Source organism: Microcystis sp. M061S2 (assembly GCF_020245605.1).
Classification (GTDB): Bacteria; Cyanobacteriota; Cyanobacteriia; order Cyanobacteriales; family Microcystaceae; genus Microcystis.
In genome coordinates, this window is record NZ_JADBUP010000042.1 from 1 (window position 1) to 57534 (window position 57534).

Annotated in this window: 57 protein-coding genes, 1 tRNA gene and 1 pseudogene (1 of these 59 only partly in view); 25 read left to right on the plus strand and 34 right to left on the minus strand. The window is 42.9% G+C overall.

Going from position 1 to position 57534, the window contains the following annotated elements; all coding sequences use genetic code 11:
- Positions 1-461: 461 nt before the first annotated feature.
- A complete protein-coding gene (gene queG / locus IM475_RS07520) occupies positions 462-1409 on the plus strand; it encodes a tRNA epoxyqueuosine(34) reductase QueG (protein ID WP_287727171.1) in 948 nt (315 codons plus the stop codon).
- Positions 1399-2037 carry an HAD-IA family hydrolase gene (locus IM475_RS07525; protein ID WP_287727172.1) on the plus strand — a complete coding sequence of 213 codons (639 nt, stop codon included), beginning with the start codon at positions 1399-1401 and terminating at the stop codon, positions 2035-2037. Before queG ends, IM475_RS07525 begins: the two co-directional genes overlap by 11 nt.
- Before the next feature lie 87 nt (positions 2038-2124).
- Here IM475_RS07525 and IM475_RS07530 read toward each other — a convergent pair.
- Positions 2125-2210 (minus strand) — tRNA-Leu (locus IM475_RS07530).
- A gap of 172 nt (positions 2211-2382) precedes the next feature.
- Between IM475_RS07530 and ndhL the strand changes: the two genes are divergently transcribed.
- From ndhL to IM475_RS07560, 6 genes are all read left to right on the plus strand, one after another.
- Positions 2383-2622, plus strand: coding sequence for an NAD(P)H-quinone oxidoreductase subunit L (gene ndhL, locus IM475_RS07535; RefSeq protein ID WP_002732218.1), 240 nt, complete (start codon positions 2383-2385; stop codon positions 2620-2622).
- 20 nt (positions 2623-2642) lie between these two features.
- On the plus strand, positions 2643-2948 hold the full coding sequence (locus IM475_RS07540) for a DUF3007 family protein (RefSeq protein WP_002751981.1): 306 nt from the start codon (positions 2643-2645) through the stop codon (positions 2946-2948).
- A 4-nt stretch (positions 2949-2952) separates the two neighbouring features.
- The gene (locus IM475_RS07545; protein ID WP_287727173.1) at positions 2953-3381 is read left to right on the plus strand and encodes an ATP-dependent zinc protease family protein; all 429 of its coding nucleotides are present in this window, start codon (positions 2953-2955) and stop codon (positions 3379-3381) included.
- Between the two features lie 251 nt (positions 3382-3632).
- Positions 3633-4556 (plus strand): restriction endonuclease, encoded by a 924-nt coding sequence (locus IM475_RS07550; protein ID WP_002751979.1) that lies wholly within the window; start codon positions 3633-3635, stop codon positions 4554-4556.
- Between the two features lie 75 nt (positions 4557-4631).
- Positions 4632-5213: a phycobiliprotein lyase gene (locus IM475_RS07555; protein WP_287727174.1), complete on the plus strand. Its 582-nt coding sequence runs from the start codon at positions 4632-4634 to the stop codon at positions 5211-5213.
- Between the two features lie 209 nt (positions 5214-5422).
- Entirely contained in the window at positions 5423-6175 is a 753-nt protein-coding gene (locus IM475_RS07560) for a phycobilisome rod-core linker polypeptide (RefSeq protein ID WP_045359953.1), read from the plus strand.
- Between the two features lie 94 nt (positions 6176-6269).
- On the opposite strand, the gene mnmA is transcribed toward IM475_RS07560, so the two are convergent.
- A complete protein-coding gene (gene mnmA, locus IM475_RS07565) occupies positions 6270-7328 on the minus strand; it encodes a tRNA 2-thiouridine(34) synthase MnmA (RefSeq protein ID WP_287727251.1) in 1059 nt (352 codons plus the stop codon).
- Positions 7329-7430: 102 nt separating this feature from the next.
- Here mnmA and IM475_RS07570 point away from each other — a divergent pair, with 102 nt between their 5' ends.
- Complete coding sequence (locus IM475_RS07570) at positions 7431-8078, plus strand: hypothetical protein (RefSeq protein ID WP_287727175.1); 648 nt, start codon at positions 7431-7433, stop codon at positions 8076-8078.
- Between the two features lie 430 nt (positions 8079-8508).
- Here the strand turns inward: IM475_RS07570 and IM475_RS07575 are convergent, their stop codons facing one another.
- Complete coding sequence (locus tag IM475_RS07575) at positions 8509-9486, minus strand: alpha/beta fold hydrolase (RefSeq protein ID WP_287727176.1); 978 nt, start codon at positions 9484-9486, stop codon at positions 8509-8511.
- A gap of 450 nt (positions 9487-9936) precedes the next feature.
- On the opposite strand from IM475_RS07575, the gene IM475_RS07580 reads away from it, so the two are divergent.
- A complete protein-coding gene (locus IM475_RS07580; protein ID WP_008201218.1) occupies positions 9937-10791 on the plus strand; it encodes a universal stress protein in 855 nt (284 codons plus the stop codon).
- Positions 10792-10879: 88 nt separating this feature from the next.
- Here IM475_RS07580 and IM475_RS07585 read toward each other — a convergent pair whose 3' ends face one another.
- Positions 10880-11404 (minus strand): DUF2062 domain-containing protein, encoded by a 525-nt coding sequence (locus IM475_RS07585; protein ID WP_287727177.1) that lies wholly within the window; start codon positions 11402-11404, stop codon positions 10880-10882.
- A 64-nt stretch (positions 11405-11468) separates the two neighbouring features.
- On the opposite strand from IM475_RS07585, the gene mnmE reads away from it, so the two are divergent.
- On the plus strand, positions 11469-12842 hold the full coding sequence (gene mnmE / locus IM475_RS07590; protein WP_287727178.1) for a tRNA uridine-5-carboxymethylaminomethyl(34) synthesis GTPase MnmE: 1374 nt from the start codon (positions 11469-11471) through the stop codon (positions 12840-12842).
- A gap of 61 nt (positions 12843-12903) precedes the next feature.
- Here mnmE and IM475_RS07595 read toward each other — a convergent pair whose 3' ends face one another.
- Together IM475_RS07595 and IM475_RS07600 are read right to left on the minus strand one after the other, a co-directional pair.
- A complete protein-coding gene (locus tag IM475_RS07595; RefSeq protein WP_149973187.1) occupies positions 12904-13212 on the minus strand; it encodes a DUF4164 family protein in 309 nt (102 codons plus the stop codon).
- A gap of 111 nt (positions 13213-13323) precedes the next feature.
- Positions 13324-13599, minus strand: coding sequence for a polyhydroxyalkanoate biosynthesis repressor PhaR (locus tag IM475_RS07600; protein WP_287727179.1), 276 nt, complete (start codon positions 13597-13599; stop codon positions 13324-13326).
- A gap of 345 nt (positions 13600-13944) precedes the next feature.
- Between IM475_RS07600 and alr the strand changes: the two genes are divergently transcribed.
- Together alr and IM475_RS07610 are read left to right on the plus strand one after the other, a co-directional pair.
- Positions 13945-15141, plus strand: a complete 1197-nt coding sequence (gene alr / locus IM475_RS07605; RefSeq protein WP_287727180.1) for an alanine racemase — start codon at positions 13945-13947, stop codon at positions 15139-15141.
- 209 nt (positions 15142-15350) lie between these two features.
- Positions 15351-16655: a cytochrome P450 gene (locus IM475_RS07610; protein WP_287727252.1), complete on the plus strand. Its 1305-nt coding sequence runs from the start codon at positions 15351-15353 to the stop codon at positions 16653-16655.
- 90 nt (positions 16656-16745) lie between these two features.
- Here the strand turns inward: IM475_RS07610 and IM475_RS07615 are convergent, their stop codons facing one another.
- From IM475_RS07615 to glyS, 7 genes are all read right to left on the minus strand, one after another.
- Positions 16746-18737, minus strand: a complete 1992-nt coding sequence (locus tag IM475_RS07615; protein WP_287727181.1) for an ABC1 kinase family protein — start codon at positions 18735-18737, stop codon at positions 16746-16748.
- 299 nt (positions 18738-19036) lie between these two features.
- Positions 19037-20131: a glycosyltransferase family protein gene (locus IM475_RS07620; protein WP_287727182.1), complete on the minus strand. Its 1095-nt coding sequence runs from the start codon at positions 20129-20131 to the stop codon at positions 19037-19039.
- Positions 20132-20205: 74 nt separating this feature from the next.
- Entirely contained in the window at positions 20206-20895 is a 690-nt protein-coding gene (locus IM475_RS07625; protein WP_287727183.1) for a retron system putative HNH endonuclease, read from the minus strand.
- Positions 20892-22313 carry an AAA family ATPase gene (locus IM475_RS07630; RefSeq protein WP_287727184.1) on the minus strand — a complete coding sequence of 474 codons (1422 nt, stop codon included), beginning with the start codon at positions 22311-22313 and terminating at the stop codon, positions 20892-20894. The genes IM475_RS07625 and IM475_RS07630 overlap by 4 nt, the downstream gene beginning before the upstream one ends.
- 70 nt (positions 22314-22383) lie before the next feature.
- Positions 22384-23457, minus strand: a complete 1074-nt coding sequence (gene bchI / locus IM475_RS07635) for a magnesium chelatase ATPase subunit I (protein WP_002760148.1) — start codon at positions 23455-23457, stop codon at positions 22384-22386.
- Positions 23458-23540: 83 nt separating this feature from the next.
- A complete protein-coding gene (locus IM475_RS07640) occupies positions 23541-23930 on the minus strand; it encodes a hypothetical protein (RefSeq protein WP_287727185.1) in 390 nt (129 codons plus the stop codon).
- Between the two features lie 150 nt (positions 23931-24080).
- On the minus strand, positions 24081-26213 hold the full coding sequence (gene glyS / locus IM475_RS07645) for a glycine--tRNA ligase subunit beta (RefSeq protein ID WP_287727186.1): 2133 nt from the start codon (positions 26211-26213) through the stop codon (positions 24081-24083).
- Between the two features lie 132 nt (positions 26214-26345).
- Here glyS and IM475_RS07650 point away from each other — a divergent pair, with 132 nt between their 5' ends.
- Positions 26346-26930: a MiaE family protein gene (locus tag IM475_RS07650; RefSeq protein ID WP_287658929.1), complete on the plus strand. Its 585-nt coding sequence runs from the start codon at positions 26346-26348 to the stop codon at positions 26928-26930.
- 317 nt (positions 26931-27247) lie between these two features.
- Here the strand turns inward: IM475_RS07650 and IM475_RS07655 are convergent, their stop codons facing one another.
- Positions 27248-28438 carry a GNAT family N-acetyltransferase gene (locus tag IM475_RS07655; protein ID WP_287727187.1) on the minus strand — a complete coding sequence of 397 codons (1191 nt, stop codon included), beginning with the start codon at positions 28436-28438 and terminating at the stop codon, positions 27248-27250.
- A 36-nt stretch (positions 28439-28474) separates the two neighbouring features.
- Positions 28475-29155 carry a RibD family protein gene (locus IM475_RS07660; protein ID WP_287727188.1) on the minus strand — a complete coding sequence of 227 codons (681 nt, stop codon included), beginning with the start codon at positions 29153-29155 and terminating at the stop codon, positions 28475-28477.
- Positions 29156-29246: 91 nt separating this feature from the next.
- Here IM475_RS07660 and IM475_RS07665 point away from each other — a divergent pair, with 91 nt between their 5' ends.
- Positions 29247-31172 carry a sensor histidine kinase gene (locus tag IM475_RS07665; RefSeq protein WP_287727189.1) on the plus strand — a complete coding sequence of 642 codons (1926 nt, stop codon included), beginning with the start codon at positions 29247-29249 and terminating at the stop codon, positions 31170-31172.
- Between the two features lie 47 nt (positions 31173-31219).
- On the opposite strand, the gene pheA is transcribed toward IM475_RS07665, so the two are convergent.
- Both pheA and IM475_RS07675 read right to left on the minus strand, forming a co-directional pair.
- A complete protein-coding gene (pheA, locus tag IM475_RS07670; protein ID WP_287727190.1) occupies positions 31220-32068 on the minus strand; it encodes a prephenate dehydratase in 849 nt (282 codons plus the stop codon).
- 114 nt (positions 32069-32182) lie between these two features.
- Positions 32183-33100 (minus strand): ribonuclease D, encoded by a 918-nt coding sequence (locus tag IM475_RS07675; protein WP_287658923.1) that lies wholly within the window; start codon positions 33098-33100, stop codon positions 32183-32185.
- A gap of 18 nt (positions 33101-33118) precedes the next feature.
- Between IM475_RS07675 and IM475_RS07680 the strand changes: the two genes are divergently transcribed.
- Positions 33119-33607, plus strand: coding sequence for a universal stress protein (locus tag IM475_RS07680; protein WP_061430996.1), 489 nt, complete (start codon positions 33119-33121; stop codon positions 33605-33607).
- Positions 33608-33616: 9 nt separating this feature from the next.
- Here IM475_RS07680 and lepB read toward each other — a convergent pair whose 3' ends face one another.
- The 14 genes and pseudogenes from lepB to IM475_RS07750 all read right to left on the minus strand — a co-directional run bounded on the left by lepB (position 33617) and on the right by IM475_RS07750 (position 44452).
- A complete protein-coding gene (lepB, locus tag IM475_RS07685) occupies positions 33617-34192 on the minus strand; it encodes a signal peptidase I (protein WP_287727191.1) in 576 nt (191 codons plus the stop codon).
- Positions 34192-35025, minus strand: a complete 834-nt coding sequence (gene mazG / locus IM475_RS07690; protein ID WP_287727192.1) for a nucleoside triphosphate pyrophosphohydrolase — start codon at positions 35023-35025, stop codon at positions 34192-34194. The genes lepB and mazG overlap by 1 nt, the downstream gene beginning before the upstream one ends.
- Before the next feature lie 399 nt (positions 35026-35424).
- Positions 35425-35796, minus strand: coding sequence for a hypothetical protein (locus IM475_RS07695; protein ID WP_106908523.1), 372 nt, complete (start codon positions 35794-35796; stop codon positions 35425-35427).
- 391 nt (positions 35797-36187) lie between these two features.
- Positions 36188-36655: a nucleotide exchange factor GrpE gene (locus IM475_RS07700; RefSeq protein ID WP_287727193.1), complete on the minus strand. Its 468-nt coding sequence runs from the start codon at positions 36653-36655 to the stop codon at positions 36188-36190.
- A 2-nt stretch (positions 36656-36657) separates the two neighbouring features.
- Positions 36658-37044, minus strand: coding sequence for a J domain-containing protein (locus IM475_RS07705; protein WP_287727194.1), 387 nt, complete (start codon positions 37042-37044; stop codon positions 36658-36660).
- On the minus strand, positions 37044-37757 hold the full coding sequence (locus IM475_RS07710; protein ID WP_287727195.1) for a tetratricopeptide repeat protein: 714 nt from the start codon (positions 37755-37757) through the stop codon (positions 37044-37046). The genes IM475_RS07705 and IM475_RS07710 overlap by 1 nt, the downstream gene beginning before the upstream one ends.
- Positions 37758-37960: 203 nt before the next feature.
- A pseudogene (locus IM475_RS07715) lies at positions 37961-38533 on the minus strand (Hsp70 family protein).
- Positions 38534-38919: 386 nt separating this feature from the next.
- Entirely contained in the window at positions 38920-39051 is a 132-nt protein-coding gene (locus IM475_RS07720) for a hypothetical protein (RefSeq protein ID WP_287658917.1), read from the minus strand.
- A gap of 99 nt (positions 39052-39150) precedes the next feature.
- Positions 39151-39552: a phosphomannose isomerase type II C-terminal cupin domain gene (locus tag IM475_RS07725; protein ID WP_002803359.1), complete on the minus strand. Its 402-nt coding sequence runs from the start codon at positions 39550-39552 to the stop codon at positions 39151-39153.
- 147 nt (positions 39553-39699) lie between these two features.
- Positions 39700-39996, minus strand: a complete 297-nt coding sequence (gene gatC / locus IM475_RS07730) for an Asp-tRNA(Asn)/Glu-tRNA(Gln) amidotransferase subunit GatC (protein WP_287727196.1) — start codon at positions 39994-39996, stop codon at positions 39700-39702.
- A 126-nt stretch (positions 39997-40122) separates the two neighbouring features.
- Positions 40123-40644 (minus strand): photosystem I assembly protein Ycf3, encoded by a 522-nt coding sequence (locus IM475_RS07735; protein WP_287727197.1) that lies wholly within the window; start codon positions 40642-40644, stop codon positions 40123-40125.
- A 421-nt stretch (positions 40645-41065) separates the two neighbouring features.
- Positions 41066-41731: a PEP-CTERM sorting domain-containing protein gene (locus IM475_RS07740; protein WP_287727198.1), complete on the minus strand. Its 666-nt coding sequence runs from the start codon at positions 41729-41731 to the stop codon at positions 41066-41068.
- Positions 41732-42078: 347 nt separating this feature from the next.
- The gene (locus IM475_RS07745) at positions 42079-43251 is read right to left on the minus strand and encodes a hypothetical protein (RefSeq protein ID WP_287727199.1); all 1173 of its coding nucleotides are present in this window, start codon (positions 43249-43251) and stop codon (positions 42079-42081) included.
- 259 nt (positions 43252-43510) lie between these two features.
- On the minus strand, positions 43511-44452 hold the full coding sequence (locus tag IM475_RS07750; protein ID WP_287727200.1) for a glycosyltransferase family 2 protein: 942 nt from the start codon (positions 44450-44452) through the stop codon (positions 43511-43513).
- Between the two features lie 828 nt (positions 44453-45280).
- Between IM475_RS07750 and glmM the strand changes: the two genes are divergently transcribed.
- From glmM to IM475_RS07785, 7 genes are all read left to right on the plus strand, one after another.
- On the plus strand, positions 45281-46720 hold the full coding sequence (glmM, locus tag IM475_RS07755; protein WP_287727201.1) for a phosphoglucosamine mutase: 1440 nt from the start codon (positions 45281-45283) through the stop codon (positions 46718-46720).
- A gap of 57 nt (positions 46721-46777) precedes the next feature.
- Complete coding sequence (hpsL, locus tag IM475_RS07760) at positions 46778-48505, plus strand: hormogonium polysaccharide biosynthesis protein HpsL (RefSeq protein ID WP_287727202.1); 1728 nt, start codon at positions 46778-46780, stop codon at positions 48503-48505.
- A 264-nt stretch (positions 48506-48769) separates the two neighbouring features.
- Positions 48770-49765 carry a hormogonium polysaccharide biosynthesis glycosyltransferase HpsN gene (gene hpsN / locus IM475_RS07765; protein ID WP_287727203.1) on the plus strand — a complete coding sequence of 332 codons (996 nt, stop codon included), beginning with the start codon at positions 48770-48772 and terminating at the stop codon, positions 49763-49765.
- Positions 49762-50931, plus strand: a complete 1170-nt coding sequence (gene hpsO, locus IM475_RS07770; protein WP_287658909.1) for a hormogonium polysaccharide biosynthesis glycosyltransferase HpsO — start codon at positions 49762-49764, stop codon at positions 50929-50931. The genes hpsN and hpsO overlap by 4 nt, the downstream gene beginning before the upstream one ends.
- A 161-nt stretch (positions 50932-51092) precedes the next feature.
- Positions 51093-51677 carry a sigma-70 family RNA polymerase sigma factor gene (locus IM475_RS07775; protein ID WP_149985612.1) on the plus strand — a complete coding sequence of 195 codons (585 nt, stop codon included), beginning with the start codon at positions 51093-51095 and terminating at the stop codon, positions 51675-51677.
- Positions 51677-52051 carry a hypothetical protein gene (locus tag IM475_RS07780; RefSeq protein WP_287658908.1) on the plus strand — a complete coding sequence of 125 codons (375 nt, stop codon included), beginning with the start codon at positions 51677-51679 and terminating at the stop codon, positions 52049-52051. Before IM475_RS07775 ends, IM475_RS07780 begins: the two co-directional genes overlap by 1 nt.
- Before the next feature lie 20 nt (positions 52052-52071).
- Positions 52072-52572 carry a Spy/CpxP family protein refolding chaperone gene (locus tag IM475_RS07785; protein WP_287658907.1) on the plus strand — a complete coding sequence of 167 codons (501 nt, stop codon included), beginning with the start codon at positions 52072-52074 and terminating at the stop codon, positions 52570-52572.
- A gap of 101 nt (positions 52573-52673) precedes the next feature.
- Here the strand turns inward: IM475_RS07785 and IM475_RS07790 are convergent, their stop codons facing one another.
- Positions 52674-53825 (minus strand): NAD-dependent epimerase/dehydratase family protein, encoded by a 1152-nt coding sequence (locus IM475_RS07790; RefSeq protein WP_149976636.1) that lies wholly within the window; start codon positions 53823-53825, stop codon positions 52674-52676.
- A 475-nt stretch (positions 53826-54300) separates the two neighbouring features.
- Here IM475_RS07790 and IM475_RS07795 point away from each other — a divergent pair, with 475 nt between their 5' ends.
- Together IM475_RS07795 and IM475_RS07800 are read left to right on the plus strand one after the other, a co-directional pair.
- Positions 54301-56151, plus strand: a complete 1851-nt coding sequence (locus IM475_RS07795) for a polysaccharide deacetylase family protein (protein WP_287727204.1) — start codon at positions 54301-54303, stop codon at positions 56149-56151.
- 115 nt (positions 56152-56266) lie between these two features.
- Positions 56267-56410 (plus strand): hypothetical protein, encoded by a 144-nt coding sequence (locus IM475_RS07800; RefSeq protein ID WP_287727205.1) that lies wholly within the window; start codon positions 56267-56269, stop codon positions 56408-56410.
- 424 nt (positions 56411-56834) lie between these two features.
- Here IM475_RS07800 and IM475_RS07805 read toward each other — a convergent pair whose 3' ends face one another.
- Both IM475_RS07805 and IM475_RS07810 read right to left on the minus strand, forming a co-directional pair.
- The gene (locus IM475_RS07805; protein WP_002739175.1) at positions 56835-57110 is read right to left on the minus strand and encodes a hemolysin XhlA family protein; all 276 of its coding nucleotides are present in this window, start codon (positions 57108-57110) and stop codon (positions 56835-56837) included.
- Between the two features lie 144 nt (positions 57111-57254).
- Positions 57255-57534: the final stretch of a Panacea domain-containing protein gene (locus tag IM475_RS07810; RefSeq protein WP_287658903.1), read on the minus strand. The gene runs 287 nt beyond the window's last position; the window shows 280 of its 567 coding nt (coding positions 288-567); its start codon lies off the right edge, out of view; its stop codon occupies positions 57255-57257.

Genomic DNA, 57534 nt, shown 5'->3' on the forward strand with positions numbered 1-57534 from the left:
AATACACGGCAGAAGTCGTCGACATGACAGAAAAGAGCTTCTAGACTAGACATAGATGGGTTGGGGGTGCTGAGTTTATATATTTTTCAGCTTACTAGCCCCCGCCTTTTCTTTCCTCCCTTATCCCGAACTGACGTTATTTTACTATAATTGTACTAGCAAAGTACAAGTCATTTTAGGGAGGGGTGTTAATTGAGCAAGTCAATAGTTATACTAAATCCGTTGAGTAACGCACAGAAAACGGGTTTCTCGGAGAAACCCGTTTTCTACTCATGCAAAAGGCAAAACGGAGAATAAATAATCAGTTTTTAATAACTGGATTTAGTATGAGGACGATATAGCGGGGACGGGAACCACAGTTTCTTCGTTGATCATGGTTTCTAACTGTTCAGCCTGGGATTTGGCTCAATAAATTGATCATTGTAAATAATTGTTACAAATACTTGACTTAATATATTTCTATGGTGACAGAAACACAGATCAAAGAAAAAGCGCTAGAGTTGGGCTTCCATGGGGTCGGTATTGCCTCTGTGGACAGCCAAGACTCGGCGGTATCCCATCTAAAAAGCTGGTTAGAGCGGGGTTATCACGCTGATATGGATTGGATGACTAACCCGAAACGACAGGATATCAAAACTCTTTGGCCGGAAGTGCGATCGCTAATTGGTCTCGCCCTTAACTACTACACCCCCCAGCAACACAGTCAAGAACAAAACCATGGCAAAATTTCCCGTTATGCTTGGGGAAGGGATTATCACAAAGTATTAAGTAAAAAATTAAAAGCCCTCAGTCAATGGTTAGAAAGTCAGGGGGAGCAAATTCAAACCCGTTACTATCTGGATACAGGACCGGTACAGGATAAAGTTTGGGCGCAAAGAGCAGGGATCGGCTGGATTGCCAAGAATGGTAACTTAATTACCCGCAATTACGGCAGTTGGGTATTTTTAGGGGAAATATTAACTAATTTACCTTTAGAACCCGATCGACCCCATAGCGCCCATTGTGGCACCTGTAGCCGTTGTTTAAGCGCCTGTCCCACCCAAGCAATAGTTAGTCCCTCTGTGGTGGATGCTAATCGCTGTATTGCCTACCATACCATTGAAAATCGTTCTGTAACTTTGCCTACAGAAATTGCCAAGAATTTACAAGGTTGGGTAGCTGGTTGCGATATCTGTCAAGATGTCTGTCCTTGGAATCAACGTTTTGCCCAAGTTACCGACGTGGAGGATTTTCAACCTCGCCCAGAAAACCTCTCGCCAAGATTGGAGGAATTAGCTAATCTAACTATAGAGGAGTGGGATCGTCGTTTCATCTCGTCGGCCCTACGTCGAATTAAACCCCAGCAGTGGCGACGTAATGCCCAGGCTAATTTAGCTCATTCCCCGAACCCCGCACAAGATGACAATTAAAGTAGTCGTGTTCGATTTTGATGGTACTATCGCCGATACCCACGATACTTTCGTGGAGATTGTCAATCGTTTGGCTAAAAATTTTGGTTATCAACCCATCAACGAGGAAGATTTGGCCCGACTAAAAAACCTTAGTTCCCAAGAAATTATTAGACAATCCCAAGTTTCCCCCGTTAAAATCCCTTTTTTACTCTATCGAGTTAAACGGGAATTAAATAAACAAATTGAATGTCTGAAACCTTTCCATGGCTGGCATCACTGCCTCGCCACTCTTAAAGAAAGAGGCTATAGATTAGGAATCATAACTTCTAATACTAAAGAAAATGTCACCATATTTTTAGCAAATAATCAACTCTTAAATTTATTTGATTTTATCTATTCGGGAACGCCCTTATTCGGCAAACACAAAATTATCGATCGCCTGATCCGACAAAATAAATTCTGTCCCGATGAAATGATTTATGTCGGCGATGAAACCAGAGATATTACTGCTGCCAAAAAAAGTCAAGTGCAAGTGGTGGCCGTCGCTTGGGGCTTTAATTCCCCTCAAATTCTCACTCAATTTAACCCCGATCATCTCATTCATCATCCCCTAGAATTATTGGATATTTTAGATAGGGCTGGCTGAAAAAGTTTTTTCTGGGGACAAGGAAAGGCAGTTTGGACATTTGTACTAAAATACCCAATACTCAGTTTAAATATAGACTCCAATCGATGGGGGCAGAGAGACTCGAACTCTCACGAGCTTATAAGGCTCAACGGATTTTAAGTCCGTAGCGTCTACCATTCCGCCACGCCCCCGTTATTTAACCGACAATTTTTTATCATATCACAAATAATTTAATTAGCAAGAGTATTTTCAGTAAATTATTTTAGCCCGCCAATTCGATCGCCGCAAAGGGGGAAAGACAGGGTAAAATAATCAGCAGGTGAATTGCCGTTCACCGACAGCCATTGATAAAAATCAATCCTTATGCAATCAATTCTGACGCAAGAAACCATTATCATCGCCCTGATCTACCTATCTCTCAGTGTCTTGTATTTGCTCGTCATTCCCGCCGTTATCTACTACTACCTCAATACGCGCTGGTATGTGGCATCTTCCTGGGAAAGAGGGTTTATGTACTTTCTGATGAGCTTTTTCTTCCCCGGGATGCTGTTGTTAAGTCCTTTCCTTAACTTCCGTCCCCAACGTCGTACCCTAAAAGCTTAAGTTATCAACCCAAAAAACCCATGAGACGCATTGATGTCATCGGGATCGGTATCGGGATGTTTGCTATGGGCGGCATCCTCTACATTATCCTGCAAAAAACCGGTTTAGATAGTGCTTCGGCGGGAATTTGGAGTCAAGCGGTGTTGGTGGGTGGTGTCATCGGTTGGATTTTTACCTATCTGTTTCGAGTCGCCACCGATAATATGACCTACGGCCAACAGCGCAAGGATTATGAAGATGCCGTCTTTAAAAAACGCCTGGAAGCGATGACTCCCGAAGAAATCGCCCAAATGCAGCGGGAGATTGAAGAAGAAAAAACTAAATAGACGGATGAAACCCGATAAAATCATCATCGGTTGGCGAGAATGGCTCGATTTACCTGATTTAGGCATTACCAAAATTAAGGCCAAGATTGATACAGGCGCTCGCTCCTCGGCCCTACACGCTTTTCATCTGCATCCTTTTCAAGATGGCGATCGCAATTGGCTGCGCTTTCAAGTTCATCCCTACCAAAAAGATAGTCGCCACACTGTCACCACTACCGCAGAAATCCTCGAATGGCGACAGGTAAAAAATTCTGGGGGTCAAAGTCAACTACGTCCCGTTATCAGAACAAGTGTATTACTTGGCGGTCGTCAATGGCCGATCGAATTAACCTTGACTAATCGCGATGTCATGGGTTTTCGGATGTTGTTAGGACGAGAAGCACTGAAAAAAGGCTTTCTTGTCCATCCGAATAGGTCTTTTTTACTGAGTTAAGTTATATTTAGTTATCAGTTATCAATTATCAGTTATCAGATGTGAGTTTTCAGTTCACTGTTTACTGTTTACTGATCACTGAAAAGGCTTTTCTGGGAAGTGAGTAATTAGGGAAGTAGGGAGTGGGTTTTTAAAGTTCGATTGGGATTTAATCGCACTATTAAAAACAGATTTGTTATTATTATCTATCTAAATTCTTGGAGATTGTTGCTGTATAATTGTGATGACTGCCCCCGCTTTTCAGCCGAACTATGCCCATTCCCGATTTTCAATCGATTATGTTGCCTCTATTAAAAATACTTGCAGATGGCAAAGTTTATAAATATCGAGAAATTATTGAAGCCTTGGTCAGAGAGTTTCAAGTCACGGAAGCGGAAAGAAAAGAAATGCTTCCCAGTGGACAACAAGAAATTTTTGCTAATCGAGTCGGTTGGGCAAAAACCTATTTAAAGAAAGCGGGATTAATTGACTCACCCCAAAGAGCAACTTTTGTAATTTCTGAGAAAGGAAAAGAAATCTTATCTCAAAATCCTGCTCGAATTGATGCCAAATTTCTCAGACAGTTTCCTGAATTTCAAGAATTCAATCGAGTCAATAAGCAAAATGAAACTATTACTCTTGAAAGCAATTTATCAACTTCTGATCAAGAGCAAAATCCCGAGGAATTACTAGAAAACTCCTATCAAGAAATTCGTCAAGCATTAGCAACAGACTTACTTTTTATTCTGCGAAAATTATCCCCAGATGCTTTTGAAAAATTAGTAGTAGAATTACTGGTAAAAATGGGTTATGGTGGCTCAATTAGAGATGCCGGTAAAGCGGTAGGTAAGAGCGGTGATCAAGGGATTGATGGGATAATAAAAGAAGATAGACTCGGTTTAGATATAATCTATATTCAAGCCAAAAGATGGGCTGATAATAATGCCGTTGGTCGTCCAGAAATCCAGAAATTTGTCGGGGCATTAGCGGGACAAGGAGCCAAAAAAGGTATTTTTATCACTACTTCCTATTTTACCAAAGAGGCTTTAGAATATGCCCCCAGAAATGAGATAAAAATAGTGCTGATTGATGGGGAAGAATTAGGTCAATTGATGATCGATTATAACTTAGGTGTATCGACCAAAGAAATCTATGAAATCAAGAGAATTGATCATGATTATTTTGGGGATGAATGAGAGAGAGAGGGGGACAAGGGTTACAGAAAACGACGATGGCGTTAAAATAGATGGAAAAAATAGAGGATAAAAACTATGGACGGGATGACCTTTTTTCAGAAAAGTGCGGGACAGTGGAAATCTCAGCGCACCACCCATCATTTACCCTTTCGACGCGCAGAAACCGGCGATTCCGAGATTTATGTGGAAGCTTTAAGCGCCGATAACCCGAAAATTATCGCTATCTGTGAAATGCACGAAGTCGCTCCCGCTAAGACTGTGGGGGGTGCCTTTGTCAGTTGGGATGGTTCGATGCAGTGGGACAAAGAAGACGAAAATCATCAAGGAACCACCGTTTTTGCGCTAATTCCCGACGAAGATAATCCCCAAGCTGGTGTTCTGTTGCGGGAGCGAGGTTATGCGGAAATCATTCCCGTGGCGGGCCGTTATCACATTGATGAACAGGAAGGTTTAGTCTTAATTACAGAATACGAAACTATGACCTCGATCGAGCGTTTTTGGTTTGCCGATGCCGATTTACGTCTCCGCACTAGCACAGTTCAACGTTTTGGCGGTTTTAATACGGCCACTTTTTGTGCTGAATCCCGCAATCAGTCATCGGAGTCAGTCTCTAGTGATTCCCCCGAACCTTCATCCTATTCGATTAGTGGCTGGTAAATTCAGTTATCAGTTATCAGTTATCAGTCATCAGTCATCAGCTTTTTTCTCCCCTCTCCCTGCTCCGGCGCTCCCCAACACCCCGGATGGTAAGCAAGTTTTCTTAACAATTGTAAGAATTTTTAATATTTCTTTTCTAGTTGGCACTTACTCCCTTATCATTAGGAGGAAAGTTTTTTAAGCATTTCTAAGGATACGGAGGTTTACCCTTGGCCATTCCTCTTTTAAATTACGCCCCCAAGTCCCAAAACGTGCGGGTAGCTGGTTATGATGTCGGTGGAGACGAAAAACCGAGAGTTTACACGACGGAAAATGTCCTCTCCCCTAGCGACCTGGACGATTTAATCGAAGCCGCTTACCGTCAGATTTTCTTCCATGCCTTCAAATGGGATCGGGAACCCTTCCTCGAATCCCAATTACGCAATGGACAATTATCGGTGCGGGATTTCATTCGTGGTTTACTGTTATCGAAAACCTTCTATAACAGCTTCTACGAGAAAAACAGCAACTATCGCTTTGTCGAACAGGTAGTACAAAGAGTCCTCGGTCGCGATGTCTATAGCGAAAGAGAAAAAATTGCTTGGTCGATTGTCGTTGCCACCAAAGGTATTCAAGGTTTTGTCGATCAACTTCTCAACAGTGACGAGTATCTGCAAAGCTTTGGTTATGATACCGTTCCCTACCAACGTCGTCGCACCCTGGCCAGCCGCGAAATCGGTGAACGTCCATTCAACATCACCTCGCCCCGCTACGATGGCTACTATCGTGGTATTTTGGGCTTCCCCCAAATCGTTTGGCAGAATGCTGTCCGTCGCTATGTTCCCCAAGAGCAAAAACCCAAAGCCGGCGATCCTTCCAGCTTCTTGGCTATGGCCCGGGGTCTCGGTAGTGCCAAAGGAAATCCTGTACCAAGAGTCTCCGCTATGAATATTAACATCGAGGCTTCTGTACCCCGTCGTTAATTTTTAGCTAAACCTGCCGGGGAGAGTCCCTAATTGGCAGAATGACCCCCGAACCATAATCAGGTTAGGTTATTTTGTGAATTGGTGGCTCTCCCTATGGGGTGGCTCCTGATATAATCCCCCCACCGAGGACGATTTCCCCTTCATAAATCACGGCTGCCTGGCCCGGGGTGATGCTAAATTGTGGTTCATCGAAAACCAGTTTCACTTGATTATTTTCTAGGGGAATAACATTGACAGGAACGGCCGGAGAACGATAACGTACCTGTACTTGCGCGCGGATAGGGGTGGTGGGTTCGGCAATAGAAACCCAGTTCATCCGTCCGACAAGACAAGCGGCACTAACGGCACTTTCGCGATTACCGACGATAACCCGATTCATGACGGGATCGAGTTTTACCACATAGAGAGGTTCGGCGGCGGCGATGCCGATGCCTTTGCGTTGTCCGATCGTATAATGATGGATACCGCTATGTTTACCCAAAACTTTGCCATCGAGATCGACGATATCGCCCTCACTAACAGCGATATACTTATCCAAGAATGATCGCATCGTTCCGTGAGCTTCAATCAAGCACAAATCCTGACTATCGGGTTTATCTGCTGTTTTTAAGCCGAATTCCTGGGCAATTCTGCGGGTTTCTGCCTTGGTTTGTTCTCCCAAGGGAAATAAAGTCCCACGCAGTACATCTTGAGTGAGATCATAGAGAAAATAGGATTGATCTTTATTTTGATCGACGGCGCGCAGCAGTTGATAACGGTTATTTTCAGGAGAAAAACGAATTCTAGCGTAGTGACCGGTGGCAATAGTATCCGCTTCTAAGGTTTCCCTAGCATAATGCAGCATCGGGCTAAATTTTACCGCTTTATTGCACTGAGAACAGGGCAGCGGTGTGATTCCCGCTTCGTAACCGGAAACTAGATAATCAATAATTTCTTTTTGGAAAAGCTCGCGACTATCGACGATATGATGGGGAACCCCCAACTGTTCACAAATAAAGGCCGCATCTACCATTCCCTCGGAGCAGCATTGACCTTTACCCTTCATTAACCACAGGGTCAAGCCAATAACATCATAACCTTGAGCGTGTAAGGCGGCAGCGGCAACAGAGCTATCTACTCCCCCCGATAGACCGACAACAACTTTTCCCATAAACCTTGTCATGATTTTTAACCAATATACTTTCTAGACTAGCATCTCCTCCTTTAAAATTTGGACATGGTGTACCCAAATCTCGTGTGAGGACAAGCTAGTATGATGAGAACAAACCTACTGTTTTTCTCGGCCTTATTTTGGTTAAAAGTCGGGATAATCGCTCAAGCAACCGTGCTGCTAAAAGCAAACTTATCTTTTGCCCAGAATCTTTATCCCGGTCGTCGTTTGCCCCCACCGCCGGCGGTGAGACAACCAACTAAACGTTCAGACAGTCCCAGTGCTGTTAATTGTTCCCAATGTTCACCCTTAAATTTACCCCTCGTTAATTCTCCATCAGTTCGCCCCCCGGTGGCTGCCCCGGTTTCCGGTAATCAACCCCTGAGAGAATACGTTTTTCAAGCCCCCGCTACTGTGCGTCCCGCCGATGCTACGGTGATTAATAATCATCCTCGTCAAACTGTCAATCCACCGGCCCCCACACCTGAAAATCGCGCCAATAAACCCCCTTCTCCCCCACCACAGCAGCGGGTTATTGCTACTAATCAACTCTTTCGCGTTGAAGTTAAAAGTAATAGTGCAGAAGCGTTGGCAAAAATTAAAGAAATTGAACCCCTCGCATTTATCCGTACGGGAGAAAATGTTATTCAAGTGGGGTTATTTCAGCAACAATACCAAGCTAAACAACGGGTACAAGAGTTAACTAGACAGGGTTTTAGCGCCCAGATTATTACCCTCAATAATCAGTAAAGTTAGGGTTGAAAATATTAATAATAATCCGGGTTCAGGTCTGGGAATTATCCCTAAGTCTCCTTAACCCTTGCCTTGCTGTGGGTTAATAAAACCGCTTGTAATACTAAATAAATCCTGTTTAAAAGGTATAGGAGAGCAGGGAGACACAATATTAATTGAAATTATCAAAAATTAATTTTGAGAGCAACTTCTTAAGTAGCTAGACACAATTAATTACACATAAGTAGCTGGTTATAATTAAATTAAAAATGGATTTTAGGTTCGATCCCCCCTGCTCCCCTTGATAAGGTAGGGTTGATTCATGAATCAACCCTACCCTTGATAAGGGTGGTGTCTGATAATTTTTAACGCCTACCTACTTATCTAACTATCTCTTGCCTGTTGCCTCTTGCCTATCCTAACTAGGAAGTTAATTTTACCCTATTACCTAGCACACAGAGTTAATTTTGTCAAGCAAAATTCTGACCGCATCGATCATCACATCTGGTTGATCCATCCAGACAAAATGACCACTTTTATCCGCTTGTATTTCCAGAAAATCTCTGGATAATTTGCCTAATTCTAGGTGCATCTCCTCCCGGAGTTGGTTGGCACTTTTAAGGGGAATAAACCGAGTCCAAAGGGAAGGTTTAAAAAAAGAATTAGCTTTAATACTAACTATCGGTAAATTACCGAAATTGTTAGCCTCACTCAGCTGACGAGCGCTTTGGTCGAGATTAAACATTTCTCTACTCATCGTCATCCAGTGTTTAGCGCGACAGAAAGAACGCTTAACTCGATCACAAGAATCTGGGGAAAAGCGACGCAATTCTGGTTTTAATAATTCAAAAAATCCTAGAACCCTCAAAACTCGGATAATGCCTAAAATTGAGCCGATAATCGACATCCAAAATCCAGAGATGAAAAATAATTTTAATGGCTTTAATGCTGGCGACATTTTCAGCATTCCTTTCTCGTGTAAACCATCGGTGAGTACCAAACCTACTACTTTTTCTGGGAACAGATGAGCATACAGTCGAACATTATAACTGCCAAAAGAATCACCAATTAAAATATAAGGCGGTTCTATTTGTGCTTGGGTTAGTAATTTATCTAATTCCTGAACAATTTGGTAGCTAGTCCGGGGATAAGGACTAGAATCGCTCCAACCATAACCCGCTCGATCATAAATACAAACCCTAGCTAATTGTGACAATTCTTCTAGCAAAAAATATCCCTCAATTCCCCCTAAACTATGGTCAATAATAATAGTGGGACTAGCTACTCCTGCTAGACAAAAATGCAGGCGATATTTACCCAGATTAATCAAATTACCCGGCGGTGCTTTTTGTTCTTCTAACCAAACAGATAACGTCTGATAAACTGTTGTCGCTACTAGGAGAATTACTCGAATTGATAAAGACATAACTACACCTCTTGTCAAAATAAAAAATTCTCGTGGTTGCTGGAGAAGTAAGAATGATTAAGTAGCTGGTTATAATTAAATTAAAAATGAATTTTAGGTTCGATCCCCCCTGCCCCCCTTGATAAGGGGGGTGTCTGACAACTTTCAACACCTACCTACTTAATCATCAATTAAATGGTGAGCAGCAGCCGTGATTAAAAGAGAGCGCCGGGATTGCAGCCAAAATATAGTATAAATGAACGCTTGACACCGTGATTTTGAGCCAAGTATTTCTAGTCAATTGAGCATAAATACTTAAAATACCCTCAAAAGCGAGCTGCTACGCAGTGCCTTCGGCATCGCATTTACCTAAGAAAAAGCGCTTAATAAGTTGTTAAATTTCGGGAACAACATTAGCAGTATGCTGAAAATTGGCGAAAACTATTAAGATCATAGACCGAGTTTAATCTTATGCTAGAGAAAATACTATACGCTGATTCCGGCGCAGGTCAAACCCAAGAAATGCTACAAGCATTGATGGATCTCCCCGCTATCCGGAAAGCGTCGATTACCATTCTCCGGGTTGTTCCCCCTCAGATTACCACCGAAGCCCTGGCCAGTAAATGGGAAGAAGGGACCCAAATGCTGACTAAAATCCTGCAAGAAGTCAAAATTGAACCCAGCAAAGTCTCCACTATTCTACGGCAAGGAGATCCCAAAGATACCGTCTGTCAAGTTGCCGACGAAATCGGTGCTGATTTGATCCTGATGGGTTCCCGAGGACTAAAGCGACTGGAGGCAATTCTAGAAAATTCCGTCAGTCAATACGTCTTTCAACTGACTAATCACCCGATGTTGTTGGTAAAAGACGATATTTACGTCAAAAAAATCAAAAAGGTGATGGTAGCTCTCGATAAGTCTAGCTCGGCTGATTTAGCTCTCGATCTGGCTATTTATCTCCTGCGGGATTATCCTTCAGCAGAGTTAATTCTGGCCCGCGTCAACCCCGACTTAAAACCGGAATTTGCCCCCACTTCCCCCAAAGAAATGGAAGAAAACCCGATTATAGGGCCGGCAGTGGCAAAAGCGAAACGGATGAATATACCCTATCGCTGCGTGGTGACGGGGGGTAAACCGGGGGAACAACTCTGCAAACTCGTCGATGATTATAATGTGGATCTCTTACTGTTGGGTTCGCCCGATCGCCGTCCTTCCGTGGCCAAGAGTTTACCAGATCTCGATCGCCTTCTCGGTACTTCCCTTTCGGATTATGTGCGGGTTAATGTCAATTGTCCCGTCCTTTTAGCTAGAAAAGAAGGGATTTAGCCCGATTTAGCCCACATCGTCCGGGGATGGTGTGGGTAAAAAATGATTGCTCAAAAATTCAGCCAATAATCCGCAAAACTAGCCCAATTTATCGGCGTTTTCTAACTGTTTGTCGCCGGTGATGCCATTGACTGAGGAGACGATAACTAACAAAATAAGTGATAATGCCCGCCAACAGACCTGTAATCAAACTACCAAAAAATAGCGTTAATAAAAATTCACCGCTCAAACTTGCCCAATTTTCCGCCCAACTTTGGTTAGAGGCAAAAATACGACTATCGAGTGCTTGATTTCCTTGACCTAAAAATAATTCTCCCAATTTATAATTAAACAAAAACAGGGGAATATAGGTAAAAGGATTACTCACCCAAGTGGCTGCCGCTGCTGCGATTTTATTGCCCCGCACACAGAAAGCTAAAAAAATCGCAATAATGATCTGTAATCCCATCCAGGGAAAGGCCCCAGAAAACACCCCCACCGCTAACCCGCGAGCGATTTCGATCGGATGTCCCTGCAATCGCACCAAGCGAACCCACCAGTAGCGACAGGAGCGCGTCAGACGATTAATTAGGCCATTCCCTTTATTTTTCGCTTTTAATGACCGTGAGCGCATATTTTCGGGATAAATGCTGACAAAATTGATACCAACTTCAATTTTAGCAAGGAGTGATTAAGAGATGTTAAATACAGGGGATACGATCGCCGCCATCGCTACGGCGATCGTTCCGGAACAGGGTAGTATCGGTATTGTCCGTTTATCCGGTAGTCAGGCAGTGGCGATCGCTCGTCGGCTTTTCCATACCCCCAACCGTCAAAAATGGGAAAGTCATCGTCTTCTCTACGGTTATATCCGGCATCCCCAAAGTCAAGCAATTATCGATGAAGCTTTGCTGTTGCTCATGTTGGCTCCCCGCTCTTTCACCCGCGAGGATGTGGTGGAATTTCACTGTCATGGCGGCATTATGCCCGTACAACAGGTGTTACAGTTATGTCTAGAAAATGGGGCGCGTTTGGCCCAAGCGGGGGAATTTAGCCTGCGTGCCTTTCTTAACGGCAGAATTGACCTAACTCAAGCCGAAAGCGTCGTCGATCTCGTTGGGGCGCGTTCTCCCCAAGCGGCACAATTTGCCCTCGCTGGGTTGCAGGGAAAACTCGCGCAACCGATCCGGCATTTGCGTGCCACCTGTCTCGATATTTTGGCTGAAATTGAGGCCCGTATTGACTTTGAAGAGGATTTACCGCCCTTGGATCATGAGGCGGTTCTCCATAGCATAGAACAGGTTTTTTGTCAAGTAAATTTAATTTTAGCTACTGCCGAGCGCGGGGAATTGCTGCGTAGTGGTCTGAAAGTGGCGATCGTGGGGCGGCCGAATGTGGGTAAATCCAGTTTGTTAAATGCTTGGAGTCGGAGCGATCGAGCGATTGTCACCGATTTACCCGGCACTACCCGCGATATCGTCGAATCTCAGCTAGTTGTGGCGGGAATCCCCGTACAAGTCCTCGATACGGCAGGAATTCGCTCGGCCAGCGATCGAGTCGAACAAATTGGGGTGGAACGTTCCCGTCAAACGGCCCGGTCTGCTGATTTAGTTCTCTTAACCGTCTCCGCAGAGTCAGGGTGGACCCGGGAAGACGAGGAAATTTATCGCTCTGTCAGCGATCGCCGATTAATTTTAGTGATTAATAAAATTGATTTAGCTCATCCCGAAACGGTAATTTATCCAGCAGAAATTGAGCGAGTTGTCAAGCTATCCGCCGCCCAAAATCAGGGTATTGAAGACTTAGAAAAAACTATTATTAATGCTGTCCAAAATCAAGAAATACAGGCGGCTAATTTGGATTTAGCCATTAATCAACGACAGGCGGCCGCTTTAACTAGGGCGAAAATTGCTTTGCAACAGGTCAAAAAAACAATTGACCAAAATTTGCCTTTTGATTTTTGGTCGATCGATCTGCGTACTGCCATTCAAGCTTTAGGAGAAATTACCGGCGAAGAAGTGACTGAATCGGTACTTGATCGCATTTTTAGCCGTTTTTGTATTGGGAAATAAGCAATGAGGAAATCTGGTCAACTGTGTTCGGTTAACTGTAGTTTTGTTGAGATTGGAGAACTCAGATATTACTGGAAAAAAAGACTTTCCAAGCGGCCGTAATAATGGCACTCCCCAAAAGGATGATTAATGTCCAGACCTGATTTTTTTGGGTTCCCTCTACCGATCTGAGCCGATTGTCGATGCCTTCAATTTTCCCGTCTAAAACTTTAATATCCCCTTTGAGATCAGTTACTCCTATTTCTAGTTTGGTTAACCGATCTTCTACCTTGTCAAATCTTTCGTTAACCCGCTTCTCAAGCGAGTCAATCTTCCCCTCAATCCTTGTGAGGACAGCTTCTAGGGAATAAGTAACAGTTTCGTTAGACATTGGGTAAACTCCTATACTGCATCTGGTTGGATATAATTTTATCTTAGTCTAGCTTTAAGAAAATTTTCTTTCAGGAGCGATTAACTGTAGTCTTGTTGAGAATTAGAGAACTCAGATATTACTGGGAAAAAATACTTTCCAAGCAGCCGTAATAATGGCACTTCCCAAAAGGATAATCAATGTCCAGACCTGATTTTTTTGGGTTCCCTCTACCGATATTAGCCGATTGTCGATGCCTTCGATTTTCCCGTCTAAAACTTTAATATCTCCTTTGAGATCGGCTATTCCTATTTCTACTTTTGTCAAGCGCTCATCAATCTTATCGATCTTCCCCTCAATCCTTGTGAGGACAGCTTCTAGGGAATAAGTAACAGTTTCGTTAGACATTGGGTAAACTCCTATACTGCATCTGGTTGGATATAATTTTATCTTAAAGTCTAGGCTTTTTGGCATTCCTTACCCCACAGTTAACTTCACTTCTGTCCAACCACTGAGATAGTGTTAGGTGAAAACTTCCCTACTTTCTTGTCACTGATTACCCGTTACTGTTCATTCTCTACGGAAAAACCCTAACCCCAAATTTTTTCGGGAACTTCCTAACATCCCATTCATCTTAAAGCCTAGATTCCGCCTGGAAAAAGGAGGAAATCCAGAGGAGTTTCAGGCTTTTTTCCTAGCCCTCTCGGTTTTCTTTTGGTATAAATTGGGTTATGTGTGCAAAGGAGTGAGCGAGTGGTGTTTAGCATCGAACCAAAAATTATCAATCCGCCCAAAAACCGTCATGATTATCAATTGTCGGAAGTAATTCGCTATCGTGCTTGGGTAGAGATTGATCGCTCGGCCTTACAACAAAACGTGCGAAAAGTCAAGGCCTTATTAGCCCCAAAAACAGAATTAATGGCGGTAATTAAAGCCGATGCTTACGGACACGGGGCAGTTAAGGTGGCTAACAGCGTTTTAGAAGCCGGAGCGCAATCTTTAGCCATCGCGACTATCGGGGAAGGTATCGAACTACGCGAAGCGGGAATCGTTGCCCCAATTATGATTTTAGGGGCAGTCAATACCCCGGAAGAAGTGGCAGCCTTAGCCCATTGGCAATTGCAACCCACCCTGGTGCAAATCGAACAGGTGCGGATTTTTGCCACCGTGATGAGACGCTTAGAGCAGCGGCTGCCGGTCCATATCAAACTAGATACGGGGATGTCTCGCTTAGGTACACAATGGCACAACGGCACCAAATTCGTCGAACAGGTTTTAGAGGCTCCTAACCTGAAAATTGCCAGTATATACTCGCATTTTGCCACGGCTGACGATCCCAATCCCGAAATCATGCAGTTACAACGGCAAAGATTCCAACAAGCGATCGCCGAGTTAAGATCAAAAGGTTATCATCCCCCCTGTCTGCATTTAGCCAACTCTGCCGCTACCCTAAGCGATCGATCTCTGCACTATGATCGAGTTAGAGTCGGATTAGCTCTCTACGGTCTTTATCCCGCCGATCATCTCACCGATAAAGTCCCTTTGCAACCCGTCCTGCAAGTAAAAGCGCGCATTGCCCAAGTCAAAACCATTGCCGCCGGCTCCGGAGTGAGTTATGGTCATCAGTACATAGCGGCAAAAGACACCCGTATTGCTGTGGTCGGTATCGGTTACGCTGATGGAATTCCCCGCAATCTCTCCAATCGTTTAAAAGTATCCCTGAGAGGACGTTTAGTACCCCAAATCGGCGCGATAACCATGGATCAGTTAATGATTGACGTGAGCGAGATTCCAGACGTAAAAACAGGGGAAATCGTCACACTTATCGGTAAAGACGGCCCACAGTGCATCACCGCCGACGATTGGGCGCGGGATTTAGGTACGATATCCTGGGAAATTCTCTGCGGTTTTAAGCATCGTTTGCCGCGAATTACTATTAGCAATGGGTGATTATGGCGGTGATCTTAAAAAATGTCAATTGGCGGCAATTATCACTGTTGACTGGTGAGATGTGTAATTAATTTTGCCTAGATACTTGCCTTGGTCAAGTGCGATCGCTGATTGCTGGGCTAGATGAGGGGATGAATTCTCCGGTGCTTTAGGTTAAAATAAACGGGGTTAATCGACGGCAAATGATTAGTTTTACCCTAGAGGCAGCGATGACTATAAGCAAAGATTTACCCTTACCCCCCGGCAGTTTCGGATTACCCCTATTAGGAGAAACAATCGCTTTTTTGACCGATGGGGATTTTGCCAGTAAACGTCATAACAAATATGGTCAACTTTTCCGTACTCATATTTTTGGCAGTCCCACGATTATTTTATCTGGTGCCGAAGCTAACCGGTTTCTCCTCAGCAATGAGAATAAATACTTTGCGGCAACTTGGCCTAAAAGTACCAAAACTCTCCTCGGCAGCGCATCTTTAGCGGTGCATACAGGAGATGTCCACGCTTCCCGTCGTCGCTTAATCTATCAAGCTTTTCAACCCCGGTCCCTGGCAAGTTATATCCCTACAGTAGAAACAATTACCGCTCGCTATTTAGAGCGTTGGCAAACCGCAAAAACCCTGTCATGGTATCCTGAATTAAGAAACTATACCCTCGATATCGCCTGTAAATTATTTGTCGGTCTTGATCATGGTTCTGCTACCAAATTAGGAGAAGCTTTTGATACTTGGTGTGCGGGACTATTTACCCTTCCCATTCCCCTTCCCTGGACAGCTTTTGGCAAAGCATTACGCTGTCGAGAAGAATTACTAGAAGCCATAGAAACTATCATTTTAGAAAGACAAAAAAATGATGACTTAGGCCAGGATGCTCTGGCTATCCTTTTACAAGCTAAAGACGAAAACGGTCAAAGTTTATCCTTAGTGGAATTAAAGGATCAAGTGCTATTATTACTCTTTGCTGGTCATGAAACTTTAACCTCCGCTATCGCCACTTTCTGCCTACAAATGGCACTGCATCCCGATATTTTTCAGCTTGTCCTTGAGGAAATAACTAATTTTGATCTATCCACTCCTTTAAGCGTTGATACCCTCAAACAGATGACCTATTTAGATCGCGTTTTAAAGGAAGTTTTACGTTTTACTCCCCCCGTGGGAGGAGGATTCCGTCGGGTAGTAGAAGACTGTCAATTTAACGGTTATCATTTGCCGAAAGGATGGGTAGTGCAGTATCAAATCACCAATACCCATAAAGATAATAATATTTATTCTCATCCTGAAACCTTCGATCCCGATCGCTTTTTAGCCGAGGAAAAACCCTACGGATATATCCCTTTTGGTGCGGGATTACGCGAATGTATCGGCAAAGAATTCGCTCGTTTAGAGATGAAAATTTTAGCCGTCCGTTTAGTACAAAAATACGATTGGCAATTACTCCCCAATCAAGATCTCACCCTCACCTCTATCCCCACTCCCCACCCCCGGGACGGTTTACAAGTCACCTTTAAACCCCGTTAACCGGCTAGGATAAAAAAACTTTAAAAACAGTTTAGCGTTTTTCTCGGAGCCGTGAAATTTATTTCACGGCATTTATTGACCGAACAGAGGTTAATCGGCAGCGGGTAAAGCTTTCGATAATTCTCCATTTTGCCGATGATTTGGTCTATCAAATTCGAGAACTAGGTAACGAATTAAACGCGCTAGGGATTTTTGTAGCAAACCTTCAGCAATTTTTTGTCCCATCTGTTGGGTTTCCGGTTTAGCGATTAGTTTCGTCATCACTGGCACCATAGCCATGGCATCAAATCCTTTCGTTTCCTGTAAAATACTAAAGATGTTGCGAAGATGCTCGAAAGTCTTAGCATCACCTAATAATTCTGGGGGAGTTTCTTGCACCGCTAAACCCACCTGTTGCCGGAAATTAACCGTGAGATTAAACCAAGTGCGACGACCAAAGTTATCGAGCGCATTGACTAACTCATTAACTAATTTTTCGCGGATAAATATACCCCTGTCTGAAAGGAGAAAATCTAACGCTTGATCGGTGACTTTCTCGAAGTTAAAATCATTAGAATCTTTAGCATTACGCAAGAGATTTTCTAAACGATTCCAGCGAAAAGTACCGTCTTTAAACAATAAATCTCGCAGGGAATCTCGCAACTCCGTGGAAGGATCGGTGAGCAGACGTTTAGCAATATAAGGATAGGCTTTACTCAGTACCTTAAAATTAGGATCGATGCCAATTGCTATTCCCTCTAAAGTCACCATCGAGCGAATAATCAGGGCATAATAGGCAGGAACTCGAAAGGGAAACTCATACATCATCGCCGACATTTTATCGGTGATACTTTTAAAGTTTAATTCTGCCACACTCGCCCCTAAAGCATTACCGAAAACTTCCGAAAAAGCGGGAACAATTGGCTCTAAATTGGTAGTTGGTGACAGGAAGTCTAACTTAACGTAATCCTTGGCCAAAGACTCAAAATCCCGGTTGACTAAATGCACCACCGCTTCGATTAAACCGTAGCGTTGATAGGGTTCAATATTGCTCATCATGCCGAAATCAAGATAAGCTAATTTACCGTCGGGAGTCGCTAATAAATTACCCGGATGGGGATCTGCATGGAAAAATCCGTGTTCAAGTAATTGACGCAAAGAACACTGCACCCCCACATTAACTAAGTGGGTGGCATCAATACCCTGGGCCTGAATTTCTTTGATATTAGTTAATTTTGTGCCGTCCACCCACTCCATGGTTAAAACCCGTCTCCCGGTATATTTCCAGTAGATTTTGGGGATGTAAATTTCGGCAATGTGACCATAAAGTTGAGCGAATTTTTCGGCGTTTTGTCCTTCGTGCAGATAATTAATTTCTTCAAAAATACGAGCGGCTAATTCGTCGGTAATTGCCACTAAATCGGAGCGAAGTCTTTTAATATTACCTTTCACCCAAGTCGCCAAACTACGCATGATATACACATCTAAAGTTATACAGCGAATCAAATCGGGACGCTGTACTTTAACTGCGACTTTCTCTCCGGTTTTTAATTTACCTTTGTAAACTTGTCCTAGGGAAGCGGCCGCTATGGGATTGGGGGATAATTCTGCATAAATTTCTTCGGGACAATAACCTAATTCTTCTTCGATAAAACGATAGGCAATTTCGTTAGGAAAAGAGGGAATTTGATCCTGGAGAGTGGTTAATTCTTCTAAATATAAAGGTGGTACTAAATCGGGCCGGGTAGAGAGAGCTTGACCGATTTTAATATAGGTGGGTCCCAATTTGGTCAACATTTCCCGCAATTGTACGGCCCGTCTAATTTCATTTTTTGGCGATTTTCCCCGCAGTTTATCCCACCAGATACCGATGACAAAAGATAAAACCGGCAGGGCAATTTCGATTAATCTCCCCAAAACGTCTAGAGGTCGCCGACGGTAATAGTCGTTAATAACTTGGGGATTGTAGCGCCAACTTTCGGCTACGTTGTCATCCATGGGGCCGATATCTTCCCGATGCTCTTCGGGAATATGGACCGGCTGCACTTCAACGGTAATCGCTTCTGGGGTTTGCGTCTCCGGGGAGATCATCTGTTCGGACATAGTTCGGTGACGGGGCAGGGTGATTTGTAAACTATTGTAACAAGTATCGGCTTGCTGCCCGATCTTGTTTCTGTCTCCCTAGTTCTAGGTTCAGGTTGGCCGTCAACTTTCCCAGGATGTTTATCGGTGTTTTTGACGATTTCGAGGCTGATACTGCCCTGATTATCCTGAATGTAGGTGTCAAAAAATAGGGCGGTAATTTGGCTGATTTCTAGGACTTTGTTAAATAAACTAGGGACGGCTGACCGATAACTAAATTCACCGCTAATAATCAGAAGTTAAATTGGCTAAGTTAATCATTATTGTTGCCTCTCAAAGTATTCTACGATAGCTCTCGCTATCGATTCTGCACCATCTTTAGCCAGTTTAACCTTTAATCTGGGCGGTTGGGGAGCTTGCCGTAAAAAGTCCCAATTACCTTGAAAAAATTCTTCACTGCTAATAATTTGATGATAACTATAATCTTGGATCCCAGCCAATAAAATCGCTGATTCGGCGAAACCTTCTCGCATCAGGGAAACAATCGGAACCTCTAATTTTAAAGCCTCGGCAAAGGTACTATATCCCGGTTTGGAAATAATTCGATCGCACAGGGGCATAAAGTCCACAGGACGATAGCTCCGATCTGGTTTATCCTGTAGGCGGATTAAATTGGGCAATTCGGGGGCGTTTTTTTCAAAAGTGATAAATTGCCAATCGGGAAAACTGGCGAGGTTATTATAGGGAATTGCTTCTAATCCTAACCCACCAAAACTCAATAAAATAGTTTTTTCTTTAGGGGCATTTAGCTTAAATTCCTGTCGTAATTGTTCTTCACTGTAGCGGGGTGTCCCCCCAGTTAAATTTGCTTCTGTAACGTGAGGAAATGCTGTCATCGCTTCTGCTAAAGGCAGTTTAAATAAGCGATCGCATTGATTATAACAACGACTGATCCAATCACTAATACTGGCAAATTCTTCACCCCAATCACGATAGATAAAATCCCAGCCGAAGTTACCGATCATCCAACAAGGAAGCCCCGCACTTTTGGCAATTAGTGCCGCTAAAGGCGGTAAATCGGCTACAACTAAACCCACACGATTAGTTTTAATAAAATTAACTTCACTGGCAATAATTGCCCTTGATTGAGCAATTATTTGTTCTAATTTTTCTTTAGTAGCTAATTTATCCATCGTTAAACTATCCGATTGGATTACCCCCACATCAAACCCCCGATGTCTTTGAATATATTCTCCAGATATATAGGAATCTAATAACCAGCGCGGAGCAGTGGTGACTAATATCGGCAAAATTTCGGGATTAATTTCAATAATATTAGCTACGACCGAAGCACTACGGACGGCATGGCCAAAACCATGATTAGTAACAGCAAAATAAACAACAGGACGAGACATAAATATCAAGTAGGGTGAGAATAATAAGCAAGAAATTTTGTTTTTCAGACTGTAGATAATAATTACCCCTGATTTTAGGGAGGCAAATGAGGCAGTATATAAATACTAGCAAAAGCATAATATTCCGCTCCCGATTGACAAGCTTCTTGCAGTAAAGATAAAGCCTCCGAGTCTCCTTGTTTTGCGAAACGTAATAATGCTAACAACCTTTTAATATATTGACTACGATAGTTAATTAATTCTTTTCGTCCACGCATACCATTTAGATCGAACAAATCTTCAACAATTTGACCACGCCGATCCCGACCATAAACACTGGCCAATTTTGCCATTTCATCCCAAACAAATTCAAGATGTGTATTCGGATCGGTTACTCCATCCGTGGGGTCTATTAACAGAGGATTTCCTGTGATATCATCGAGAGGAAAATTTGTGCCTTTGTGATTGGCATCATTACATTTATCACAAGAAAGCAGTAAATTCTCCCAAGTAAAAGTCAGATCAGGATACTGGCTTTTTGGATAAAAATGTTCGATCGCTCCGTAAGTTACCACTGTAATCTTACTTTCACAGTAAGCGCATTTCCCATTAAACATTTTAACTAATGCGTCTTTAACTTGCGGATGACTGTATTTATTTTGTGCTTGGTTAATTTGAGCTTTAGTTGCCTTGTTGTTTGATTTTATTGATTCTAAAGCCTCTAGCCAACGAGCGGCATTTTTAGCTAATACGGGTGGCTCTGATATTCTGGTGACAGCAATCAAGATAAACGCTCCTCTAGTAAGGCATCAATTCGGGATTCTAAACTATTAGGTTGACTGATTTCGCCAAAGGGTTTAACTTCTCCAACAAATAATGACAGTTGTTCATATTCTTGCTTTTCTGCTGCCGCCAGATTTTTCTTTTTACGATTTAGTTGGTGGTAACGCTTAATTTTATTTTCTGTATCAGTGGGATAGGTTGATTTCAGACCAAAAGCAGAACTTGTTAAAGTACGATCAACATTAGCCGCTAATTCTTTATAATGAATTTCTACAATCTCTAATTCACCCGCTACCAGATCGATTCGTAGGGTTAAAGAATTTGGCCCCGCACCGGCAGCGATTAAAGGACTATGAGTAGCGACAAAGAATTGAAGCTTGGGAAAAACTTCCTGTAACCATCCAGCAATTTCCCTTTGCCAAGAAGGATGTAAATGAATATCTAACTCATCGATTAAGACGACTCCAGAAGCCTCTGTGGGGTTATCTAGATCGGGGAAGGATTGTAATAATCGCCAAATTAAATCTCCGGCTAAAGCAATCATACTCCGAAAACCATCGGATAAACTAATGGTTGGAACTTTTTGACCGTTAACTAGAAACTGAATCAAGCCATCGGCAGTTACTTCAGCAATTTCTACATTACCGGGTAACAGTTTAGTAATTGCTTCTTCGCCGATTTTTTTCATTTGTTTGGCTTGAATATCTGTGGGATTTTTGGCTATTCGATAATCTAAATACACCATCCATCTCTCAAAAGAACTTAAAGATGTATCCTCATTAAATTGGCTGAAAAAGTTGCTAGAGCGTTTCGGAGGTTCAAGACTAGGAATGATCACTTGACTCACTCGTGTCAAACGACGGAAAGCTCCATAACCGACGGCAAACCAACCATGATTATCGGAGGCAAAAGCATTGGCTCGCAACCAACTTAAAATTTTAGTATTTTCTTCGATTAATGCTGGTTCTGTATAGGTTTGTTTGTCCTTACTGCCTCCTAACTCTAACCTTTCCTTGCCTGTAACAAAATAGGAATAAGCAAAAGTTTTTCGAGTTTTATCCGTACCAAATTTTCCCGCATCCCCATCTTCTTGATGAAGCACTGCGGTTAATTTACCCGGTGTCTTGGGATTACATATCCAACCAGTCGGACGTGGTAATAATTCTTTGGCTGCTTCTGGTCCCGCGAGCAGCAAAGCTAAAGCCTGTAAAATCGTGCTTTTTCCTACTCCATTTTCTCCTAATAAAGTGATCCAATGATAAGGTTTAGCATCCTGACGACGTTGATTGGGATTACTAATAAATTTAATCTCTTGATTCTGGAAGCATTTAATGTTTTCGAGTTTTATACTTTCAACCCACATGGACATTCCCCCAGAGAATAACAGCGATCGATAAAATTCTAGCTTATTTGGCCACATCTAGCCCTTTTTGGCCTTCATCTCTAAATCCAGTCAAAAACCCTCTCTTCGCAGAGAGGGTGAATTAGATTTAGGAATTTTCTTCTAATCCAAAGACGCGATTAAAAGCTTTCAAGACTTTATAACCAGAATCGATCGATTCTAGCGGATCTTTCCGCAAACGGTGACGTAAACAAAGAACAATTACCCGACGGATATCATCTACCGTCACAGTTGTCCGTCCTTCCAAAGCGGCCAGAGCTTTAGCGGCGCGATTGGTAACAATATCGCCGCGCAATCCATCCACGTCCAACTCGGAACAAACCTCGGAAATTTTCACCCGCAGATCATAATCAAGCTCCACAGAAGGCAAAAGATTCTGGGCCTCCACTAGCTTTCTTTGCAGTTCTTCCTGTTCTAAGTTATATTTCTCTAAAAACGAGAGGGGATTGCCATCAAATTCCGCACGCTGTTCCACGATTTTGACCCGTAGAGGTGGTTCTTTGACGGTGTGAATCTCGGCGTGCATTCCGAAGCGATCGAGCAGTTGTGGGCGCAATTCTCCCTCTTCTGGGTTGCCCGATCCCACCAAAACAAACCGGGCCGGGTGACGGATGGAAATTCCTTCCCGTTCCACCGTATTCCAACCACTAGCGGCCGAATCCAATAGCACATCGACGAGGTGATCGTCAAGTAAATTGACTTCATCCACATAGAGAATGCCGCGGTTAGCTTTGGCCAGCAAACCTGGTTCAAAAGCTTTTACCCCTTCTGACAGGGCCTTTTCGATGTCAATCGTGCCACAGACCCGATCCTCCGTCGCACCGAGGGGCAGATCTACCATAGTGACTTTTTTCTTGGCAATGGTCAAGGGGATGGCCTCGTCCACCTTTTGCCGCACCTCATCGCTCATTAAATCGGGATCATTGGGGTCAGAATTAAAGGGATCGTTAGCAACTACGTCAATTTCTGGTAAAAGGTCGGCTAAAGCCCTAATTGTGGTCGATTTTCCCGTACCTCGATCCCCCATAATCATCACCCCGCCAATTTTTGGGTCGATGACGTTGAGCATTAGGGATAATTTCATTTCTTCCTGGCCGACAATAGCGGTGAAGGGAAAAACCACGCGGCGAGTTTTCGGAGGAGCTTGGGGAGTCACGGTCATAAGTGGATTCAAAAGTCAATAGTTGTTGCGTAAAGAATTATATCTAGTGGGGATTCTAGCCGTCAGCTTTCAGCAAATCTTTATTATTGTAAGTCTTTTTTCCTGCTTTTTAAGATCCAGCGCCAGAGGGGATGACCTGGCCCTTTGTCTCGAATTTTCTGCACCCGTTGCTCTAAGCGCAGTTTTTCTCTGGGGGAAAGTCCTAAAATAATGTTGCGACTTTGCCAGACTAACACTGCTCCTGTAATGGCAACACAAAAGGCTAGACCTATAGAACCCCAGTAATTGAAAGCTAAAGCGTATCTTAGGGCTGTCCAAGTAAAATATTGCCGCATTAAGGCTATATCATCGCGTAAAAGCCATAAACTAGCCGAACCAATCCCTAACCAACAACCCAACACGAATAACCAACGACCCCATACCGTCAGTCGATGTAATCTTTGGACTTGTTGCTGTAGTTCAGAATCGGCCATTTCAGTTATCAGTGGGGAATTATGAATTATGAATTATGAATTATGAATTATGAATTAGGAAGTGTTTTCAGTGAACAGTAATCAGTGAACTGAAAACTCAAATCTGATAACTGATAACTGATCACTGATAACTGATCACTGATAACTGAATTATCCCTTGACAATTGCGCCAAAATCTGCTAGGACTCGGGCGTGATTTCGCAGTAAACCCAACAGATTTAAACGATTGCGACGGACAGATTCTTTTTCTGCCATCACTAACACACTATTTTCGCCATCAAAAAAGTCAGCCACTAGGGGAGAAATTGCCGTTAAAGCAGTGACGAGACGCTGATAATCTCTTTGCTCTCTGGCGCTGATAGTTTCGGGAATTAGGGCAATTAAAGCGTCATAAAATGCTGATTCGGAGGATTGTTCAAATAACTCCTTATTGATGATTCCCTTGACTTCTAGGGTGGTTGTATCTAAATCTCCTTTTTGTGCCAAACGGGTCGAGCGATTGACGGTTTCATAGATGTTGGCTAACTGACCATCCTGACGAATTTGGGATAAAAAGCGAGCGCGTTCACGGGTATCTAATAAATTTTCTAAAGCGCGAGACTTATACTCTGGATCGTTTTCCCCTAAAACTGCATTAACGAGATCGTAATCTATGCTCAAATCATCAATTAAGAGAGTTTGCAGACGTTGTAAAAAGAAATCTTTAATCAAATTGACTGGGTTGGGTTTATCGGGATGACTGGTGACAAAATCCTCAGCTATTTGCTCAATTAATGCCAAAAGATTGATATTAAAATCGGCTGACCAGATAATACTAATTATTGCATTGGCAGCGCGACGGAGAGCGAAGGGATCTGAGGAACCAGTGGGCAGCATTCCCAGTCCAAAAATACCGACTAAAGTATCTAAGCGATCAGCAATTCCCACCACTTGACCGGTTATTGTTTCCGGGAGTAGATCGCCGGCATTGCGAGGCAGATAATGTTCAAAAATGCCCCGGGCAACTATGGCCGATTCACCACTAATTAAAGCATATTTTTCGGCCATTACTCCCTGTAATTCGGGAAATTCATAAACCATTTGGGTAACTAAATCCGCTTTACAAAGCATGGCAGTGGACTCTATATCACTGCGACTTTGTTCATCGAGATTTAACTGTTCGACGATCATCTGGGCAATTTCCATAATCCGATCGACTTTATCGCGCATGGTTCCCAATTCTTCTTGGAAAGTGACGGTTTCCAGTTGGGGAAGGAAACTATCTAAGGGTTCATCACAATCGGCAGTATAGAAAAATCTGGCATCGGCTAACCGTGCGCGGATAACCCTTTCATTTCCCGCGGAGATAATCTCAGATTTCTGGGGATCGCCATTGGAAATAGTGATGAAATAGGGGGACAAACCCTGGGGAGTTTTCACCGGGAAATAACGCTGATGTGTCACCATCACAGTAATAATTACTTCCGGGGGTAATTCCAGAAATTCATCGTCAAACTTGCCGACAATTGCCGTGGGATATTCGACTAAGTTAGTCACTTCTGCTAATAAATCTGCGGGAATTTCTGCCACTCCCTTGAGTTTTTTGGCCAGGGTGGTAATCTGATCAGTAATTATCTGTTGACGCACTTGCGGATCCGCTTCCACAAAAATTGATCGCAAACTGGTTAAATATGCCTGGGGATGACTAATGGCTAAGGATTGCGGGTGTAGAATGCGATGACCAAACGTTAATCGATCGCTGGTTAAAGTGGTAGAGCCATTAATTAATTCTAGGGGTAAAACTTCCCCATCCACTAAAGTTAATAACCAACGAATTGGCCGGGGAAATCTTAAATCTCCATCTCCCCAACGCATAAAACGTCTTCCTTCCAAACGGGTAATCCATTGGGGAATTAATTCAGTTAAAATCTCGGCTGTTTGACGACCTGGAATCGTTTTTTCAATATAGACAAATTCTCCTTTGTCTGTGGCACGAATGGAGAAAGCAGCGGTGCTAACTCCCTGTTTTCGAGCAAAACCCTCACCAGCGGCGGTAATTTGACCATTTTTGTAGGCGGCACTAACTGGCGGTCCTTTTATCTCCTCGCTGCGCGCCTCTTGCTCCCTCGGTAATCCTGTGATTAACACGGCCAAACGGCGCGGGGTTGCGTAAACTTGAATAGCAGTCGCGTCCAGAGATTCCGTCTCTAAACTCTTGCTAACTCTTTCCCGCCATTGTGCGATCGCGCTATCGACAAAATCTGCGGGTAGTTCTTCTGTACCGACTTCCAGTAAAAAATCCATCTGATTGATTGGCCGTGTTTATGCTTCACCAATCATCTAGGCTATCACAGAAGCCGTGTCCTTAGTTTTTGACTGGTGTTGTTCGACTTTTTGGGTTAGGGTGAAAGATGCAGCAAATTGGAATCAGTGACGATGGGAAAGATTAATTTATTAGTCAGTGCCACCTCCCAGGATTGGATAGAACAGGCAATTAATAATTTAGAGATTATTCTGCTCGATCATTCCCATTGTGAGCGAAAAGCGGCAGGAGTGGCCTTAAATCTCATGTTTCGTTATCCTTCCTACGCTTCCCTCGTGCGGAAATTAACAGCGATCGCACAAGAGGAATTAGAACATTTTGAACAGGTCAATCAATGGTTAGATAAATGGGGAATTCCCCTCGCTCCCTTGAATTCTCCCCCTTATGGTGCTAAATTAAAGGCGCAGATTCGTCACCAAGAACCCGATCGCCTTTTGGATTCTCTGTTAATATCAGCTTTAATCGAGGCGCGTTCCCACGAAAGATTGGGTTTATTGGCAGAATATTGTCCCGATCCTCAATTAGCTCAATTTTATCGCGGTTTAATGGCTTCCGAAGCCCGTCATTATGGTATTTATTGGCTATTAGCAGCGGATTATTTTGAACGGACGGTGATCGAGCAACGCTTAGAAACCCTAGCGGCGATCGAAAGTGAGATTCTCACTACTCTGCACCCAGAACCTCGTATTCATAGTTGATTGCACTAATAGAGACAATGGCTGCAGCTCACATTTGCAGAAATACGGACAATTAGCAATTATCAGTGACTCTTAAATTATTACAAATATATCAGCAGCTGCCTGTAAGCATCTCACCAAAAAACTAATGCGCGAGGGGTTTGGGGACGGCGCTTGCGTCCCCAACGGGGGGTTTGGGGGGTAGAACCCCCCAAAAGCTTGGATTGAGTGATCAAATCGGAAGTAATGACCAATTTTAGAAGATAGTTTCCCCGTAAAAATCCCAACTCAGTAGATTTACAAAAATCAGATGCACCCAAGGACAAACCCTATCTAAATTACTCGTTCAACTCAATTTCTCTCTTAGAAAAGGGTAAATCTTGATTAATTGCCTCAATTTCTTCCTGTTCCATTTGATTAATTTCTTGGATATAATTGCGGAGAATTTGAGTCATTTTGCCATGATAGAAACGGTGTAAACTGTGATTAGCAGTGGCAGGAAAACCCCGTCTTTTTTTATGTTGTCCTCCCGCACCGGGGTCAAACATGGTAATACCTTGACTAATTGCCCAATCGATCGGTTGATAGTAACAAGCTTCAAAATGTAAACAGTCGTACTCTTGAAAACTGCCCCAGTAACGACCATAAAGATTAGTATCTTTGCGAATACAAAAAGATAAACCCACCGGTTTAGTATCCTTTTCATTTTGGTAGGCAGTAATCAAAACCACTCGCTGACGATAATTCGGATATAATTGTTCAAAAAATTTCTGTGTCAGGTATTTACTTCCCCAGTAAAATTTATCACAGGTACTGCTATAAAACCGATAAATTAACGGGAATAAATGATGGGGAATTTCTTCGGCGGCCAGAGTTTTAATAATTAACCCCGCATTAGTCACTGCTTTCCGTTCCCGTTTAATATTGCGGCGTTGATTAGCATTAAAAACCGTCAGATAATCTTCAAAACTTTGAAAACCTTTGTTATTCCAAATATAACTATGGTGTAACCAAGTAGTAAAGCCAAAATTTTCCATGAAAATTCGCCATTGGGGATCGACAAAAAGAAAATGACAACCAGACAGATTATTTTGATCACAAAAATGATCAATCGCCCCTATCATTAAAGCAGTAATTTCCAGTTCATTTTCCCCAGGAGCAATTAAAAAACGATAACCCACCGCCGGAGTAAAAGGGGTCATTCCTAACAGTTTCGGATAGTATCTAATCCCCAAACGATGGGAAAGATCCGCCCATTGGTGGTCAAAGACAAATTCACCGTAACTATGACTTTTAATATACAAAGGAGCGGCGGCAATTAACTCAGCACCGCGCCAAACTGTGAGATGAGCAGGTTGCCACCCTGTGCGTCCCGTGGCGCTGCCGGAAGTTTCGATATTATGTAACCATTGCCACTCGAGAAAGGGAGTAGTTAGGGGTTGAGCGAGAGCATCCCATTTTTGTTGGGGAATCTCACTCATTTTATCAATCCAAGCGACAGAATATTGGGGTTTAAGCTGTTCTACCATGGGACAAGATAAGTCAACCTTTTTATTTAAGGTAATCTAGTTTTGCGATTTATGGGACTGCCGTTCAAGGGAATAATGTAGGAAAATTTCTTCTTGTACGGTTTCCACGCTCAAAAGTTGTAATTTTCTGGCAGAATCAGCCATAAATCCAGTTCCTCCCAGGGGAGTTGCCGCTTTATTGCCTCCTAACAGCAACGGACAAATAGTTAGATGGATTTCATCGATTAAATCTTCAGCTAAAAGAGAGGCAATTAATTCACCTCCTCCCAGAATCGCCAGCTTTTTGATACCTAGTGCGGTAAATTGACTAAAAATAGCCTTCCAATCACCGCAGACTAAGACAAGCTCAAATAAACCCCGATTTTCCCATGCTGCCACTTTTTCCGCTGCCGTGATTAACCAGCGTGGGAAAGGCTGCTGAAAAAATTTCATCCGGGGATCAAGCTGGCCTGAATGAGAACAAACGATCTGTATCGGCTGGGGAGATAATCCCCGTTGTTGACGGTATGCGAGAAAATCGGCATGACGGATAGGAAGACTGGTGTGATAAGCGCGCAGGGTGTTGGCACCGAATAAAGCGGCATCCATACAGGATAAATGTTGTTCTAGACGCATTTTATCGGTAGCAGAGGCAAATCTGGCCGCTGACTGGTAGGCGTCGGCAATTTTACCATCGGCACTCATGGCTAAAATAACGGTGGTGTGAGGACAATTCATGGCAAATGATCAGGGATATCACCTGGTTCGATTGGTGAATAGGCTAGTATAGTCTAGAGTTTGATAGCCAGAATCAAACCAATTTCTGCCTATGCCTATCGGTCAATCCTCCTTTCGTCGTATTCTGCTCTCTCGCTTACTCTTGGTCAGTGTACCTGTACTACTAATGGGGGTTTATGTTACCTATCGTAAGGCGCGATCGGCTTTTTTGGAAACGGCCCGTCAAAATCTCACCGAAAGTGCCATCAGAAAAGCAGACAATATTGATCAATCAATTCAATTTTTGCAGGCCAATCTTATCACTGCGGGCGAAAGTCTGGTTTTAAAACAGGGAACCTTAGCCGAAAAAGAAGCTTTTTTACAACAATTCACGGCGCAGCTTCCTAATCAGATTAACTGTGTGGAATTAATTGATATTAAGACCAAGAAACCTTTATTAAATCGAGCCTGTGAACCAGAAATTATCAAAGTTTTGCCCCTGGAAAGATGGACAGAAAAACGGACTAGCTCTGCTGGGAATATCGAGAATGTTTTAGTTAGAAGTTTACCTCGACAACTTTTAACAAAATCTCCCAATAATAATCGTCAATTAGAATTAGTTTTTGCTGTTCCCATCTACGATAATCAAGGACAATTACAATCTAGTCTGATTCTGCAAACTTCTCTACTTTACCGTGAGAAGGTTTTACCCGGTTCTTTATCGGGTTATCCCGTGGTTATTTCTGAAAATGGCATTATTCTCGCTCATCCCTATTTTGATCGCATTGGTAGCCATATCAGTCAAGAAGCTGATGCTGAACGCCTCAATCTAATCATCATTAATGCTGTTAGAGGTCAACAGAGATTTCTCCATTTATTTTCTTTCGAGAAAGATGGCAAAGAGTTAGTCGCAGGTTATAGTTCCCTCCCCAGTCCAGTTACGGGAGAATCATCCCAAAAATGGATAGTTTTAGCCATTAGTCCCCTCTCCCAAGCTCTGGCTCCTCTGCAACAAATTTGGGAGGCAATTTTTTATCTGACTTCTGGTTTATTATTAGCTTATTTAGTAGCTATTGTACTGATCACAAGGGATTTAGCTAGACCTTTAGAAAAACTGCGAGATTATGCCTTAAATATTCAGAAAATTCCTTCACCAAATATTACACCACAGAACTTTAATATTCGAGAAATTAATCAGTTAGCCTCGGCCTTAGAGGAAATGCTCGAACGTTTACGCCTTTGGGGAGAGGAAATAGTTAAGAGTTGGCAAGAAGCAGAAAATGCTAATCAATTAAAAAACCAATTTTTGGCGAATACTTCTCACGAATTACGCACCCCTCTTAATGGTATTATTGGCTCAATTCGTTGCGTTATGGATGGATTTTGTAATAGCGAGGAGGAGGAAAAAGAATATCTGCAACAAGCGGATAATGCAGCCGTACATCTTTTAGGAATTATTGATGATATTCTCAGTATTGCTAAAATAGAAGCGGGCAAACTTTCCGTTAATCCTGAACCAGTAGATTTACACCAAATTATCAATGAAGTTATTAATTTACAAACAGCATCGCTGCAACTTAAGTGCTTAAAATTAAATTTACTTTTCTGTCCAGAAAATCCGATAGTCTATGCTGATTCCACTAAATTAAAACAGGTAATTTTGAATGTTATTTCTAACTCAATTAAATTTACTGATAGAGGCACAATTTCTTTAATAACGCACTTAGAACATACACAGGCTATTATGACTATAATCGATACAGGAATCGGTATAGATCCCCGGCAGCAATCAAAATTATTTCGCCCTTTTGTGATGATTGATGGTTCCACAACCAGAAAATTTAGCGGTACGGGTTTGGGATTAGCTATTTCTAAGAATTTGATGAAAATGATGGGGGGAGATATTACTATCTCTAGTCAAGGTCAAGGTTTAGGAACAACTGTAGAAATTATTCTTCCTCTAGTTGGGGAAAGAAAGCTTGATTCTCCCCCAGAGGAAAACTCATCTTTGCCGATTCTTCCCTCTCTTAAAAGCTAAAATATCTCTATTTAATTTCTGTAATTTATGAGGAATTTAGTTTATAATTACTCTAAACTCTCTACAGGCAAATTAACCACCTGATAAGCACCAAAAACCTCGATCGCATCGGTATAATTGGTTAATTCTTCTAAAGTTGCCCCGATTAAATGCTGTTGATCTGGATTAATTTCTAGATCAATAAAAAATATGTATTCCCCTAAAGATCGTTTAGTTGGTCGCGATTCGATCCGAGATAAATTAAGCTGACGTTTGGCAAAAACTTCTAAAGGTTTCACTAAAGCACCGGGTTGATCTAAAACTTGAAAAGCGAGGGACATTCGCTCACCTTGGGGATGGGAAGTTAAAGCCATTACCCAAAAACGGGTACAATTATCGGGATAATCATTAATTGGTTGTGTTAATATTGGTACATTATAGAGTTTTGCCGCCCGGGGGGAAGCAATAGCGGCAGAATTAGCCTCTCGATCGAGAATTTGAATCGCTTCTGTGGTAGAATTGGTGGGAATAATTGGCACGGTAGGTAAATTATTTTCTAGCCATTTTTGACATTGGGCTAAAGCTTGGGGATGGGAATAAACGGTTTTAATTTCTGTTAGCGATTGCCTAGTAGATAGAAGTGCATGGGAAATCGGTAAAACTAATTCTTGTTGAATCTGTAACCCGGGTAATTGCCATAAAGCATCAAGAGTCATTACCACACTTCCTTCGGTGGAATTTTCCACTGGGACCACTGCTAAATCGGCCTGATTTTGGACAATTGATCGCAAGGCCAAGGCAATGCTAGGATAGGGTATTAATTGACGAGGCTGGGGTGGTAAACTATTAGCATAGGCTAAAGCGGCTGTTTCTGAATAGGTTCCCACCGGCCCCAGATAAGCGATCTTTACAGTCATTTAGATTATCCCCGCAAGCAATTTTTTCTAGCTATTACAGCCTTTCTCGTCAACATCAAGTATAACCTAATTTGGTATTGACTCCTATCTCCTATCTGCTGAATTCTGCTATAATCATGTCAAGTCAGCTTCACTTTGTTTGATGGTCAATTGACTGATTTTTTGGCGAGTTTCCTCGATGGTTAACCCTTGGGCTAAATCCCCCAATTCTTTGAGAAGATCATTAGTTAGGGAGAGAGATATTTGGCTATCCTGGCCCGATAAATAGACAACTTTGGCTAATTCGGCCAGTTTAACTTTTTTGCTGGTGCGATTTTGATAACTGACCGAAAAACCGTTAATCTCCGCAGCCTCTTGCTGGATAATTGCCGACTTTAAACGTTCCTTGAGATGTTCCATCTCTGTATCTAAAATCTTCCATTGCTGGTAAATTTCCCAATAACGATTAGTTAATCTTTCGAGATTCTCACCCGCGGGATCGGGAGTAATTAAATGGGAAAGCTGCAAAAGACGATGATGGATTTGGGCCGTATATACGGGGTCTTTTTGTGCATATTCTAGCTGGGCCGCGGTTAAAGGTCTTTTGCCCCAATTACCCCCCTGTTCACTTTTATCGATAGCGGGAAAATGACAAAGACATTCGGCCACGGTTTTCAGTTGATAATTGGGTAAAGGAGCAATATAGTAGGGAACCTGTTTAGCTAACTCTAGGGTACAGGTAATTTTTTTAACTTTGGTTTTACCGCCCAAAAATTTACAATCATAACTAGCATTGTGAAAAACCTTTTCTATCCGGTCAACCAGCATGATTTTAGTGATAAAATAGTTAGTAAGATCGGGTCGATCGAGAACATCCAAAATTGTCACCCGCTCACCCGTTAAGTCCGTGGAATCAGCCAGAATTTGAATCAGAGACAAACGGGGAGTCTTGCTATTGTAATCGGCTACTTCCGTATCTAACCAAAGAATGGGAAAATGGCAAAAGTGATCGATCGCATTCCTAATAGCGTCGGATTCCGTTAAATAAGGCATGGTTGCAGAGGCTGAAAAATGTATCAAAAAATCTTGATAGCAGTAGATTTGTCGGAGATGGGGGAGAGTGTTTTTAAGGAGGCTGTATCCTTAGCCAGTAAGTACGAAGCTAACCTCCTACTACTGCACGTCCTTTCCCCTGAAGAAGATTATAGCCCTTTACCGATTCCACCCAATTTAGCCGATATTTACCCCGCCCAGGGGAATGATCTCACTCTCGATTTTTGGCGGCAACAATGGGAAGAATTCGAGCAGAAAGGGGTGGCAATGTTGCAAAAAAGAGCTAATCAGGCGGGAGAAATGGGTGTCAAGGGAGAATACCGGCAAATTTACGGTCATGCCGCCAAAACTATCTGTAAAGTGGCGCGAGAGGAAAATATTGATTTAATTGTCATCGGTCGGCGTGGGCGATCGGGTCTAGGAGAGTTATTCTTAGGTAGTGTGAGTAATTATGTTCTCCATCATGCCCCCTGTTCCGTCTTAATTGTTCAACATCATCAAGACTAAAAATTCCTGTTAGCTATTCCCCCCTAAAATCCCCAAACGATTAAAAGGAAAAAAGCGAAAAACCGCCCTACCAATCACGTTATTTTCCGGTAAAAACCCCCAGATATGGGAGTCATTGCTATTATTGCGATTATCTCCCATGACAAATAAATTATTTTCCGGCACAAGCAAAGGCATTAAATTATATTGAGGGGATTCGAGAATATAATCCTCTGCCAAGGGTTGATTATTCAGGTAAATTTTGCCCTCCTTGACAGCAATCACATCCCCTGCTGTGGCAATCACTCTTTTAATAAAAGCTTGGTCTTTTTGATATCCCTGTAATTGTAATTGTACCGGCGGTTCAAAGACGACGATATCCCCCCGTCGAGGAGGATGGAAATCGTAGGAAAGTTTTTCCACTACTAAGCGATCGCCCTGTTCTAAAGTGGGTAACATAGAATCGGAGGGGATAAAACGAGGTTCAGCCACAAAAGTGCGAATCAGTAGGGCTAAAATTAAAGCTATAGTGATAATTTGCAGATTTTCTCGAATAGAAGCCCAAAAACTCTTGGATTTGTCCTTATTAATTTCTTGCTCTTGCATTATTGCCCGGATGATGGTTGGTGTAACTTAGCTTTCGCTTGCTGCCAGAAAACTGTTAATTCCTCTAGTGTATAGTCATGGAGAGGCTTTTCCGCCACGGATTCCACTAGGGAAAAACGTTGAATAAAACGCAGATTAGTCTCTTGTAAAGCGATACTGGGGTCTAAATTATACCAGCGAGCAAGATTGACAATAGTAAAGAGTAAATCGCCTAATTCTGCCTGTTGATGCTCTTTATCGCCCGATTCTAGGGACTCTTGCCATTCTGCCAACTCTTCGCCGAATTTTTCCCAGACTCCCGCGATATTTTCCCACTCAAAACCGACTCGCGCCGCTTGCCGAGAAATTTTCATCGTCCCCATTAAGGGTGGTAAAGTTTGGGCATAACGGGTTAATTTGCCGCTAATAGTCGGGTCATTTTTTTCCTCAGCTTTGATTTTCTCCCAATTTTGACGCACCTGTTCGGGATTTTCTAGGGATAGCTCCCCGAAAACGTGGGGATGACGACGAATTAATTTATCGGTGATGCCCCTAGCCACTTCTTCTAGGCTAAAATTACCCTCATCACTGGCAATTTGGGCTTGTAAAACCACCTGTAGCAGTAAATCGCCTAATTCCTCGGCAATGGCAGTTTTATCACCGCTTTTAATCGCCGCTACCACCTCATAAGCTTCTTCGATAACGTAGGGAATCAGGGTTTCTGGGGTTTGGGCTAAATCCCAAGGACAGCCGCTTTCTGGATCTCGTAAACGGGCAACAACGCTGATTAAATGGTTTAATGCCGCTAAGATGGCCTTGTAGCGGGGATTGTCGGTTTCTGGAAGGCTAGACATCGATTTTTTCCGGTTTTCTCCCCCAGTATACCGGTTAGTTATCAGTGAGCAGTTATCAGTTATCAGTGATCGCTGATCAGATGTGAGTTTTCAGTTAACTGATCACTGTTTACCGATCACAGCAAAAAAGCTCTCATCTCCCTATCTTCTAATATTCAGTTACAGCCTTTCTCATAATAGATGAAGTTTAACCTAATTTGAGCGAAGACCGACTCCCCAACACGAAAACTTCGTACCTCACCATTCAGATAACTGCTTTAGCTCAATAACGATGAAAAAACCCGGGAAAACCGGGTTCCACTAGCTTGGAGTGTGTATAGTCAACCGATAAAGCAGTTGAAAACTTAAATAAATCTAAATAGAAAAAAGGTAAGTAATTCCACTGTAAGAAAATCAGATTTAATGAACTACCCCGCAAGTTAGGGGACAAGAAGCATAAACAGCTTGATGAGAGGTTTTTACCTCACCGTGTAACCAGTGCAGCCAGCTAACTTCATGGGGATGAACACCTTTTGCTGTTAATAAAGCGGCACTAATTAGGATAGCCAAAATATTGATGCCGATAATCATTCCCGCCACTAAAAGCACGGAACTAATCGGTAAAACTGACTGTAAGATAATCGCCGACAATGCTCCCACTGTCATCATTAATACTACTAAAGGAAATCCCACTACTAATAAACAGACAGTGAGGACGAAACTCCAGAGAAGAAAGCTTTTTAGCATTGCTAAAGAAACGTAGCCCCAGTTATTTCTTGCGGTTAATTGCATCTTCCTGACCTCTTACAAACTTGGTGGTCTAACTTTTCTGCACGTCGGCTCAAAGTTGATGAAAACCAGTATAGGGAAAACACCGAAGAAGATGAGCTATTCGCAATATAAATTTACAATCATCGCTGATCATCTATGTTATATGTATCGAACTATTACAAGAATCGGCGAGAGGTATCGAAAACTTTACAATCGGTTTCTCTTGATCCCCAATGCAGTTTCCTGCTGAAATCCTTGATCCCCGTTTATAATCCTTTCTTCTGTCCCTGTCCTCAGATTTTTCCTCGTCTCATTGTAACAAATATTTACAATTACCTCTAGAATTCTCAGGAAATAGGTGGACGGGATCGCCAGAGCGCCGAGTTGAGAGTGGGAAGTGGCAAGGGGTTATCTATTCTTGTTTAGATGTAATAACCTCCATCGGTCTGAGTAATTTATCCTCAATGGTAAATCCCTGCCTGACTATTTTTGTGATCGTCTGTTCTGCCAAATCGGGGCGTATTTCTTGCTCCACCACCTGACAAATAGTAAAATCTGGCTGATGATCGGACAGTTCTATTTTCAGCACCTGACGTTTTTCTAGGATACTTAATAATTTTGTCTGTACGCTTTTTAAAGATTTCGGTAATCTTTTCCAGACTCGCTCATCTGGTTCGGGTCGATCTTCTAAATAATTTAATAACGATTCGAGGGTATCAAATACCTCTAATAGTTCTAAAAAAATCTGTTCTTTTTCCGAGCGATTGTTCTTTCCTTGCTGCCGTAAAGCTTGTTTTAAACTTACCTCCTCTTTGGTTAAATTTATAATTAGGCTTAATAATTTGTTTCTATCTTCTTGGCTAATTTTGTAATTATTCATCCTTATTCCTCCAAAAAATTAATGTCTTTGAGTATCGAGGAAACCAGTTCGCCAGCAACTTTTTTAAGTTGTTCTTGATCGTAATTATTAATATCATCCATGGTATTTAAGATTTCTAAAGATGGTAAAGGTTTAGACAATTCCGAAAAAGACATGGTTTTCAAGCGTTGAACCAGAGGTAGATGAGGACGTAAATAATCCGCAACTATCCTATCTTGAGGATTCATTAATATCTTACGCGCTTTAGCGATGCTATCCATCGAATAGCTACGGCGTTTCATAGCCAGACCAAAAGCTTTAGTGATTTCGGCAGTGGAAGCAGCCGGAGAAATTTCTAGAATATCGTAAGGATTACTATCTAAATTATCGTACATTAATCTAACTCCCATTAAATAATATGAAATAGTTTATAGACTTCTCGAAACTCTGGATCGTCGGGGCATAATTCGTCAGCCGATCTAACAAGTTCTATCAGTAATTCTGTGGGTAATTTTTGATAATTTTCTCTTAAAAGATCGAGACAGAGTTGGGCGGTAAGGTGACGGAGTTTTTGCGATCTCGATCGTTTCGCCTTTTCGATCGCCTCGGAAAATTGATTGCGATCCATCAATCGCCCCACTTCCCTTACGTCTTTTCTAAAAATAATCTCCTCGATCAATTCGTTTAGTATGGCATTATTGTAATCTATCTGTTTTAATTTCTCCAGTTCGCTTAAAGCTTTGGACTCGTTTATCTTTTGCTCATCCAATCTCCCGACTATTTCCAAGGCTTGATCTCGGACGTAATACATTTTCGAGTTAGTAGTTTGTCCTAACTCGTACCAATTTTTATTCATTCTTAATAGATTCTCGAAACCCTCAATCTCCTCCTGTAATTCTAGGTAAAGTCGATCGATCTCCTCAATCGATTCTGGGTGATTTTTAAGGGCTGGTTTCGCCTCTTTTAAAGGATTCTCGGCTTTTTGCCACTGTTTCTGTTGTAGATAATGACAACCTTGATGGAATGATACAAAAGTATTAGCTATCTGTTCGAGATTAGATTGGCAGGTTAGGGGTTTTAAAGCGACCCCGCGAACCCGATCCCCCTGCAAACAGGCAGCCACCGATTCCCCCCAACGGGTATAGAGAGTCGCCCAGAATTGATCGGTTTTTTCTTTTTTCTAATTCTTGTTCAAGATTTTTCTCTAAAGATCTTAACTTAGGATTATTAATTAATTTGTTAGCCTCTTGGTAAAATTTTAAAGCCTCCGATAACTTTCCTTTCTCGAAAGGGTTTCCCGTATCTTCCGCTTGTAATTTTATCACCTTAACCGTAGGAAATTGCCGCCGCGGTCGGTTCCGAGAGCAACTCCCGGGCGATGATACCAGCCCGTTTTGCCGCCATCTGGGTGGCATGACGCTGTTTATCGTTAAAATAGGCGGGAATAGTGATCACAGCTTCCTGTATCCGGCTTTTCTGACCGTTAGCCCCTTGATAATTCTGGGCATTAGCTACTACTTTTTTTAAAATCTTGGCCGATATGTCTTCCGGTTCCTATTCCTTGCCCCCTAACCATACCGATAGACTGTCCTCTGTACCCCGGATCGAGCGAGTGACTTTATAGCTTAAACGGGGTATTTCTTCCTGAACGATAGTATCGCTAAAACTTCTACCCATCAAACGCTTGATCGACATGATCACGTTTTCTGGGGTCGCCTTGATCTGTCTGTAGGCTTCCTCTCCCACGAGCAGCCCCTCTCCGGCTAGGGAGACGAGCGATCGGGTTAATTTTCTCTCCGGAGGCGAGTTATCTGCGGCGGTCACTACCTCCACCCCCGCTAATTTAAATGCCGCTACTGAATTTGTCGTACCCAAATCTATCCCGACAATATTACCCATCGGATACCTTCATCTTTTCTAAGATTGCTCTTAATTATACCCATGATTACTCTATTTATTAAAGGAAATACTATCTATCGTTAATAGATTTTATTCTATAAATATTAACCAATGCACATATAGTTGATTTTTGGCAAATTCTCGGGATTTTTTACCGCATTTATCAACAAGATCAAGCCGTTTCCTCACTCCATCCTACATAAATAATCATTGCCCCTTGTCTCTTGCCCGACTCCTGATTGGCTTTTCTTTGTCACAGAATTGACATCTGGCCGTTATAGTCCTGACAAATGAGAGTTATATGCTGAAGTTAATCCAGCAAAGGAATAAATCATTTCCCCTAGCCGAGCTTTCCTCAAGCTTCCCACACAAGGTCTAGGGGAAGTTTATTTTTCTGTAGATTTTACCCGTTCTTTGCTCACCACAGGATCAATATAAATCCCCGTCCCCGTGCCTTTACCTCCCATGAGGAAAACCGCTACCCGGCCGGAAAAGAAAATTTTTCTAGAACTTGACAAGCCTTGCCAACACAGGGAAGACAGTCAGGCAGACTGACCTAAACAGGTTTTTGGGGCGAAAATATAGTTTCTTGCCCTTCTGTCCCCCTCAACACGGTCTTAGCTCTGATGGCGAGCATAATCATCCTGAAAACGGACTATATCATCCTCTCCTAAATATTCCCCATTCTGCACTTCAATTAATACCAATTTGATCACCCCGGGGTTTTCCAGACGGTGAGCGGTACACTGTGGCACATAAGTGGACTGATTGGCTCCGAGAATTTCTTCGTTATCTCCACAGGTGACTTTTGCCGTCCCCGAAACGACAATCCAGTGTTCACTGCGATGGTAGTGCATCTGTAAACTGAGACGATGACCCGGATTCACTTCAATCCGCTTGATTTTATAACCGGGACCTTCTTCTAGGGTGGTGAAAGAACCCCAAGGCCTAAATTCTGTTGCTGCCGATTCTACGGTCGAAATAAGCTGAAATGGTGCCACATCTTGGGATGCGATCATTATATTATGTCTCCATTGCTAGGTCTGATCTTAGTCCAAGATAGCAGCAAAAACCCTAGATGGCATCTAAATCAGTGATCAGTAAACAGTAAACAGTGATCAGTAATCAGTTAACTGAAAACTCAAATCTGATCACTGATCACTGATTTAGTCTTCGTCGGTGTTGAGAATACGGGGAACCCGGAAATAATCTCCTTCTGGGGCCGGCGATTCTTGCACTAAGACCTCATGATCGGGATAAAGTCTATTACCATCGGTGCGAGTGATATTTTGAATTTCGATCGCTCGCGTGGTGGGTGGCACATTTTCCGTGTCTAATTCGCTTAACTGCTCGAAATAATCTAGTATCCCGCTTAATTGCAGCGCAAATTGTTCTTCTTCGCCGCTATTAATCTCTAAACGGGCTAAATGGGCGATTTTTTCAACTGTTGCTCGATCGATCATGGGAGAAAGGGGGAATGATGAATGATGAATTGGGGAGTGGGGGAGTGGAAATTATGAATTATAAATTATGAATTATGAATTGGGGAGAATAAATAAAAATAATCTCCTGACTCCTGACTCCTCAATTTAGAAGAAAACATCAATTTCCGATCGCCCGGTGATTTTCAGCCAGTTTTGGGCTTCAATGTAGTTATTGGGGGCTAATCGGATGGCTTGTTTCCAGTATTCTGCCGCTTTGTCGTAGAGTGCTTCCGCTTCGGCCTGTTGTCCGTCTTCTCTGGCTTTTTCCCCTTGAAAATGGTAAATAACGGCGATATTATTCAAGGCGGAGGGCATTCTGGGATTAAGTTGGATAGCTTCTTCGTAGTATTCCAGAGCCTTTTCATGCTCGCCGTTACTAGCGTGGATAATACCGATATTGTAGAGGATATAACTGCGATCATTAGGATCCTCTTCTAATGTTAAAGCCTCATGGTAATTATCGAGGGCTTCGGCGTATTCGCCGTCAGCTTGGGCAGACATCCCATCGCGGTAATAAACAAAGGCTTCCTTGGCTTTTTTATCGGCGGGGAGCATCTTTAAAATGATATCCGCCATGACGGTAAAAGATTTATCAATAAAGTTATCGTTACGTTGAGTGCGTGGCATAGTTAGGACAAGTAGGCGATCAAGATGACTATTTACCTTTATAGCACTCGCCAGAAACCCTAGGGCTGTTTTTCTAATTTTTCTCGACCACGGGTTCCATTTAGAGGGTCTTGGCTGGGGGCGAACGTTATTTTCCAGCAAAAAAATTCCCCTAGCAAGGGGCAACTATGGGGCTTACTAGTCTTTATCCTTTGCGTCCCGATTGGGAAAATGTCAAATCTGCTAGGGACGAGCGACGTTTCCTTCCAGTGGTGAGACCTTAACGGTTTATTCTCCAGCCGAGAATTTCACTGCCACCCTTGTTGCTCCAACGACCATTGACGCAACTCTACCTAAGATTTAGATTTTTCCCTGTTGGTTGCTGTAAGTGAGTAGATTGCTTGCATGGTGTTATCCCATAACTCAACCTACCGTCCAAAAATTAAATTCTTTTTTTCAAACCAACACCCGCTAAACCCAAGGCTAACAGAGCAAGGGTGGAGGAAGGTTCGGGGATTGATCTGAATTGAATCTCATTAAAGCCGAGACGATTGTTCCCGCCTATGCCTCCCTGATTAGTCATGTTTCTAAATCTAACATTAGTCGCCAAGACTGGGGTAAAATTGAACTCTTGTTCGAGTATAGTAGCCGTGGTTGTACCTATCCCAAAGGTAGTAGGTGCGCCACTCAGCGCAGTCCAAGCTCCTCCGCCTAATTTATATTCAATCGTCACGTTCTTAATTCCCACTTGGGCTAACGCAGTACTACTGTTAGTGTTCCAGAAACTAAACCCAGCGAGATTATAGATACGATTGAAAGCAAACTCGATAACAACGTTTCCCACACTGTTAGGGGAGTTCAGCAGCGGTGTCCGCCAAGAATTAGTAATAGATGTCGCTGTGTGAGTTCCCGTCAGACTTGGCTTGTCACCTGGCAGCCCAGCTCCGTTGGTAGTAGCGGCTAGACTCCCAACTGCAGTCCCAGTAAAACCTGACGCTGAGGGAGTGACATTACGAATCAGACCTGAAGCTTGGGCGTTCTGTGGCACACCCAACATTAAGCCGAAAGTGGCAGTGGATAAAACAAGAGGTGTAACAGCGAGTTTCACAGGGAAATCTCCTTAAAATAAGATTTAGCTAAAGTCAAGTGGGCGCAGGGCATCCTGACATATGCTATTTGTTTTTTTCACCCGTGTCTGTTACTTTTGATACAGTTTTTTGATTTTTTTATGGTAGGGGAATAGGTGGACACGGGGACATCGCCGATATAAGTAGTCGTGCAAAATAAATTTCCTAGTGAAGATAGGCACTCATGCAAGAGGCAAGGGGCAAGAGGTGGTTGGATATGTGTAATTAATTTTGCTTAGGTACTTATGCCGATATACTAAGAAAGTCAGAAGCCAGAAATCGGGTGGGGAAGAAATTCTGTCTTCTGCCTTGATAGCGGGCAATCTGCCTACTGATGAGATTCTGGCGTCGTGGTTTTGCTATTGTCCCAATCCGAGAATAAATCATCGTTAAATAGATCATCAAGGGGAAATTCTTCGTCAGAAGGCAGGGATTCTGGATCGTTCACTTCTTCATCATCCCACATACTGAATAAATCCAGTTCTTCTTGGTCACTCGCAACAGAAGCAACATTTTGGCGGTTAGATGCAACTTTAGAGGTTTCTTCAGCAAAAGGCTCGAATAATTCGGGGCTATTGCTGTCATTAATATCGGCAAATAAGTCATCTAGAGAATTTGGGGCATCGGCGAATTTTTCCGAGTCGGTGGCTAATAAATCAGAGAAACCCGTGTCACTGCCAACGGTTTCTTGACTGTATATCCGCTCGTAATTACCCGATAATTCTTCTAGGCTACCGATCATTCTAGTTTCTTCCTCTTCGCCAAACATCTCCATCTCAGGAGTGAATTCCGCTGCTAACTCTAGATTTTCTTCCGTGATAAAACCATCAAAGGGATTCATTTCCCCAGTGAATTCTGAGGGGGAAACGGGCGTTTCTAGGGGTGTTTCGGGGGCAAATTCTGGCTCCAATCCTAGGTTTTCTTCGGTGATAAAACCATCAAAAGGATTGATTTTTTCCCCAGGTTGGATTGTTTGGGTGGCGTTTTGTAGTTCTAAGAGTTGGCTTTGATAACCCTGTTCTAGTTGTTGAATTTGCGACTGATAGCCGTTTTCTAATTCTAGAATCTGCGCCTGTTGACTTTGACGCAGGGCTTCTATTTCTGCTTGCTTCCCGTCTATAATCTCTCGAATTTGACTTTGATAGCTTTGGCGCAATTCCTCGATTTTAGTTTCGTATTCCTGTTCAAGTTCCTCAATTTCGGTTTTATCGGCAACTTCCATGGCTTGAACTGGATTTGCGCCGGCTGCCTCTTGTAAACGTCTTTGGCTGTCTTCTAACTCTTTTTGCAATTTAGCCACTTCTTCTTTATAGGTGGCTTCGATATTGCCAAACTGTCCTTGGGTGTCTTTTAACTCCGCTTCGGTTTGATCTAAAGCCGCCTCAGTCTCCTTATATTTTTGTCGTGCTTCCCTGATTTCTCCCTGTTGGAGGGCATATAAAGCCCCACCCCCGATCGCACCTCCACCGACAAAACCGATTAAAATATCGAAGATATTCATTATGGGATTCCTCCTCTAGGAAAATTTACTTTATAATATGCCCAATCTCAGAGGATAATTCACAAGGGGCAAATGTGGTCAGTGTTTTCCGCCGCTCTTTATGCTGATTGCTTTTGATTGTGGCAGCAATTATCAAAAAAAGAAAGAAAATATTAAGTTTTTTCTCGGCAAATATGGTGAGGTACAAAGTCTCTGGTTTTAGGGAGTTGGTTGTCGAGGCTCGATCCTGTCACACCGCATCGGTGTTTGGCAAGACATTTCACTGAGGCTGCATTTCCCGATAAGCTTGATAAACGCCGCGCACGTTGTACCAATTGAGAAAAATGCGGGCAATTTCTAGGGCTAATTGGGGTTTACCTCGATCGATCAACCATTGTAACAGCGGGGAGAGGCTGCGTTCATTCAGGGTTCCCCCCAGGGAAAGTAAACCCCACAACAGTCGATGAATCCAAGTCATTTGAATCATCATCCGCACTTCCCAGGTGGGATGTTTTTGATAAAAAAGCACTCCCATTCGTCCCCGTTGAATTTCCTTATCGATGAGATTGGGAATTTGAGCGAGATTAAAGGGGGGATGCCAATGATAACCGACGGCTTCAGGACATTTAATTAATTTTAGTCCTAATTGCTTCAATCTCACCCCTAATTCCAAGTCTTCCCAACCGTAGAGTTGAAACCTGGTGTCGAATAATCCCGCTGCTAATAACCATTTTTTGGCGATCGCTACGTTGCCTGTGGCAAAATAGGCAGCGGAGAAATCGGTGATTTTATAGGGTTCACTGGTGGGATGATCGAAGTTACAGGTATTAATGACAGTGCCGTAGGTAAATAAGCGATCGCTGCCGAGACTGGCTGCCCCGGCGGTTAAAGCCTCGGCATGGGCTTGCAGAAAATTTTCTGTCACTACCAGATCGCTATCGATAAAGATAATTGTATCACCACGAGCTTTTTCTACCCCCAGATTCCTAGCGATCGCCGGTCCGCCGTGATCCTGTTGCCACAGTTGCAGATGGGGTAAATTAGCTTTTTGACTTTCTAGCCAAGCGATCGTCCCATCGGTAGAGCCATCATCGACAACGACTATTTCGTAGTTTTCCACCTTATTATCGGTTAAACGCTGATTTTCTAGGGCGAGTAAACATTTTTTTAAGATTGCTTGGCGATTGTAGGTGGGGATGACAACACTGATCAGCACGGGCATTCGGGGTTCAAGATTACCGTTTTAGCTTACCAAATGATTAGACCTCTGGCAAAAATTAACAATCTTCATTCAGGATTCAGGAGATAGGGTGATGGGGTTTTGGGGTGATAGGGTGATAAGACAACTTCCCCATCTCCCCCCGCAACGCGCACGAAAATGATTTTAATTGCCTCATGTTTTTTTCAGTAAAAACGATAAATATACATTCCAGCCATCGAACAATTTGGTTAGTACACAGGACAAAAGCAAGCTGTGACTAGGTTGTAATTTTTGGAGATGTCTATTAGACATCGACTTAATATTATCTCAAGACCAAAAGTTTCTCTAGTTAAGGAATCTAACCGAATAAAAATGATTTTAATTGCCTCATGTTTTTTTCAGTAAAAACGATAAATATACATTCCAGCCATCGAACAATTTGGTTAGTACATAGGACAAAAGCAAGCTGTGACTAGGTTGTAATTTTTGGAGATGTCTATTAGACATCGACTTAATATTATCTCAAGACTAAAAGTTTCTCTAGTTAAGGAATCTAACCGAATAAAAATGATTTTAATTGCCTCATATTTTTTTCAGTAAAAACGATAAATATACATTCCAGCCATCGAACAATTTAGTTAGTACACAGGACAAAAGCAAGCTGTGACTAGGTTGTAATTTTTGGAGATGTCTATTCATAATTCATAATTCATAATTCATAATTCCCACACCCTACACCAGATGTAAGGAACCCTGGGAGGAGGATTAGGGTCAACTGGGAACATTGATTTTAAAAAATCGGTGATCATGTTATCCTCTGATTGTGTCGTGTGAGGAAAGGAATCGGCCATGGTAGCTTCTCTATCTTATCAAAATGGGCAAAAAGCTCGATCGCATCCCCTGTTATCCCTAGGGGGTTTGATCGAATTACCGTCATCACCCCTGTTTGGCACGGACGGAATTCGTGGCCAAGTGGGAGAATTATTAACTGCCCCCCTAGCGCTACAAATCGGATTTTGGGCGGGACAGGTATTAAAAAATCAAGCTGGTGTCACCAAACCAGTAATTATCGGTCAAGATTCGCGTAATTCCAGTGATATGTTAGCCAATGCTATCACTGCGGGTTTAACTTGGGCGGGAATAGAAGTCTGGCAACTGGGATTATGTCCCACTCCCTGCGTCGCCTATTTAACCAGAGAAAGCGAAGCGATGGGGGGGATCATGATTTCTGCTAGTCATAATCCTCCTGAAGATAACGGCATTAAATTTTTTGACAGCAGCGGTTTAAAATTATCTGGCACTTTAGCGGCACAGATAGAAGCGGGTTTAAGGGGCAATTTAGAACTAGCAGATAAACCAGAAAATTGGGGAAAAGCGACTTTTTGTCCCCAATTAATCCAAAAGTATTATCAAGCTGTGATTGATTCCGTCGGGACGGATATTAACCTATCGGGATTAAAAATAGTTTTAGATCTAGCTTGGGGGGCAGCCGTTAACCTAGCACCTTTAGTATTCCAAGCCTTGGGGGCGGAAGTTATCTGCTTACACGATCGAGCCGATGGCGATCGCATTAACGTTAATTGTGGTTCTACCCATTTAGAAAGCCTACAGGCGGCGGTGATTAATCAGCAAGCGGATTTAGGGTTTGCCTTCGATGGCGATGCCGATCGGGTCCTGGCCGTGGATAGTCAAGGTAGAGTAGTAGATGGCGATTATATCCTCTATTTTTGGGGTCGTTCCCTCTTAGAAGCCGGACAGCTACCCGATGGGTTATTAGTAGCCACGGTGATGGCTAATTTAGGTTTTGAACGCGCTTGGCAAAAACTGGGGGGTCAATTCTTGCGGACTGCCGTGGGCGATCAGCACGTTCAGGCGCAAATGTGGGCAACTGGAGCCATGCTAGGGGGTGAACAATCCGGTCATATCCTCTGCCATCATTACGGGGTTTCTGGGGATGGAATGCAAACCGCCCTACATTTAGCGGCTTTAGTGCAGAAATCGGCGGTTTCCTTGGCTAACTTAGTCGATCATAGCTTTGTCACCTATCCGCAGATTTTACGCAATGTGCGGGTGGAAGATAGAGAAGTGCGACGTAATTGGCAGCAATGTGAACCTTTGCGGCGAGAAATCCGCCAAGCTGAGACAGCTATGGCAGAAAAAGGCAGAATTTTGGTGCGAGCTTCCGGGACAGAACCCTTAATTCGGGTGATGGTGGAAGCAGAAACCCTAGAATTAGCCAATTTTTGGACAGAAAGGCTAGTGGAAGCGGTGCGAAGCTATCTTTTGTAGTCGATCGAGGGGGACAGGGATTATAATGCCCTTAGCCTAGCGTAGCAAGGGATAATTATGACCGGACTAAGTATCGATCGCCAGAAAAAAAAGCATAAACAGGGCCAAACAAAAGCTGATAGTCCCCCGCTTAACATCAAAGAGAAACTTGCCCTCAAAAAAGAAGAAAGGCAAAAGAAACAAAAGTTAACGGGGTTGATTATTTTTGCCATTTGTGTAGCAATTTTGCTCGGATTACCCCTCAGCTTATTATTTGATGCCAAGATAGGAGCGGCAGTAAGTTTAGCCTTAATTTTAGGAGTTTTCTCCTTTAGCTATCCTCGCACGGCTCTTTGGGCATTTATTATCTATGTCCCCTTCACTGGCACTATTATCTATTGGTTGGGAGGTAATCAAATCCTCCAGCTAAGTAAAGATATCTTTTATCTACCCGCTTTAATCGCCTTGGTTTTAGAATGTCGAAAAAAGCGATTACCGATTATTGTCCCGAAACAATTAGGTACAACCCTATTATTAATCTTTGTTTTCTGTGTAGTCTGTCTATTAGCCGTCAATTTACAGAGACAATTTCTGCCTACTTGCGATTCCGTGGCCGGGATGACTATGTTTAGGGATGGCCGTTTGCGCGGAGTTCCCTGTCGGGAAAGTGAGACTTTTCTGCAAGGACTATTGGGATTTAAAGTTTTGCTAGGTTATGTCCCCTTGATCTTCTGCACTTATTACTTAATTAAAGACAAACCCACCCTGTTATTTTTTGGTCGTCTTTTAGTAACTTTAGTGATTATTTGTTGTGTCCTGGGACTAATGCAATACTGGATGCTGAAAACCGGTCGTTGTGTAGGAACTAGAGGCTATGTGGCCGATGCACTATTCAAAGCCACCTTAGAGGCAAGGTGTTTGGTTGGCGGGGCATTGGCCTATAGTCCGGAAGTGAATATGATCCGTCTCCCAGGAACCTTTGTTTCCCCCTGGCACTGGGCCTGGTTTTTGGTCTCTAGTGCCGTAATTTGTTATGCCAGTGCCTTTAGTGAAATTTCCCAAAAATGGCGACTAGCAGCCCTAGTGGGTTTAACCCTAGTTTTTATCAATGCAGTGGTCTCCGGGCAAAGATTAGCTTTCTTTGCCGTACCGATGATTATTGGTCTGATGACGATTCTTACAGGACAAATCGCTAACTTAAAACGATTTTTGCCGATCATTTTTGCCGCCGCTTTACTTCTAGCTATCGGTTTTTCTTTCCTTAACCCCGATTTTGTCCAACAACGCTACGATAGTGCCATCAGCCGTTGGCGACAGGCTCCCCCCACCGCTTTTCTTCAAGATCAGTTAGATTTTGCTATCCGTAATCAGGGCGGTATTTTAGGTCGTGGACTTGGTGTGGCCACATCTTCTGCTAGGGTTTTCGGTGAAATTTCTTTTGTGGAAACCTATCACAGTAAAGTTTTATTCGAGTTGGGATACATTGGTTTTACCTTGTACATGATATTCATGACCCATCTAGTTTATCTGGCCTTCCGCACCTATCGTTCCCTCAAAGATCCGACTCTGCGAGGTTTTGCCGGTAGTTATTGGGTTTTGCTGCTCTTTGTTGCCTATCTTCCCTATTGGTATGCCCTCGATACGGATCCCATCGGCGTTTATTACTGGATATTTGCGGGCGTAATTTTTAAATTACCCGTGATTGAAAAACAGGAAAAAGAAGCCAAAATTCTGGCGGGGGAAACCGCCACAAAATCCTCCAAAAAGGGCTTAAATTTTAAACGCAAAGGTGTTTCTTTAGCTTGAAATATGCAATTGGGTGTTAGGGATTTGAGTTATCAGTTATAAGTTATCAGCTGTGAGTTTTCAGTTATCAGATTTGAGTTTTTAAGTGTGCAGTATTAAATAGAAGTTTTCTACTGTCTTTTTACTGATTACTGATTACGGCGTTGTCAAATTGAAAGATGATCCGAATCAGCTTGGAACTCAAATTACTTTGATAGCAAGGATTGCATTGCATCTTTCATATTCTGATCTGACAACGCCGATTACTGATCACTGATTACTGCTATGAATTTTCCCTCGATTTCTGTCATCATACCCACCTATCGACGCGAAGAGCCTCTTAAAGATACCCTCGATGACCTACTCAAACAAGATTATCCCGATTTTGAGGTATTAGTTATCGACCAGACCGCTACCCACAGCCCCGCCATACAATCCTATCTGGAAAATCTGGCTAATCAGCAAAAAATTAGCTGGTATCGGCTGGATTGGGCGAGTTTACCCGGTGCCAGAAATTATGGAGTCCGTCGCGCCCAGGGCGATATCGTTCTTTTTATCGATGATGATGTGCGGCTACCGGATAATTATCTCAAAGCACATGGTGAGAATTTTGTCAAGAACCCTGAGATAGGTGTAGTGGCCGGTCGGGTATTCGATCGCATGAAATTGGGTGACTCCCAAAAAATGGTGACAGATACCAGCAAACCCTACGAAATCGACTTTTTACCCCCCCAAGCGATGGATCCGGGCATTGCTTGGTATTACATCGATCTTGTCCACACCACTAAACCCCAGCAGGTAATCTCAGCCCGGGGCTGTAATATGTCTTTCCGGAAGGATATATTTACGAAATACGGCATTTGGTTCGATGAACGCTTTCGTGGCAGTGCCGTGCGCGAGGAATCGGATTTTTGCTTAAGGTTACGCCAGACTCCCTATCATGTCTGGTACGATCCCACCGCTTATCTGGTTCATTTAGGGGAAGAAACCGGTGGCTGTCATGATATTAGCACTCGTTCTCTGAGTTATCAGACGACTTTTTATCATAATCACTTTCTGATGGCCCTGAAAAATCTCACTCTCGCTCAACAATTGCGACTCTACGCTAAATTATTTGATTGTCACGTTCTTGGCAATCCTCCCTGTAATAAAGGTGGTTCCCCGATTAAAATCCTTTCTAGGGGAATTTTTTATAGTTTAGGTTTTCTGGATGCTCTGAAAACTCAAGTAAAGTCCCTCTGGAATGATGGTCAAATTTATACAAAACTAGATAATCTATGAGAATTTTAGTCGCTAGTCATACCTATATCGTTGATCTCAACTGTGAGAAACTGCGCGCCTTGACAAGATTAAATCCCAGTATTGAAGTTACTATTGTTGTTCCCCAACGTTGGCAACCGGGAGGAGTCCAAAATAAAATCATTGAAAGTCAACCGAAAATAGCCGACAATTTCCGAGTTATTCCTATCTCTAATTTTAGCCAGAATAACCAAGCTTTATTAACTTTTGGCACTGATATAATTTCTTTATTGCAAAAATTTAGACCCGATATTATTCAAGTGGAACAGGGTTCTAAATCTCTCGCTTATGGTCAATTGATTACTCTGAATCGTCTCTTAAATCTACGAGCTAAAAATGTATTTTTTACCTGGTGGAATCTTCCCTATACTCCTAAATTTCCCATCTCTTGGTTAGAAGCTTATAACCTGAAAAATACCGATGGTTTAATCGCCGGTAATCAGGACGGGGTAGATGTTTTAAAAGAACGGGGTTACAGGGGTAAATACACCGTTTTACCGCAATTAGGCGTGGATGAAGTTCTTTTTTCCCCCAGCAAGCACCCCGATTTAGCCCGATCTTTAGGTATTGAAAACGATGAATTCGTGATTGGTTTTATCGGTCGTTTTGTGGAAGAGAAAGGCATTCTAACGCTGATTAAAGCTGTAGCTAAATTAACAGGTAACTGGAAATTATTACTGTTAGGTCGGGGCATCCTGAAAGATAAAATAATCAGCGAAGCTACAGCCGCAGGAATAAGCGATCGCTTGATGATAGTGGAAAGTGTTCCCCACGATCAAGTAGTTAATTATATTAACCTGATGAACACTTTAGTTTTGCCGTCAGAAACCACCTATCAGGTCAAAACCTTAACGGCCGTCGGTTGGAAAGAACAATTCGGTCATGTCTTAATTGAAGCCATGGCCTGTCGGGTTCCTGTTATTGGTTCTGATTCCGGAGAAATTCCCTTTGTTATTGCTGATACGGGTTTAATTTTTCCCGAAAAAGATGGGGAGGCACTGGCTAAATCGATACAAACTCTCTTAGATAATCCCAGCTTCGCTCAAGAATTAGGCCAGAGGGGTTATCAGAGAGTAATGACCAATTATACTAATAAAGCCCTCGCTCAAAAACAATTGGATTTCTATCAACAATTACTCCCTCGGTGATGGAAGTGCGGTGTGGGGTGTGGGGAGATGGGGAGCAGGAAGAAAAAAGCTGATAACTGATCACTGATAACTGATAACTGATAACTGATAACTGATAACTGGTTATGAACCATTCTTGGCATCCCCTAGTCTAAACAGACAAGTAGCTAGGGGTGAGGGGAATGATCGAGGTGATAACCGATAAGCAAACAAGTGTGAGCGATCGAGAGTTAATCTTAAAGTGTCAAAGGGGTGATCGGGGTGCTTTTCGTCACCTTTACCGTCTTTATCAACCAAAAATCCGCTCTACTCTCTATCAACTCTGTGGAAGGGAATTCCTAGAGGATTTTGTCCAAGAGGTATTTTTAAGACTGTGGCGCGGGTTGCCGAAATTGCGTTCACCTGAATACTTTTCCACTTGGGTTTATCGGATCACCTGGAATGTAGCGATCGATGGTCGGCGACAATTAGCCAAAAGACAAATGAGGATGGCCAAAAGCACTGATGAGGAAAACTCCCTTGATAGCGAATCCCGTCCCCAAGATAGTCCCGATTTGATGCAATTGCATTATGAGGAGGTGGTCCGACAAGGGTTAGAAATTCTCAGTTTAGAACATCGCGCTGTCCTTGTCCTTCACGATCTAGAGGACTTACCCCAAAAGGAAATCGCCCAAATCTTAGAAATTCCCCTCGGTACGGTGAAATCACGTCTTCATTATGCGCGTAAAACCATGGGTCAATTTTTGCAAAAACAAGGAGTTCTCTAATGTCCCCAGAAGATGACAAAGTCGTTAATTTTCTGCGTCGCTATCGTCCATCGCTGCCACCTCGACCGATAGATCAAGAAGAACAGTTAATGCAAATGATTAGGGGAGAAAGGCCGGTAACTTCCCCAAAATTGCTGCCTTTATTGGGGTGGATAACTGGTATTACTGCCTTATCGGTGCTGATTGTTGCTTCCTATCGTTGGTCCGATCCTCATCCACAACTGGGCCAAATTTCCGACGAGGAGTTAGAAGCTTTTTTAGTGGAGAGTTGGAACCATAGCATCGCTCCACCGATGGCTGCTCCTAGCGTTTATAGTTCGCCTTGGATGAGCTTAAACGAGCCTCAACTCACCTATTCTACCTATAATCCTTAATTTCTTTGTCGAGGTCAATTATGTCCCTTTCTACTCTCTCGATTCTCGGCACAACCATGGTTTTAACTCTGGCCGCTAACTTGGCCCCAAGTGCCACTGTGCTATCCTATCCCCAAGATGGTCTATTTATTGCTCAAACTAGCTCTCCCCAGCGTCCTGAAAATCGTCCCCGTGGGATGAATAATTCTAGAGAAGGACTAATTGAACAATTAAACCTTACCGATGAGCAAAAGTCAAAAGTTGCCGCTATTCGTCAGAAATATCAGGAAAAAACCAAACAGTTGCGAGAAACCCTGAGAAGCAACGAACAAGAATTAAATAGTTTATTATCGAATAATGCCTCCGATCGAGATATCCGTTCTAAACATCAGCAAATCTCTCGGAATCGCCAAGAAATCAGTAACCTGCAATTTGAGAGTTTTTTGGAAATTCGTCAAGTGTTAACTCCCGCTCAAAGAACGGAATTTTCCCAGTTAATGCAAGAACGTCGCGCTAATTCCCGCAATCGTGGACGACAATAATTCCCATCAGTGCGGATTAAGATCGAGTTTGATGGCGATACATTAGAAAAACGCAAAGGATGGGCAAGTAACCCATCCTCAACTTATCATTTACTAATAAATTATCGTTTCCAAGTGACTTTTGGTAGGATATGATTCATATCTACCCGATTTTTATACTTGGTGGCGAAGTTCAAGAGGGAATCGAGGAGAGAATCGGAGAGATAGTGAGGTTGTAGGCCTAGATCGAGTAATTTTGTGTTTTTAGCGTTAAAATAATGTTCCTCTAACTCGATGCGCGGGTTGTCAAGATGGTTAATCTCCACATTTAACCCCAATGCGGAACCAGCTTTTTTAACCATCAGTGCCAAGTCACCGACGCTGAATAGTTCTGTAAATTGGTTAAAAACGCGGAATTCCCCCGATTGAGCGGGATTGGCGATCGCTAATTCCAAACAACGCACGGTATCGCGGATATCTAAAAATCCTCGCGTTTGTCCACCTTTACCGTACACTGTCAGGGGATGACCGATCGCCGCTTGAATACAAAAACGGTTTAAAGCAGTACCAAAAACCCCATCGTAATCAAGACGGTTAATTAACATCTCATCCATTCCCGTTTCTTCGGTGAGGACTCCATAAACCACCCCTTGATTGAGATCTGTGGCTTTTAAACCCCACATCCGACAGGCAAAATGGATATTATGGCTATCGTGGACTTTGCTGAGATGGTACATACTACCGGGCTGTTTGGGATAGGGTAAAGTATCCTTACGACCGTTATGTTCGATCGTGATGTAGCCTTCTTCAATATCTATATTCGGTGTGCCATACTCACCCATCGTTCCCAGTTTCACTAGGTGCGCTTCGGGAAATTCCTCTTTCATCGCGTAGAGGATGTTTAAATTGCCAACAACGTTATTAACTTGGGTTAAAACCGCGTGTTCGCGATCGATCATGGAGAAGGGTGCAGATCTCTGTTCTCCGAAGTGAACAATGGTGTCTGGTTGAAACTGTCGCAGGGATTGAATCAGAAAGTCGTAGTTATTAATATCCCCGACAAAAAGATCGATCGATTTTCCCGTCAGATCTTGCCAGCGTTGAATCCGATGAGATATGGGTGCGATCGGTGTTAAGGTATCGCAGCCTAATTGTAAGTCCCAATAGCGACGAACTAAACTATCAAGTATGCCTACTTCGTAACCTCTATTTGATAGATGGAGTGCCGTTGCCCAACCACAATAGCCGTCTCCGCCAATAACCAAAACTCTCATACAATATCTGTAAAGTTTATATACTCGTCTTTGGTAACTCTAGCAGTTTTGTGTCACGCTTTACCAGTTTAATCCCCGTGAATATAGCGGGGGTGTAGGGTGTGGGGTGTGGGGTGTGGGGGGATGGGGTGTGGGGTGTGGGGTGATGGGGTGATGGGGAAATGGGGTGATGGGGAAATGGGGAGAATCAATAAAGGTAGTCTATTGACAACTGCTCACTGATTACCACTGTCCACTGAAAACTCAAATCTGCTCACTGATAACTGATGACTGATAACTGATAACTGATGATAGTGTTCTAGAAAACTTGACAAGGGAACGGATTATGGGGAAACTCAGCTTGTAATCATTGGGCTTTGCTGACGAGAAAACAAAAGCCAAAAATCTAGATAAAAGGCAGTTTTTTTTCGGTAAATCAAGGCCTATCTGCTTTTTTCCTTTTTCCTTTCTACTTTTTACTTTATTACTTGATCTTATGCGTTGGCAAGCTCGGCAAAAATCTTCCTTTTCTTTCCTTCCCCTATACGGATTTTTGGCATTTATCGTCACTTGTCTGATTATTTGGACAATTTCTCTCTATCCTCGTTCTAATGCTCTGGTGGGGGGTGATTCTCTCCCCGCACCTTTTAGGGAGTTTCAACCGGAATGCGCGGATTATGTCCTAGAAAATAGTTCTTTTAAGGATATATCGAGAATTTTTGATTGTAAAACCTATAAAAACCTCTCCGATCGCGTGATTGTTTCCCTATCTCTCCAAAAAAACGATATTAGTCTCGATAATTGGCAAAATAACTCGGCAACGGCGATCGAATTAGCCCCCTGGCCGGAAATTCATCCCCGCGCTCAAGGGGCAAAAGTACCAGTTTTAATGTATCACGACATTTTACCAAAAAAAGAGGTATTTTTTGACGTTACTCCCGCCGAATTAGAGGCACATTTTCAGTTTTTGCAGGAAATCGGGGCAACTCCTATCAGTATCGATTGGTTAATTTCCCATCTGCGGACAGGGATCCCCCTTCCCGCTAAACCGGTTTTATTAACTTTTGATGATGGTTATGGGGGACATTACCAGTATGTCTATCCCTTATTGAGAAAATATAACTATCCTGCTGTTTTCTCGATTTATATCAATAAAATGGCTCAAAAAACTGGCAGAACCAGTGTCACTTGGCAACAACTCCAGGAAATGGCCGCCGATCCTCTAGTACAGATTGTCTCCCATAGTGTTAGTCATCCCCGGGATTTAAGGTTATTGTCCGATGCAGATTTAGAGCAAGAAGTCAAGCAATCGAAACAAATCTTAGAAAAAGAATTGGGTATTCCGATTAATTATTTTACATATCCGGAAGGGAAGGCGGACGATCGAGTGAAGGAATTCGTCAAAAAAGCGGGTTATCGGGCGGCTTTATCGATGAATGACCTCGATGAGCATTTTGCTGGACAATCTCCCAATTTACTCACGATTGGACGTTTTGGGCAATCGCGCACTAGGGAAGTTGTCCCGCAAGCTTGGGGAGGTGATCCCTTACCCCGTAGGGATGGCGGTTTTAACTTTGCCACCACCATCCAAAAACGGGAAGTGGAATTTTCAACTAATACACTTGTTCTGATTAGTGGCGGGATTCCCAAAACTATCCACGCTGATAGTCGCTATCAAGTGGAGGAAATTATCGCCGGTACAGAAGCGATCGCGGCTGTAGATGGCGGTTTTTTCTCTCTCAAGGAATTGGACTCAAATCAGATGATCGGGCCAGTTTTAAGCCAAAATGGCGGCTTTATACCGGGATATGAGGGAGAAATCGACAAGTTAGAGGGTCGTCCTTTAGTAATCATTACCGAGCGATGGGTGCGTTATCTTCCTTTTGATCCTGCCCGTCATAATACCCTAGAAGGAATCGCAGCCGAGGCCGGAGATGATCTCAAGGTGACGGATGCTTTTGTCGCGGCCGCTTGGTTAGTCAAAGATGGACAACCACAATCGCGAGAGTCCTTTGGTACACTTTACGGTTTTGATGCCCTGCGTCACCGGGCTTTTTGGGGGATTAATCAGGCAGGACAGCCAGTAATCGGGGTTTCCCGAGACCCGATCGATTCCATGGCTTTGGGAGAATTATTAGTACAGGCAGGTTTTCGGGAGGCGGTGATGTTGGATTCAGGAGCAAGCACCTCCCTCGCTTATCGGGGCCAGTCGCAAGTGCATTATACTCCCCGTCCCGTTCCCCACGTTGTCGCTTTATTTCCCCCCACAGAACCCGATATTGTTCCCGTTAGTCATGTGGGGATTCCCTGCGTAATTTTTGCCGATTCCTGTGCTGCGGGGAGTTAGGGGACAAAAAGTTGCTAACCAGAAAACGGCTGAAGCGGCGGTTTGGGTGATTCTAATCATACCCATCTCCTTTTTGATTACTTAAAATTACCCATAAGGAAATTTTCGAAACCTCATGACAGCATTAGATAAATACACAAAAGGCTTGCTTGCGATCGTTCTGACAGTGATTGTCGGAAATGCTATCTACGAATTTATTATCGATGAAATTATTTGTGCCGGTAGTCGAGAGCTTCAGGAAGGTCACTGTGAATTATAGTCATTTCAGATAAGTCTGATACACTCTAGACCAGTTAAACCCTTATGAACTCTGGCATTGATATTCTCAATCTTAATTGAAATGACTATATAGGGGTTGCTGAATAAATCTAAAAACCTCGTTGGGTAAGATTTTTAGACTTTTGGGAAATAAAAAAGTGCCAGCCATTGGAGGGATCGGGGGGAAAATTCCTGGACTTTTTCCCTGAAAATTAGGTAATTTACCAGATGAAAATGCGTAAAACCCTACACCCCACACCCTACCCCCACGAGAAACTTTTTCAGCAGACCCTATATACAGGAGTTCAGTTATTTTAAACGAAATTAACGGATTGCCCCCAACAGAAAACCCAGAAGCGCGCCACAGTTGCTGGTGCGCTTCCCGTACTTAAATAAATGCTATACACTAGCAAACTCATAGATGGTCAAGGATTCCCAGAAAAGAAAGAGCGCCACGATGCCGTAGCGATCGCCCCTCCTAAAAGAATTATTAACGTCCAGACCTGATTTTTCTGGGTTCCCTCAACCTTTTCGAGCCTTCTATCCATCCCATCGACTTTCTCAGTCAGTTTAGCTTGTCCCACCTCTAACTTAGTTAGCCGTTCGTCAATTTTGTCGATTTTGTGGCTAACTTCCTTAATACTGTCTTTGATTTCCTTGAGAACAGCTTCTAGGGAATAGGTAACGGTTTCGTTAGACATTTTGGTAAAATCCTTTTGACACTTCCCGCTCTAAAAAGACGGGGATTCTTGGTTCACAGAGATTACTTGCTTAGACAGAATTGCTTCTGAAGTTGACAACCCATAAATTAAAAGTCGCCCGACCCTACACTAAAGGGCGGGGCTTTAACCCAAAATTTTCGGTAAAGCTCCATCTAAATAGGCTTCTCGCTGGGCTTCTTGGCTAATATCTTCGATTTCCTCCTCCGTTTTACCCATAGATCGCAAAACATCCTCTACTAAAATTGGAATAGCCGAACCATGGGGATCCTTCCATTCTGGTAAATCGTGAGTCCATTCGGCTACATGAAAGGGATCGAGATGGCCAAAAGTGTTGTAAACCTGTTTAAGAATCATTTCTTCTTCTTCACAGAGTTCTTCATTGCCGGGATATTGCAGCAGGTCA

Bases quoted from the DNA above. Each gene is read 5' to 3' on its own strand.
- queG (WP_287727171.1), top strand. From the start codon at position 462: ATGGTGACAGAAACACAGATCAAAGAAAAAGCGCTAGAGTTGGGCTTC.
- IM475_RS07525 (WP_287727172.1), top strand. From the start codon at position 1,399: ATGACAATTAAAGTAGTCGTGTTCGATTTTGATGGTACTATCGCCGAT.
- ndhL (WP_002732218.1), top strand. From the start codon at position 2,383: ATGCAATCAATTCTGACGCAAGAAACCATTATCATCGCCCTGATCTAC.
- IM475_RS07540 (WP_002751981.1), top strand. From the start codon at position 2,643: ATGAGACGCATTGATGTCATCGGGATCGGTATCGGGATGTTTGCTATG.
- IM475_RS07545 (WP_287727173.1), top strand. From the start codon at position 2,953: ATGAAACCCGATAAAATCATCATCGGTTGGCGAGAATGGCTCGATTTA.
- IM475_RS07550 (WP_002751979.1), top strand. From the start codon at position 3,633: ATGCCCATTCCCGATTTTCAATCGATTATGTTGCCTCTATTAAAAATA.
- IM475_RS07555 (WP_287727174.1), top strand. From the start codon at position 4,632: ATGGACGGGATGACCTTTTTTCAGAAAAGTGCGGGACAGTGGAAATCT.
- mnmA (WP_287727251.1), bottom strand. From the start codon at position 7,328: ATGGGAAAAGTTGTTGTCGGTCTATCGGGGGGAGTAGATAGCTCTGTT.
- IM475_RS07570 (WP_287727175.1), top strand. From the start codon at position 7,431: ATGATGAGAACAAACCTACTGTTTTTCTCGGCCTTATTTTGGTTAAAA.
- IM475_RS07575 (WP_287727176.1), bottom strand. From the start codon at position 9,486: ATGTCTTTATCAATTCGAGTAATTCTCCTAGTAGCGACAACAGTTTAT.
- IM475_RS07580 (WP_008201218.1), top strand. From the start codon at position 9,937: ATGCTAGAGAAAATACTATACGCTGATTCCGGCGCAGGTCAAACCCAA.
- IM475_RS07585 (WP_287727177.1), bottom strand. From the start codon at position 11,404: ATGCGCTCACGGTCATTAAAAGCGAAAAATAAAGGGAATGGCCTAATT.
- mnmE (WP_287727178.1), top strand. From the start codon at position 11,469: ATGTTAAATACAGGGGATACGATCGCCGCCATCGCTACGGCGATCGTT.
- IM475_RS07595 (WP_149973187.1), bottom strand. From the start codon at position 13,212: ATGTCTAACGAAACTGTTACTTATTCCCTAGAAGCTGTCCTCACAAGG.
- IM475_RS07600 (WP_287727179.1), bottom strand. From the start codon at position 13,599: ATGTCTAACGAAACTGTTACTTATTCCCTAGAAGCTGTCCTCACAAGG.
- IM475_RS07610 (WP_287727252.1), top strand. From the start codon at position 15,351: ATGACTATAAGCAAAGATTTACCCTTACCCCCCGGCAGTTTCGGATTA.
- IM475_RS07615 (WP_287727181.1), bottom strand. From the start codon at position 18,737: ATGTCCGAACAGATGATCTCCCCGGAGACGCAAACCCCAGAAGCGATT.
- IM475_RS07620 (WP_287727182.1), bottom strand. From the start codon at position 20,131: ATGTCTCGTCCTGTTGTTTATTTTGCTGTTACTAATCATGGTTTTGGC.
- IM475_RS07630 (WP_287727184.1), bottom strand. From the start codon at position 22,313: ATGTGGCCAAATAAGCTAGAATTTTATCGATCGCTGTTATTCTCTGGG.
- bchI (WP_002760148.1), bottom strand. From the start codon at position 23,457: ATGACCGTGACTCCCCAAGCTCCTCCGAAAACTCGCCGCGTGGTTTTT.
- IM475_RS07640 (WP_287727185.1), bottom strand. From the start codon at position 23,930: ATGGCCGATTCTGAACTACAGCAACAAGTCCAAAGATTACATCGACTG.
- glyS (WP_287727186.1), bottom strand. From the start codon at position 26,213: ATGGATTTTTTACTGGAAGTCGGTACAGAAGAACTACCCGCAGATTTT.
- IM475_RS07650 (WP_287658929.1), top strand. From the start codon at position 26,346: ATGGGAAAGATTAATTTATTAGTCAGTGCCACCTCCCAGGATTGGATA.
- IM475_RS07655 (WP_287727187.1), bottom strand. From the start codon at position 28,438: ATGGTAGAACAGCTTAAACCCCAATATTCTGTCGCTTGGATTGATAAA.
- IM475_RS07660 (WP_287727188.1), bottom strand. From the start codon at position 29,155: ATGAATTGTCCTCACACCACCGTTATTTTAGCCATGAGTGCCGATGGT.
- IM475_RS07665 (WP_287727189.1), top strand. From the start codon at position 29,247: ATGCCTATCGGTCAATCCTCCTTTCGTCGTATTCTGCTCTCTCGCTTA.
- pheA (WP_287727190.1), bottom strand. From the start codon at position 32,068: ATGACTGTAAAGATCGCTTATCTGGGGCCGGTGGGAACCTATTCAGAA.
- IM475_RS07675 (WP_287658923.1), bottom strand. From the start codon at position 33,100: ATGCCTTATTTAACGGAATCCGACGCTATTAGGAATGCGATCGATCAC.
- IM475_RS07680 (WP_061430996.1), top strand. From the start codon at position 33,119: ATGTATCAAAAAATCTTGATAGCAGTAGATTTGTCGGAGATGGGGGAG.
- lepB (WP_287727191.1), bottom strand. From the start codon at position 34,192: ATGCAAGAGCAAGAAATTAATAAGGACAAATCCAAGAGTTTTTGGGCT.
- mazG (WP_287727192.1), bottom strand. From the start codon at position 35,025: ATGTCTAGCCTTCCAGAAACCGACAATCCCCGCTACAAGGCCATCTTA.
- IM475_RS07695 (WP_106908523.1), bottom strand. From the start codon at position 35,796: ATGCAATTAACCGCAAGAAATAACTGGGGCTACGTTTCTTTAGCAATG.
- IM475_RS07700 (WP_287727193.1), bottom strand. From the start codon at position 36,655: ATGAATAATTACAAAATTAGCCAAGAAGATAGAAACAAATTATTAAGC.
- IM475_RS07705 (WP_287727194.1), bottom strand. From the start codon at position 37,044: ATGGGAGTTAGATTAATGTACGATAATTTAGATAGTAATCCTTACGAT.
- IM475_RS07725 (WP_002803359.1), bottom strand. From the start codon at position 39,552: ATGATCGCATCCCAAGATGTGGCACCATTTCAGCTTATTTCGACCGTA.
- gatC (WP_287727196.1), bottom strand. From the start codon at position 39,996: ATGATCGATCGAGCAACAGTTGAAAAAATCGCCCATTTAGCCCGTTTA.
- IM475_RS07735 (WP_287727197.1), bottom strand. From the start codon at position 40,644: ATGCCACGCACTCAACGTAACGATAACTTTATTGATAAATCTTTTACC.
- IM475_RS07745 (WP_287727199.1), bottom strand. From the start codon at position 43,251: ATGAATATCTTCGATATTTTAATCGGTTTTGTCGGTGGAGGTGCGATC.
- IM475_RS07750 (WP_287727200.1), bottom strand. From the start codon at position 44,452: ATGCCCGTGCTGATCAGTGTTGTCATCCCCACCTACAATCGCCAAGCA.
- glmM (WP_287727201.1), top strand. From the start codon at position 45,281: ATGGTAGCTTCTCTATCTTATCAAAATGGGCAAAAAGCTCGATCGCAT.
- hpsL (WP_287727202.1), top strand. From the start codon at position 46,778: ATGACCGGACTAAGTATCGATCGCCAGAAAAAAAAGCATAAACAGGGC.
- hpsN (WP_287727203.1), top strand. From the start codon at position 48,770: ATGAATTTTCCCTCGATTTCTGTCATCATACCCACCTATCGACGCGAA.
- hpsO (WP_287658909.1), top strand. From the start codon at position 49,762: ATGAGAATTTTAGTCGCTAGTCATACCTATATCGTTGATCTCAACTGT.
- IM475_RS07775 (WP_149985612.1), top strand. From the start codon at position 51,093: ATGATCGAGGTGATAACCGATAAGCAAACAAGTGTGAGCGATCGAGAG.
- IM475_RS07780 (WP_287658908.1), top strand. From the start codon at position 51,677: ATGTCCCCAGAAGATGACAAAGTCGTTAATTTTCTGCGTCGCTATCGT.
- IM475_RS07785 (WP_287658907.1), top strand. From the start codon at position 52,072: ATGTCCCTTTCTACTCTCTCGATTCTCGGCACAACCATGGTTTTAACT.
- IM475_RS07790 (WP_149976636.1), bottom strand. From the start codon at position 53,825: ATGAGAGTTTTGGTTATTGGCGGAGACGGCTATTGTGGTTGGGCAACG.
- IM475_RS07795 (WP_287727204.1), top strand. From the start codon at position 54,301: ATGCGTTGGCAAGCTCGGCAAAAATCTTCCTTTTCTTTCCTTCCCCTA.
- IM475_RS07800 (WP_287727205.1), top strand. From the start codon at position 56,267: ATGACAGCATTAGATAAATACACAAAAGGCTTGCTTGCGATCGTTCTG.
- IM475_RS07805 (WP_002739175.1), bottom strand. From the start codon at position 57,110: ATGTCTAACGAAACCGTTACCTATTCCCTAGAAGCTGTTCTCAAGGAA.